Annotated in this window: 57 protein-coding genes and 1 tRNA gene (2 of these 58 cut by a window edge); 22 read left to right on the top strand and 36 right to left on the bottom strand. The window is 33.3% G+C overall.

The window, feature by feature from the left end; translation table 11 throughout:
• The coding region annotated (locus tag RT99_RS15025) for a hybrid sensor histidine kinase/response regulator (RefSeq protein ID WP_042565571.1) crosses the window boundary (this coding region is incomplete at its 5' end): on the top strand, positions 1-1,441 show 1,441 of its 2,049 nt. The annotated region extends 608 nt beyond the left edge of the window.
• Here the strand turns inward: RT99_RS15025 and RT99_RS15020 are convergent.
• From RT99_RS15020 to RT99_RS14995, 6 genes are all read right to left on the bottom strand, one after another.
• Entirely contained in the window at positions 1,438-2,787 is a 1,350-nt protein-coding gene (locus RT99_RS15020; protein WP_042565570.1) for a sigma-54 dependent transcriptional regulator, read from the bottom strand. The two genes, RT99_RS15025 and RT99_RS15020, sit on opposite strands and share 4 nt — an antisense overlap.
• Positions 2,788-2,915: 128 nt before the next feature.
• Positions 2,916-3,212, bottom strand: a complete 297-nt coding sequence (locus RT99_RS15015) for a hypothetical protein (protein ID WP_042565569.1) — start codon at positions 3,210-3,212, stop codon at positions 2,916-2,918.
• Between the two features lie 5 nt (positions 3,213-3,217).
• Positions 3,218-3,517 carry a PepSY-like domain-containing protein gene (locus RT99_RS15010; protein ID WP_042565568.1) on the bottom strand — a complete coding sequence of 100 codons (300 nt, stop codon included), beginning with the start codon at positions 3,515-3,517 and terminating at the stop codon, positions 3,218-3,220.
• A 33-nt stretch (positions 3,518-3,550) separates the two neighbouring features.
• Entirely contained in the window at positions 3,551-3,841 is a 291-nt protein-coding gene (locus RT99_RS15005; protein WP_042565567.1) for a hypothetical protein, read from the bottom strand.
• A 50-nt stretch (positions 3,842-3,891) separates the two neighbouring features.
• Entirely contained in the window at positions 3,892-4,188 is a 297-nt protein-coding gene (locus RT99_RS15000) for a hypothetical protein (RefSeq protein ID WP_042565566.1), read from the bottom strand.
• Positions 4,189-4,260: 72 nt separating this feature from the next.
• Positions 4,261-4,557 carry a hypothetical protein gene (locus RT99_RS14995; protein ID WP_042565565.1) on the bottom strand — a complete coding sequence of 99 codons (297 nt, stop codon included), beginning with the start codon at positions 4,555-4,557 and terminating at the stop codon, positions 4,261-4,263.
• 398 nt (positions 4,558-4,955) lie between these two features.
• Between RT99_RS14995 and RT99_RS14990 the strand changes: the two genes are divergently transcribed.
• Positions 4,956-5,561 (top strand): hypothetical protein, encoded by a 606-nt coding sequence (locus tag RT99_RS14990; RefSeq protein ID WP_042565564.1) that lies wholly within the window; start codon positions 4,956-4,958, stop codon positions 5,559-5,561.
• A 32-nt stretch (positions 5,562-5,593) separates the two neighbouring features.
• On the opposite strand, the gene accC is transcribed toward RT99_RS14990, so the two are convergent.
• The 6 genes from accC to pdxA form a co-directional block, all read right to left on the bottom strand.
• Positions 5,594-6,943, bottom strand: a complete 1,350-nt coding sequence (gene accC, locus RT99_RS14985; RefSeq protein ID WP_042565563.1) for an acetyl-CoA carboxylase biotin carboxylase subunit — start codon at positions 6,941-6,943, stop codon at positions 5,594-5,596.
• A 110-nt stretch (positions 6,944-7,053) separates the two neighbouring features.
• Entirely contained in the window at positions 7,054-7,539 is a 486-nt protein-coding gene (accB, locus tag RT99_RS14980) for an acetyl-CoA carboxylase biotin carboxyl carrier protein (protein ID WP_042565562.1), read from the bottom strand.
• A 23-nt stretch (positions 7,540-7,562) separates the two neighbouring features.
• Positions 7,563-8,561, bottom strand: a complete 999-nt coding sequence (locus RT99_RS14975) for a beta-ketoacyl-ACP synthase III (protein ID WP_042565561.1) — start codon at positions 8,559-8,561, stop codon at positions 7,563-7,565.
• 172 nt (positions 8,562-8,733) lie between these two features.
• Positions 8,734-8,928: a 50S ribosomal protein L32 gene (rpmF, locus tag RT99_RS14970; RefSeq protein ID WP_031455170.1), complete on the bottom strand. Its 195-nt coding sequence runs from the start codon at positions 8,926-8,928 to the stop codon at positions 8,734-8,736.
• Between the two features lie 9 nt (positions 8,929-8,937).
• The gene (locus RT99_RS14965) at positions 8,938-9,480 is read right to left on the bottom strand and encodes a DUF177 domain-containing protein (protein WP_042565560.1); all 543 of its coding nucleotides are present in this window, start codon (positions 9,478-9,480) and stop codon (positions 8,938-8,940) included.
• 104 nt (positions 9,481-9,584) lie between these two features.
• On the bottom strand, positions 9,585-10,634 hold the full coding sequence (gene pdxA, locus RT99_RS14960; protein ID WP_042565559.1) for a 4-hydroxythreonine-4-phosphate dehydrogenase PdxA: 1,050 nt from the start codon (positions 10,632-10,634) through the stop codon (positions 9,585-9,587).
• Between the two features lie 57 nt (positions 10,635-10,691).
• On the opposite strand from pdxA, the gene RT99_RS14955 reads away from it, so the two are divergent.
• On the top strand, positions 10,692-11,282 hold the full coding sequence (locus RT99_RS14955; protein WP_042565558.1) for a riboflavin synthase: 591 nt from the start codon (positions 10,692-10,694) through the stop codon (positions 11,280-11,282).
• An 8-nt stretch (positions 11,283-11,290) separates the two neighbouring features.
• Entirely contained in the window at positions 11,291-11,596 is a 306-nt protein-coding gene (locus tag RT99_RS14950; protein WP_042565557.1) for a hypothetical protein, read from the top strand.
• A gap of 460 nt (positions 11,597-12,056) precedes the next feature.
• On the opposite strand, the gene RT99_RS14945 is transcribed toward RT99_RS14950, so the two are convergent.
• The 4 genes from RT99_RS14945 to RT99_RS14930 all read right to left on the bottom strand — a co-directional run bounded on the left by RT99_RS14945 (position 12,057) and on the right by RT99_RS14930 (position 16,009).
• A tRNA-Ile gene (locus RT99_RS14945) sits at positions 12,057-12,130 on the bottom strand.
• A gap of 146 nt (positions 12,131-12,276) precedes the next feature.
• The gene (mce, locus tag RT99_RS14940; protein ID WP_042565556.1) at positions 12,277-12,681 is read right to left on the bottom strand and encodes a methylmalonyl-CoA epimerase; all 405 of its coding nucleotides are present in this window, start codon (positions 12,679-12,681) and stop codon (positions 12,277-12,279) included.
• Between the two features lie 9 nt (positions 12,682-12,690).
• The gene (locus RT99_RS14935) at positions 12,691-15,045 is read right to left on the bottom strand and encodes a hypothetical protein (RefSeq protein ID WP_042565555.1); all 2,355 of its coding nucleotides are present in this window, start codon (positions 15,043-15,045) and stop codon (positions 12,691-12,693) included.
• A complete protein-coding gene (locus RT99_RS14930; RefSeq protein ID WP_242607213.1) occupies positions 15,005-16,009 on the bottom strand; it encodes a hypothetical protein in 1,005 nt (334 codons plus the stop codon). The genes RT99_RS14935 and RT99_RS14930 overlap by 41 nt, the downstream gene beginning before the upstream one ends.
• A 169-nt stretch (positions 16,010-16,178) precedes the next feature.
• On the opposite strand from RT99_RS14930, the gene RT99_RS14925 reads away from it, so the two are divergent.
• A complete protein-coding gene (locus RT99_RS14925) occupies positions 16,179-17,867 on the top strand; it encodes an Ig-like domain-containing protein (RefSeq protein WP_042565554.1) in 1,689 nt (562 codons plus the stop codon).
• 177 nt (positions 17,868-18,044) lie between these two features.
• On the opposite strand, the gene RT99_RS14920 is transcribed toward RT99_RS14925, so the two are convergent.
• Positions 18,045-18,812, bottom strand: coding sequence for a nitrilase family protein (locus tag RT99_RS14920; protein WP_042565553.1), 768 nt, complete (start codon positions 18,810-18,812; stop codon positions 18,045-18,047).
• 235 nt (positions 18,813-19,047) lie between these two features.
• Between RT99_RS14920 and RT99_RS14915 the strand changes: the two genes are divergently transcribed.
• The 8 genes from RT99_RS14915 to RT99_RS14880 all read left to right on the top strand — a co-directional run bounded on the left by RT99_RS14915 (position 19,048) and on the right by RT99_RS14880 (position 30,298).
• Complete coding sequence (locus RT99_RS14915) at positions 19,048-22,203, top strand: SusC/RagA family TonB-linked outer membrane protein (RefSeq protein WP_042565580.1); 3,156 nt, start codon at positions 19,048-19,050, stop codon at positions 22,201-22,203.
• An 11-nt stretch (positions 22,204-22,214) separates the two neighbouring features.
• On the top strand, positions 22,215-23,744 hold the full coding sequence (locus RT99_RS14910; RefSeq protein WP_042565552.1) for a SusD/RagB family nutrient-binding outer membrane lipoprotein: 1,530 nt from the start codon (positions 22,215-22,217) through the stop codon (positions 23,742-23,744).
• A 306-nt stretch (positions 23,745-24,050) separates the two neighbouring features.
• A complete protein-coding gene (locus tag RT99_RS14905) occupies positions 24,051-25,370 on the top strand; it encodes a GntP family permease (protein ID WP_042565551.1) in 1,320 nt (439 codons plus the stop codon).
• Between the two features lie 4 nt (positions 25,371-25,374).
• A complete protein-coding gene (locus RT99_RS14900) occupies positions 25,375-25,842 on the top strand; it encodes a RidA family protein (RefSeq protein ID WP_042565550.1) in 468 nt (155 codons plus the stop codon).
• A 454-nt stretch (positions 25,843-26,296) separates the two neighbouring features.
• Positions 26,297-27,325, top strand: coding sequence for a sugar kinase (locus RT99_RS14895; protein ID WP_042565549.1), 1,029 nt, complete (start codon positions 26,297-26,299; stop codon positions 27,323-27,325).
• Between the two features lie 16 nt (positions 27,326-27,341).
• Positions 27,342-27,989 carry an aldolase gene (locus RT99_RS14890; RefSeq protein ID WP_042565579.1) on the top strand — a complete coding sequence of 216 codons (648 nt, stop codon included), beginning with the start codon at positions 27,342-27,344 and terminating at the stop codon, positions 27,987-27,989.
• A 3-nt stretch (positions 27,990-27,992) separates the two neighbouring features.
• A complete protein-coding gene (locus tag RT99_RS14885) occupies positions 27,993-29,108 on the top strand; it encodes a D-TA family PLP-dependent enzyme (RefSeq protein ID WP_052483696.1) in 1,116 nt (371 codons plus the stop codon).
• 119 nt (positions 29,109-29,227) lie between these two features.
• Positions 29,228-30,298, top strand: a complete 1,071-nt coding sequence (locus RT99_RS14880) for a dipeptidase (protein ID WP_042565547.1) — start codon at positions 29,228-29,230, stop codon at positions 30,296-30,298.
• A gap of 179 nt (positions 30,299-30,477) precedes the next feature.
• Here RT99_RS14880 and RT99_RS14875 read toward each other — a convergent pair whose 3' ends face one another.
• Positions 30,478-31,254: a DeoR/GlpR family DNA-binding transcription regulator gene (locus RT99_RS14875; protein WP_042565546.1), complete on the bottom strand. Its 777-nt coding sequence runs from the start codon at positions 31,252-31,254 to the stop codon at positions 30,478-30,480.
• A gap of 187 nt (positions 31,255-31,441) precedes the next feature.
• On the opposite strand from RT99_RS14875, the gene RT99_RS14870 reads away from it, so the two are divergent.
• On the top strand, positions 31,442-33,745 hold the full coding sequence (locus tag RT99_RS14870) for a family 20 glycosylhydrolase (RefSeq protein ID WP_042565545.1): 2,304 nt from the start codon (positions 31,442-31,444) through the stop codon (positions 33,743-33,745).
• Between the two features lie 49 nt (positions 33,746-33,794).
• Here the strand turns inward: RT99_RS14870 and RT99_RS14865 are convergent, their stop codons facing one another.
• The 4 genes from RT99_RS14865 to RT99_RS14850 form a co-directional block, all read right to left on the bottom strand.
• Positions 33,795-34,814: a hypothetical protein gene (locus RT99_RS14865; RefSeq protein WP_042565544.1), complete on the bottom strand. Its 1,020-nt coding sequence runs from the start codon at positions 34,812-34,814 to the stop codon at positions 33,795-33,797.
• 122 nt (positions 34,815-34,936) lie between these two features.
• Entirely contained in the window at positions 34,937-35,683 is a 747-nt protein-coding gene (locus RT99_RS14860) for a succinate dehydrogenase/fumarate reductase iron-sulfur subunit (protein ID WP_042565543.1), read from the bottom strand.
• 52 nt (positions 35,684-35,735) lie between these two features.
• On the bottom strand, positions 35,736-37,736 hold the full coding sequence (locus tag RT99_RS14855) for a fumarate reductase/succinate dehydrogenase flavoprotein subunit (protein WP_042565542.1): 2,001 nt from the start codon (positions 37,734-37,736) through the stop codon (positions 35,736-35,738).
• Between the two features lie 11 nt (positions 37,737-37,747).
• Entirely contained in the window at positions 37,748-38,413 is a 666-nt protein-coding gene (locus RT99_RS14850; RefSeq protein ID WP_042565541.1) for a succinate dehydrogenase cytochrome b subunit, read from the bottom strand.
• 362 nt (positions 38,414-38,775) lie between these two features.
• Between RT99_RS14850 and RT99_RS14845 the strand changes: the two genes are divergently transcribed.
• Positions 38,776-40,137, top strand: a complete 1,362-nt coding sequence (locus RT99_RS14845) for a hydroxymethylglutaryl-CoA synthase family protein (RefSeq protein ID WP_042565540.1) — start codon at positions 38,776-38,778, stop codon at positions 40,135-40,137.
• Positions 40,138-40,395: 258 nt separating this feature from the next.
• Here RT99_RS14845 and RT99_RS14840 read toward each other — a convergent pair whose 3' ends face one another.
• The 4 genes from RT99_RS14840 to RT99_RS14825 form a co-directional block, all read right to left on the bottom strand.
• Entirely contained in the window at positions 40,396-40,575 is a 180-nt protein-coding gene (locus RT99_RS14840) for a hypothetical protein (RefSeq protein ID WP_042565539.1), read from the bottom strand.
• 71 nt (positions 40,576-40,646) lie between these two features.
• Complete coding sequence (locus tag RT99_RS14835) at positions 40,647-41,018, bottom strand: hypothetical protein (RefSeq protein ID WP_131494922.1); 372 nt, start codon at positions 41,016-41,018, stop codon at positions 40,647-40,649.
• Positions 41,019-41,088: 70 nt separating this feature from the next.
• Positions 41,089-41,631 (bottom strand): hypothetical protein, encoded by a 543-nt coding sequence (locus tag RT99_RS14830; protein WP_242607212.1) that lies wholly within the window; start codon positions 41,629-41,631, stop codon positions 41,089-41,091.
• Between the two features lie 121 nt (positions 41,632-41,752).
• Positions 41,753-42,493 carry a LytTR family transcriptional regulator DNA-binding domain-containing protein gene (locus RT99_RS14825; protein WP_042565536.1) on the bottom strand — a complete coding sequence of 247 codons (741 nt, stop codon included), beginning with the start codon at positions 42,491-42,493 and terminating at the stop codon, positions 41,753-41,755.
• A 295-nt stretch (positions 42,494-42,788) separates the two neighbouring features.
• Here RT99_RS14825 and RT99_RS14820 point away from each other — a divergent pair, with 295 nt between their 5' ends.
• The gene (locus tag RT99_RS14820; RefSeq protein ID WP_042565535.1) at positions 42,789-42,989 is read left to right on the top strand and encodes a hypothetical protein; all 201 of its coding nucleotides are present in this window, start codon (positions 42,789-42,791) and stop codon (positions 42,987-42,989) included.
• A gap of 63 nt (positions 42,990-43,052) precedes the next feature.
• Positions 43,053-43,247, top strand: coding sequence for a hypothetical protein (locus RT99_RS14815; RefSeq protein WP_042565534.1), 195 nt, complete (start codon positions 43,053-43,055; stop codon positions 43,245-43,247).
• Between the two features lie 82 nt (positions 43,248-43,329).
• On the opposite strand, the gene RT99_RS14810 is transcribed toward RT99_RS14815, so the two are convergent.
• The 4 genes from RT99_RS14810 to RT99_RS14795 are packed head-to-tail and all read right to left on the bottom strand — an operon-like array spanning position 43,330 to position 46,252.
• Positions 43,330-43,767 carry a GNAT family N-acetyltransferase gene (locus RT99_RS14810; RefSeq protein WP_042565533.1) on the bottom strand — a complete coding sequence of 146 codons (438 nt, stop codon included), beginning with the start codon at positions 43,765-43,767 and terminating at the stop codon, positions 43,330-43,332.
• A gap of 44 nt (positions 43,768-43,811) precedes the next feature.
• Positions 43,812-44,423, bottom strand: coding sequence for a hypothetical protein (locus RT99_RS24755; RefSeq protein WP_052483695.1), 612 nt, complete (start codon positions 44,421-44,423; stop codon positions 43,812-43,814).
• A 16-nt stretch (positions 44,424-44,439) separates the two neighbouring features.
• The gene (locus RT99_RS14800; RefSeq protein ID WP_042565532.1) at positions 44,440-45,783 is read right to left on the bottom strand and encodes a polymer-forming cytoskeletal protein; all 1,344 of its coding nucleotides are present in this window, start codon (positions 45,781-45,783) and stop codon (positions 44,440-44,442) included.
• On the bottom strand, positions 45,776-46,252 hold the full coding sequence (locus tag RT99_RS14795) for a GNAT family N-acetyltransferase (RefSeq protein WP_042565531.1): 477 nt from the start codon (positions 46,250-46,252) through the stop codon (positions 45,776-45,778). Before RT99_RS14795 ends, RT99_RS14800 begins: the two co-directional genes overlap by 8 nt.
• 179 nt (positions 46,253-46,431) lie before the next feature.
• Here RT99_RS14795 and RT99_RS14790 point away from each other — a divergent pair, with 179 nt between their 5' ends.
• The gene (locus RT99_RS14790) at positions 46,432-46,842 is read left to right on the top strand and encodes a helix-turn-helix domain-containing protein (RefSeq protein ID WP_042565530.1); all 411 of its coding nucleotides are present in this window, start codon (positions 46,432-46,434) and stop codon (positions 46,840-46,842) included.
• Positions 46,843-46,961: 119 nt separating this feature from the next.
• Here RT99_RS14790 and RT99_RS14785 read toward each other — a convergent pair whose 3' ends face one another.
• Both RT99_RS14785 and RT99_RS14780 read right to left on the bottom strand, forming a co-directional pair.
• Positions 46,962-47,258, bottom strand: coding sequence for a hypothetical protein (locus RT99_RS14785; protein WP_042565529.1), 297 nt, complete (start codon positions 47,256-47,258; stop codon positions 46,962-46,964).
• Entirely contained in the window at positions 47,255-47,653 is a 399-nt protein-coding gene (locus RT99_RS14780) for a hypothetical protein (protein WP_042565528.1), read from the bottom strand. Before RT99_RS14780 ends, RT99_RS14785 begins: the two co-directional genes overlap by 4 nt.
• 535 nt (positions 47,654-48,188) lie before the next feature.
• On the opposite strand from RT99_RS14780, the gene RT99_RS14775 reads away from it, so the two are divergent.
• A complete protein-coding gene (locus RT99_RS14775; RefSeq protein WP_042565577.1) occupies positions 48,189-49,481 on the top strand; it encodes an aminopeptidase P family protein in 1,293 nt (430 codons plus the stop codon).
• A gap of 6 nt (positions 49,482-49,487) precedes the next feature.
• Positions 49,488-50,387 (top strand): alpha/beta fold hydrolase, encoded by a 900-nt coding sequence (locus RT99_RS14770; RefSeq protein WP_052483694.1) that lies wholly within the window; start codon positions 49,488-49,490, stop codon positions 50,385-50,387.
• Positions 50,388-50,441: 54 nt separating this feature from the next.
• Here the strand turns inward: RT99_RS14770 and RT99_RS14765 are convergent, their stop codons facing one another.
• Together RT99_RS14765 and RT99_RS14760 are read right to left on the bottom strand one after the other, a co-directional pair.
• Entirely contained in the window at positions 50,442-50,960 is a 519-nt protein-coding gene (locus RT99_RS14765; RefSeq protein WP_042565527.1) for a ferritin, read from the bottom strand.
• Between the two features lie 88 nt (positions 50,961-51,048).
• Positions 51,049-51,405: a hypothetical protein gene (locus tag RT99_RS14760; protein ID WP_042565526.1), complete on the bottom strand. Its 357-nt coding sequence runs from the start codon at positions 51,403-51,405 to the stop codon at positions 51,049-51,051.
• 178 nt (positions 51,406-51,583) lie between these two features.
• On the opposite strand from RT99_RS14760, the gene RT99_RS14755 reads away from it, so the two are divergent.
• Together RT99_RS14755 and RT99_RS14750 are read left to right on the top strand one after the other, a co-directional pair.
• Positions 51,584-52,387 (top strand): TIGR00266 family protein, encoded by an 804-nt coding sequence (locus RT99_RS14755; RefSeq protein WP_042565525.1) that lies wholly within the window; start codon positions 51,584-51,586, stop codon positions 52,385-52,387.
• Positions 52,388-52,562: 175 nt separating this feature from the next.
• Positions 52,563-53,342, top strand: coding sequence for an alpha/beta fold hydrolase (locus tag RT99_RS14750; protein WP_042565524.1), 780 nt, complete (start codon positions 52,563-52,565; stop codon positions 53,340-53,342).
• Between the two features lie 74 nt (positions 53,343-53,416).
• On the opposite strand, the gene RT99_RS14745 is transcribed toward RT99_RS14750, so the two are convergent.
• Both RT99_RS14745 and RT99_RS14740 read right to left on the bottom strand, forming a co-directional pair.
• A complete protein-coding gene (locus RT99_RS14745) occupies positions 53,417-56,182 on the bottom strand; it encodes a PD-(D/E)XK nuclease family protein (RefSeq protein WP_042565575.1) in 2,766 nt (921 codons plus the stop codon).
• A 63-nt stretch (positions 56,183-56,245) separates the two neighbouring features.
• Positions 56,246-57,671 carry the 3' portion of an OmpA family protein gene (locus tag RT99_RS14740; protein ID WP_042565523.1) on the bottom strand. It continues 50 nt past the right edge of the window, so only the last 1,426 of its 1,476 coding nucleotides appear in the window; the start codon falls outside the window, past its right edge — the gene reads right to left on this strand; its stop codon occupies positions 56,246-56,248.

Here is a 57,671-nt window from a genome sequence, read left to right as displayed (position 1 = left end):
TTTAAAAACGCCATTAAGTACAATTGTTGGCTACACGGAACTTTTAGGGAATTCTGATGTAAACTCGAAGCAATCCTATTTCGTAAAAAACATTAAAAATTCATCTGAATATATTTCGCAATTGGTTCAGGATTTATTGGATTTCTCTCAAATTGAGGCCGGAAAAATCACAATCGAAAAGGTACCGTTTTACTTGCCTGAAATTGTTGAAGATGTTGCTAAAAATATCCAGACGGTTTATAAACAAAAAGATATTGAACTGATTATTAATGTTGATGAAAAACTGAACACTAAAGTAGTTGGAGATCCTTTCCGCTTAAAACAAATTCTGACCAACATTATTGGAAATGCTTATAAATTTACTGAAGAAGGTTTTATAAAAATAAGTGCTTTTGCAGATATTGAAGATCCTTTTTTTATTATAACAATTGAAGATTCGGGAATAGGAATTGAGAAATCGAATCAGAAACTGGTTTTTGAAGAATTTGCTCAGGCGAATGAAAACATCGAAAAGAAATATGGCGGAACTGGCTTGGGTCTGGCAATTTGCCAAAAAATAATATCTATTCTAGGCGGAACTTTAAATCTTGAAAGCACTTTTGGAAAAGGAAGTACTTTTGAAATTAAACTGCCATTATTGTTTGACACCAGTCAGAATGCAATTCCTGAAATTAAAAAACCTGCTTTTATAAATAATAAAAAATTTACTTTTATTGTTATCGACGACGATATTAATTTGCTGAATTTAACGAGTGGTGTTTTAAAACAGGAAAAACATAAAGTTCTATCTTTTGACAGAGCAACAAAAGCGTTAGAAGCTGTTTCAAACACGAATTTCGATTTTATTATTACTGATATTCAAATGCCGGAAATGGATGGCTTTACGTTTATTAAAAAATTGAGAAATTATAATTTTTCAACCTATAAAAACCAGCCGATAATTGCACTTACAGGGCGAACTGATTTGGATTTATCCGTTTACACCGAAGCAGGATTTACGACAGTAATTAAAAAACCCTATTCGCCAAAAGTATTACTACAGACTATTCAACATATTTTAGAAAACAAAGATATTCTAACTACTGAAGTTAATGAAGTGGAACCAAATTCAGCTCAATTCTATTCATTAGAAACTTTAAAAGAATTTTTAGGAAATGACGATGATGCACTAAAAGATGTCATTGTATCATTTGTTGAAAGTACTGATGAAAATATGGTCTTTTTAGAAAAAGCAATAGCCCAACAAAATATAACAGAAATCAATACAATTGCTCACAGAATTGCTCCAATGTTCAGGCAAATTCAGGCAAATGAAATTGGAAATATTCTTAAAAACCTGGAAAGAAAAGATTTAGAAAGTGAAGGTTTAGAAAATATTCTCGAAAGCTTAAAAATCAAGACCGAAACTCTTTTCACATCTTTAAAACAAGAAATTGTTTAATCGATGTTGTATTGCTTCAATTTATTGTAAAGTGTTTTTCTGGTAATTTTAAGCAATTTTGCTGCTTCCGATTTGTTATTTTGCGCTTTTGATAAGGCATAGATAATGGCTTCTTTTTCATTTTCAGACAATGAAAAATTACCTGTATTTGAACTTTGTTTTTGAATTTGAAAAAACTCTGCAGGCAAAACATCGCTTTCTATAAAATCACCACGAGATAATAATGTGGCGCGTTTTACACAGTTTTGTAATTCGCGTAAATTTCCGGGCCAGCTGTATTTTTGAAAAATATCGACCACTTCCGGCGAAAATCCGATAATTTCTTTGTTCAGTTGTTGATTGGCTTTCTCCAAAAAATAATCGGCAAAAACCATTAGATCTTCTCCCCTGTCTGTTAATGATGGAGACTGAATTGAAAATTCGTTTATTCTATGGTATAAATCTTCACGGAAATCTCCGTTTTTAACGGCTTCGCGTAAATCTTCATTTGTTGCAGTAATGATTCGAATATCAACATTAATTTCTTTATTGCTACCAACAGGTTTGATTTTACGTTCCTGAAGCGCTCTTAAAAGCTGTATTTGATTTTCGTAGGACAGATTCCCTATTTCATCTAAAAAAAGAGTTCCTCCGTTAGCAGCCTCAAAATAGCCCATTTTATCGCTAATAGCTCCGGTGAAAGATCCTTTCAAATGCCCGAAGAATTCACTTGCGGCTAATTCCTTTGGAATTGCTCCACAATCGACTGCAATGAAATTATTATTTTTTCTATTGCTTTGCTGATGAATGCTTTTGGCAATGATCTCTTTCCCTGTCCCACTTTCGCCGATAATTAAAACAGACATATCCGTTGGGCTTACCAATTGAATGTGATCGAGCAATTTTTTTGAAGCAACAGAAATTCCTTTTACGAATTCATTTTCAGAAGAAGTTGTTTGTTTTCTTGGTGCTTTTTTTTCTTTTGAGGGAGTTTCTTCTGTTGTTATTTCGCTTTGCAGGGCATTTGTAATAACTAATAAAACCTCATCAGGATTAAAAGGTTTTGAGATATAATCGGCAGCACCATTTTTGATTGCTTTTACCGCTGTATTAACATCTGAATATCCGGTCATTAAAATTACAGGAATATCGGGGTAAGAATCCTTAATTTCTTTCATAAGTCCGATACCGTCAGAATCAGGCAAACGAAGATCTGTCAAAATTAAATCGAAAGATTCTTTTTTGATCGCTAATCTTGCTTCTTCTGCTGAGAATGCAATAGTTACTTCATATGCTTTTTTTAATAGAAATCGTTCTAATAATTTGCAAAATGAAATGTCATCTTCTATTAATAATATCTTTGGCATCTGTTTTTTGGGACTTTTCTGCTAAAATAATACTATTAAAGTTGTATTTTCATAAAATTTTGCAAAAAAAAAGAGATTGTTTCCCAACAATCTCTTTTTCACCAAAAACATAAATCTAATTCACCTAATTATATTTTTAACCAGTTACCATTGACATCTGAAAAAACAGTAGCCTTTTGGTCTTTTACCGATATTTCTAGTTTGTATTCTTTTTTATCGTTTACATATGCTTTTACTACTTTCGCTCCCGGGTAAGCAGTTTCCAAGGCTGTTTTAACAGCCGTAGGAACCGCATCGGCGCTGATTTCTGTATATTCGGCTTGTATAGCAACTTCACTTTTCACTATTTCAGATTGTAAAGTTGTGGTTGCGTAAATAGATAAACTTGCTAAAACGATCGCTACTGAAAGGACAATCTTTTTCATGATAATTATTTTTTAATGATGTTTCCTTCAGCATCTGCAAATACAGTATACTTTTGATCTCCTTTTGAGATTTCAAGTTTATATTCTTTCTTTTCGTTAACATATGCTTTTTCAAGTTTTGTTCCCGGAAAAGATTTTTCAACCGTAGACTTTACTGCGGCAGGCACAGCATCAGCACTAACTTCAGTAAATTCATCCTGAATAGTTACTGATTGATTCATTGAATTTGTTATTAACGGAACAGTAGCTGCATTTACAGTTAAACTTCCTAAAACGATTGCTGTGGATAATAGTAACTTTTTCATAGTGATTGTTGTTTGGGTTGATGTTAATTTATATTATTTTTTAAGGATTGTTCCTTTTTCGTCTGTATAAACAATAGACTTAACATCTCTAACGCTGATTTCGATTTTGTATTCTTTTTTTGCGTTTACATATGCTTTTTCAAGCTTTACGCCTGGATATGCATTATCTAAAGATGTTTTAACTGCTGCCGGAACAGCGTCGATTTCTTTATATTCGTCTTGAAAATTTACTGTTTTAATATTTGAATTTAAAACGACAGTATTTCCTGCTTGCATCGACAATGTTCCCAGAACAATTGCCGCTGATAATATTAACTTTTTCATAATAATAGTTTTTTAGTGTAATTTATAACCTAAGTCGTTGGTTAGTCGACTTATTTTTTAATCCAAGATCCGTCTGCATTAGCATAAAGAGAACCTACTTTGTCTCCCACAGTGACATCTAATTTATACTCAGATTTTGTGTTTTTATATGCTTTTGAAAGTACTGCATCCGGATAAGCTTTTTTCAGAGCTTCTGTTATAGGCGCCGGTACTTCTTCAAGTTTAATTTCAGTATAATCATCCTGAATTGAAATTGTTTTAACGATTGTATTTGAAATTGGAGAAGTTGAAGCAAATGATGTTAAACCTCCCAAAACGATTGCGGCTGATAAAAATAGATTTTTCATAATAGTCATATTTTAATATTTGTAATTTTATTTTAGTATTCTTAATTTGAATAAACATAAAAGTCTATTAAATTATTTTTTAATCCAGGTTCCATCTGCATTAGCATAAAGAGAACCAACTTTGTCACCTACTGTAACATCTAATTTATATTCTGATTTTGCATTTTTGTATGCTTTTGAAAGTACTGCATCCGGATAAGCTTTTTTCAAAGCATCTGTAATTGCAGCAGGAACTTCTTCTACCTTAATTTCTGTGTATTCGTCCTGAATAGAAATTGTTTTTACGATTGTATTTGAAATTGGTGAAGTTGAAGCGAATGATGTTAAACTTCCCAAAACGATTGCGGCTGATAAAAATAAATTTTTCATAATGTGTATATATTTAATAGTTAATAGTTGTTTACGCTTTAGATAATGAAATAACTATGCCGTAACAAAATGATAATCGCTTAATCTCTGTAAAAGCCTGTTTTTAAAGACATTTAGGCGCATGTGCCAAAATTCAGTAAATTAAAAAAGTGTGTAATTGATTGGTATTGTGTGTAAAAAGTATACACAAATTGTGTATATTACTGATTTGAAAAAGAAAAGGGAATTCAACTATTCAATTTAAACAAAAGAGTAAACTAATATTATTTTTGAATTTGATTAAGTGGATATTTTATTTTGTAATCTATTAATAATCAAATTAATCCTATTAAACTTGTAAGTTATTTACCAATCACTATATTTGCAAATAATATTTTTCTTACATATAATAAATAGAAATGAATAAAAACAACTTTTCAGAGATAGCTGAAATTCCTCTTTTGGAAACCCAAATTAATGTGACCAACAAAGAACAATATATTTTAATGATGGAAGCAATTGCCCTTACATCGTTTAAGAAAAGTAAATATATTTTTCCAGCAATATTCTTTGCTATATTATTCATGTTGACATGGAATTTGGCATATAATACAACTTTAGGGCAAATTGTTATGACAGTTTCAATTGCTGTGTTTGTTATAAGTACAGTAATGAGTATTAAGTTTTTATTAGAGCGCCTATCTTTTATTAAATCTATTCCTAAAAAAGCAGAAAAATTACAATATCCTACTTCATTTGTCTATCAATTTTATAAAGATGGGATATATACAAAAAATGTTGACCTGGAAAGTTTTTTTAATTATAATTCTTTTCAGTCGATTGGTGTTTACAAAGAAGGAATTCAATTTCTTTTTCGATTTAAAAACTCTAGTATTGGTTCAAAGTTATATACAACTTATAAAGTAGGCTCTTTTTGGATGCCTTTTTCAAGTTTAGGAGAAAAAGAAGTACAGGAAGTGATCGTGTTTATAAAAGAATTAAAAGAAGTTCATATCCATAATTAAAAAAGGCTGCCAAATCTGACAGCCTTTTTATATTATTCTTCTATGGGTTTCATTTTAAAAGTATCCATAAATGCAGTTGTATAATCTCCTGCAATATATCTCGGATCATCCATTAATTGTCTGTGGAAAGGTATTGTAGTTTTAACACCTTCGATAACAAACTCATCCAAAGCTCTGCGCATTTTGCTGATAGCCTCTTCACGAGATTGTGCCGTAGTAATTAATTTAGCGATCATCGAATCGTAATTTGGCGGAATAGTGTAACCAGAATACACGTGAGTATCTAAACGAACTCCGTGACCTCCCGGCATATGAAGCGTAGTAATTTTTCCTGGTGAAGGACGAAAATCATTATAAGGATCTTCAGCATTAATACGACATTCGATAGCATGTAATTCCGGTAAGTAGTTTCTACCTGAAATCGGAATTCCGGCAGCCACCATAATTTGCTCACGAATCAAATCATAATCAATAACTTGTTCTGTGATTGGGTGTTCTACCTGGATACGTGTATTCATTTCCATGAAGTAGAAGTTTCTGTGTTTATCAACCAAAAATTCTACAGTTCCTGCACCTTCGTATTTAATAAACTCAGCAGCTTTTACAGCAGCCTCACCCATTGCAGTACGCAATTCATCTGTCATGAATGGCGAAGGAGTTTCTTCAGTTAGTTTTTGGTGACGACGTTGTACCGAGCAGTCTCTTTCAGAAAGATGACATGCTTTTCCGTATGAATCTCCAACAACCTGAATTTCGATATGACGTGGTTCTTCAATAAGTTTCTCCATGTACATACCATCATTTCCAAATGCCGCAGCAGCTTCCTGACGTGCACTTTCCCAAGCTTTCAATAACTCTTCTTCTTTCCAGACAGCACGCATTCCTTTTCCACCACCACCAGCAGTTGCTTTAAGCATCACCGGGTAACCAAATTCTTTAGCTAATTTTTGTGTTTGTTCGAAAGATTCTAACAATCCTTCAGAACCTGGTACACATGGAACTCCTGCCGCTTTCATTGTTGCTTTTGCAGAAGCCTTATCTCCCATTCTGTCAATCATTTCAGGAGCGGCACCAATAAATTTGATTCCGTGTTCCTGACAAATTTTTGAGAATTTAGCATTCTCAGAAAGAAATCCATATCCTGGATGTATTGCATCTGCGTTTGTAATTTCGGCAGCGGCAATGATATTTGACATTTTCAAATACGATAAGTTACTTGGAGGAGGACCAATACAAACCGCTTCATCAGCAAACTTAACATGTAGACTTTCTGCATCGGCTGTAGAGTAAACTGCTACAGTTTTGATTCCCATTTCTTTACATGTACGAATTACACGAAGTGCAATTTCTCCTCTATTCGCAATTAATATTTTTTTAAACATCTTACTTTAATTAGATAATTAGACAATTCGATCATTAGATAATTTTAGATGATTAACAAAATTTCTATTGCGAACCAGTCTAAAATCTAAAATCTAAAATCTAAATTTATTTATGATGGATCAACTAAGAATAAAGGTTGGTCAAATTCTACAGGAGACATATCGTCTACAAGAATTTTTACAATTTTACCTGAAACTTCTGATTCGATTTCGTTGAATAATTTCATTGCTTCAATTACACAAAGAACATCACCTTTTGCAATAGTGCTTCCTACTTCAGTGAAAACTGGTTTGTCCGGAGATGGTTTTCTATAAAAAGTACCAATGATTGGTGATTTTATAGTAATATATTTCGAATCTTCAGCCGGAGCAGATACTTCGCTAGTTACATTTACAACAGCTGGAGCTTGTTGAGGAGCAACTGCTTGTGGTAATTGCGCTTGAGCAGGCAATTGTTGTACATAAGTAGTTTCAGTAACATTTCCTTCTAAAGTTGTTCTAATAGTGATTTTCACATCATCCATTTCCAACTTTACTTCTGCAACTCCCGAATTTGCTACAAATTTGATTAGGTTTTGAATTTCTTTTAAATCCATAATGATTCGTTTTTAGTTTTAATTTATTTTTTATCGTAAGCCCATTTCAAATAGATAGATCCCCAAGTGAATCCTCCACCAAAAGCGGCAAAAATAATATTATCTCCTTTTTTCAATAAGTGTTCAAAGTCGTGTAGTACTAATGGCAAAGTAGCTGAAGTTGTATTACCATATCTTTCGATATTCATTAACACTTTAGAATCATCAAGATTCATTCTTCCTGCAGTTGCATCAATAATACGTTTGTTTGCCTGATGAGGCACTAACCAATTTACATCTTCATTAGTCAAATTGTTTCTTTTTACGATCAATTCGCTTGCATCAGCCATATTGGTAACAGCAAATTTAAAAACGGTTTTCCCGTCCTGAATAATATTGTGCTGTCTGTTTTTTACGGTTTCTTCTGTAGTAGGTATTAAAGAACCACCGGCAGGGATTTTAAGATAGTCGCGTCCTTGCCCATCGCTTCGTAGGTATTCATCTTGCAAGCCTAAGCCTTCATAATTTGGTTCGAATAAAACAGCTCCTGCTCCATCTCCAAAAATAATACAAGTTGATCTGTCTGTATAATCTACAATTGATGACATTTTATCGGCACCAATTAATAGTACTTTTTTGTATCGACCTGACTGCACATATGCTGCAGCAGTTGACATTCCGTATAAGAAACTTGAGCATGCGGCTTGCAAATCATATGCAAATGCATTTGTAGCTCCAATTTGTGTAGCAACATAAACTCCTGTAGAGGCTACCGGCATATCTGCTGTAGCTGTTGCCATGATTACCATATCTATCTCTAGCGGATCGATATTAGCTTTCGCGATTAAATCTTGTGCTGCTTTTATAGCAAGAAACGATGTTCCTTTATCAGCATCTTTAAGAATTCTTCTTTCTTTAATTCCGGTACGAGTGGTAATCCATTCGTCATTGGTATCTACCATTGTTTCTAACACTTTGTTCGAAAGAACAAAGTCTGGAACATAGCCTCCAACAGCGGTAATTGCGGCTGTGATTGTATTCATTATATTCTATTATTTCCTTCCAAATATTATTATTTGAAAAATTTTTAAAAGACTTGAAAAGTACAAAAAAAAACGAAGCGAATTTGTATCTATTTTCTTAAAAACCGAAAATTATAACCAACAAAAAAAACTCTCACTATGTGAGAGTTCTAGTATAATTTACAAAAACGTATTAAGCAACCGCTTCAGATTTATCGATAACAACTTGCCCTCTGTAATACATTTTACCTTCATGCCAGTAAGCTCTGTGGTATAAATGTGCTTCTCCAGTAATAGGACATGTAGCGATTTGAGCTACAGTAGCTTTATAATGTGTTCTTCTCTTATCTCTTCTTGTTTTCGAGATTTTTCTCTTAGGATGTGCCATTTTACTATATTATTTATCCGTTAATAGTTTCTTTAGTTTGTCCCAACGCGGGTCAATATCTTCTTCTTGTTTACTCTCTTCTTTTTGTTCTTTTACTTTTAATTCATTCAGTTTGGTTAAAGCTTCACTTTGTAAAGTTCCGTCTTTAACTCCCGGATGAACTCGTTTTAGCGGTACCGAAAGCGCAATCATTTCATAAATGTATTGTTCAACATCTATTTCATGCTCACCATGCGGCAGAATTAAAAGCTCTTCGTTATCATTATTGAATTCATCTCCAAAGCGAACAATCAATTTCATTTTCCCTTTTATAGGAAGATCAAAATCTTCGCCTGTTAGATCACAAGGTACATTTACAGTTCCTTTGTGTTTGAATTCCAACTCTAACATGTTGCTTTTCTTATCTAAAACTAAACTCACTTTGATATCCGAACTTTGAAATTCGTCGTAATCAAAGTTCTCAAAGAACGCATTACTTATTTGATACTCAAAATGGTGTTTTCCCAGCTTTAATCCAATAAATGGAATTAAAAATTCTTTTGTTTTGCTCATTTCAACATCAATTTGTCCTCTTCATATCTAAACTAGATATCCGAATTGGGGTGCAAAGATATAAAATTATTGTAAAACTAATAATCTTATTCACCTTTTTTTGTTTATAACTGTTTTTCTTTTATTTTAAGAGGTTTTTCGCTAATCTCCTCATACTGATTACGCGAGCGAAAAATATCAATCGCGAGATAAACTGCTTCCTTAAACGAATTGTAATCTGCCATATCTTTTCCTGCAATATCATAGGCTGTGCCATGATCTGGCGAGGTTCTTACTTTATTTAATCCCGCAGTATAATTAACTCCTTTTCCAAATGACAATGTCTTAAAAGGGATCAATCCCTGATCGTGATATGTTGCCACAATAGCATCATATTTCTCATATTGACCGCTTCCAAAAAAACCATCTGCAGGAAAAGGACCAAAAACCATTGTTCCCGAATCAAATATTTTCTTTAAGGTAGGCTTTAAAACCAAATCATCTTCTTTCCCAATCACTCCGCCATCACCTGCATGTGGATTTAATCCTAAAACAGCAATCTTTGGCTTTACAATACTAAAATCCTGAATTAACGATTTTCTTACTGTTTCGATTTTTCTTGTAATTAATTCTTCTGTTAAATGAGAAGAAACCTCACTTAAAGGAACATGATCTGTCAACAACCCTACTCTAAGATTATCCTGAACCATCATCATCAGGGCATTTCCTTCTAATTCCTGACCTAAATAATCTGTATGTCCCGGAAATTTAAATTCTTCGGACTGAATATTGTATTTGTTGATGGGAGCTGTAACTAAAACATCAATTAAATCTTCTTTTAACGCTTTTGTAGCTGCAACAAATGACTTTATGGCATAGGTTCCTATTTTCTCATCATTTGCCCCTAAATTAATATCAACTCCTTCTTTCCATAAATTATACACATTTACTTTTCCCGGTAAGACCTGATCTAATTTATCTACACCGTGAAATTGAACCGTTGAAGTAAAATTTTTTTTAACGAAAGAAAGAATTTTGGCATTTGCAAAAATAACCGGCGTACACAGTTCTAACATACGAGAATCTTCGAATGTTTTTAATATAACTTCGCTTCCAATACCGTTTAAATCTCCTATTGAAATTCCAACAATTATATTTTCTGCTTTTTTATTCATGAGCTCAGATTATTTATTACTAATTTTGATGTGCAAATTTAGTAAAATAAAACAACAATGTTTACAGGAATTATAGAAACCCTAGGAAGGATTCACGAAATACAAAAAGACCAAAACAATCTTCACATAACAGTCGACTCTTCAATTACACATGAATTGAAAATTGACCAAAGCGTTTCGCACAACGGAATTTGTCTGACGGTCGTTGCCATAAAAGACTCTTTTTATACTGTAACCGCTATAGATGAAACGATTTTAAAAACAAATATTGGAGAATGGCAGGTAAACGATATTGTAAATCTTGAAAGAGGCATGAAACTCGGCGATCGCCTTGACGGACATATTGTTCAGGGCCACGTCGACCAAACAGGAACATGCGTTAAAATTGAAGAAGCAAACGGAAGTTGGAATTATACTTTTGAATACGATAAAAACCTCAACAACATTACGATCGAAAAAGGCTCGATCACTGTAAACGGAGTTAGTTTAACAGTTGTAAATTCTAAAACCAACGAATTTAGTGTTTCGATCATACCTTATACTTTTGAAAATACAAATTTCAAAAACTTTAAGGTTGGGACAAAAATAAATCTGGAATTCGACGTCGTAGGAAAATATATTTCAAGGCTTTACGCTATAAACAAATAAAATTTCAAATGTGTCATAAAAATAAAAAAGCTTCAATTTATATTGAAGCTTTTTTATTTAAATTATATCTGTATATCGTATGTATTCCAAAAGACAAACCACATATTAACAAAACTATTAAATATTCATTAATAGGCCCATCGACGGGTGGTGGTGGAATTGCCGAGGTTCTATTAGTACTAGTTGGCGCAGGCGGAGTTCCATCTGCCAGAACACTTGATACATTTATCAAGGTTATTAAAAATGCTAATAAAATAGTCTTTGTTATTTTCATAAATCTTAACGTATTGAAAAACAATAGTATATATTATTAAATTCAACTTTATTTATTATAATTCGCACAAAAACAATCTTTTACGCTTTATTACAGCGGCAAATGTAGAAGATTTTGTCTTAAATCCAAGGTTTTTAAGCAAAAAAACTTTGTGATTTTTTGTGTTCTTTTTCCAAATGTCAACAAATCATGCATTACAACATACCCTATTGCTATTTTTTACATTTACGAATATTTTTTACTCTTGGTTTTGCAATAATCTATTTATAAATATAATAAGACAATAATTTATTCGTTCAGGTTTTAAAATTCATAAATACTATTTATTCCATAAAATAAATTTCAAATTTCATTGACAGCTCTTTTCAAAGATCCAATTCAGAGTTACGAGTTTTTTAAACGCATTTGCATAATAATTCTCTAAATTTTTGATCAGACTAGCTTGAACTTATTTCACAAAAAAAGCCTCTACATTTCTGTAAAGGCTTATTCTAAAACTGTGGTCCCACCTGGGCTCGAACCAGGGACCACCTGATTATGAGTCAGGTGCTCTAACCAGCTGAGCTATAGGACCGGTTTGAGGATGCAATATTACTACTATTTTTCGTTCACTCCAAATATTTTAAGGCTTGATTTGCATTTAATTTAAAATCATATCCGCTCATGTTAAAAACACAATTGATTTTCAATATCTTATTTAAAAACCAAAACCAAGTTTTTTTATTTAATTTCCTGACAAAGCTCTACCAAAACGCCATTTGTATTCTTCGGATGCAAAAAAACAACCAATTTATTATCGGCACCTTTTTTAGGAACTTCATTAATCAGCACAAATCCTTCACTTTTTAACCGTTCTATTTCTGCAGCAATATCATCAACATCAAAAGCAATATGATGAATTCCTTCTCCTTTTTTTTCTAAAAACTTTGCAATTGGACTTTCTGGATTTGTCGCCATCAAAAGCTCAATTTTATTGGTTCCCGTTTGAAAAAATGAAGTTAAAACACCTTCACTTTGTACTTCTTCTGATTTATAAGAAGAAACCCCTAATAATTTTTCGAACAAGATATTTGATTCCTCAATATTTTTTACTGCAATTCCTATATGTTCAATCTTATTTACCATTTGCTTTTATTATTGATTAATATAAGTATTAAAATAACCACATTCTGCAATTACATCCTGATAATATTTAGTGTCAGAATAATCCTTTTTCAAGGTTTTAAATCCATTCCAGGCGATAAAATTAACTTTGTCATCCTGAATTTCCCACCAGCTGTTTACGCTATTGTATTTAGTGTTGTAATATTCGTTGCGCTCGCATTTTGCCAGCATGTAAATACATTTTGCTTTTTGTTCTTTTGTCGTTGCCGCTTCTAATGCTTTTTGATAATACATTTTCGGCACATCACAATTTGTAATCATTTTTTTCATCGAATCTCTAAATGAATAGGGACTTGAACCGTATCCTACAATGCTTATTTCATAGAAAGTTCTTCCATTTCCAAAATGTGTGATATTATAAAAAGCATTTCCTAACAATAAACTATTTGTATAAACATCTTCTTTTTGAGCCAGTTTATCCTGCATTTCTTTTATTGTAGTTAGAAAATCCAATTGAGAATATTTCTTTTTTTGATAAGCAGAATGATCACAATCGTGACAATCTTTTATATTTCCGTTAAACGGATTTCCTAAAAATTGATAATACTGAACAGAATCCGTTTGTTGAATAAAACCAATTGCTTCCGGAATTTTATTTTTAAAAGTTGCCTGAACCGCCTGAAAATTGCTAATATCTTTTACTTTCAAGCTATAAATTCCTGCTGCTATTTTTTCGATTTTTGTTTTATCTGTTTTAACTAAAAACGCTTTCATATCCAGTAAATTCTTTTCATTGTCGTAAAAAGAATTTCCGCGGCCCCAATAATTATCGGGAGTATCACCAAATAATTCTGCCATAACCGGATTTGATTTTGCTCTGTAAAGCGATGCTAAATAATTTTTACTCCATTGCGCCGCATTTTGATAACGAAACTCCTGCCCTTTATATGTTTTTGGAAGTTCCTGATAGAGCCAGTTCAAATCTACAAGGATTGTTTTTTCATTTTTATCTGTAAGCTTGTCAATCTTGCTCATATTGTTTACAAAACGAAGCAATCTTAATTGAAGTTTTGCCAACTCTGTTTTAGGCATTGTTTTTTCGGCTTTGTCAAAGTTACTTTCAGCCGTTGCATAATCGCCTTTTAGCGTTTGTAAATATCCTAATGAAATATCCCATAAATAAGGTTTATTGGTATTTCCTGCCAGAGCAATTTTAGACACTAAATCAAATGCAGCCTTATCGATTTTACTTTTATTCAGCTCTTTATTTTCAGCAACGGTTTGTTTTTTTGCCGGAAGATTATCTTTGACACTTTCTTCAAACGAATTATTTATGCTTTGCTCCTGCTCGTTTACCAATCGGGTTAATAAATAATTCAAATGTTCACTTTTGGGATCAAGTTCATAAATTTTAGCGATCGCTTTCTTTTCGTCTTTATAAAATCCATGAATTGCCCAAAGCGCTGCTCTTTCACTATTATTTTTAGCCAAAAACAATGATTTATTCCAATCGGCATCATTTTGTGGGTGAAAACTGTAAGCCGTAACAATTCTCAATTCCGGACATTTATCAAACACTTGTGCATATAAACAATTAGATTCTGAATATTTTTTCTGTTTATGTTTTATTCCCGCAACGTATGAAAGCCCACGATAATACAATACATTTTTAGGAACTGATTTTTCTGTTTTATTAAAAAAATCAATCGCTTTTTGTTTGTTGCTGCTATAGAAATAGGCTTTCATGGTAAGAAACCAATATCTGTTTTGCAAAAACATATCTTTACTCGTATTGTAAACATTTTCAATAGACTGAATCATTTTAAAATCATTGAAAGTTTTAGCCACAACCGGATCATAACTCCAATAATCTTCTCCTATAGAAACGGTTTCTATTTTTTGTGCCAAATACAAAAATTCGATAAAGCTCTTCACTTTATCATCTTTCAAATTGATTTTCTTTCCCCATTTTAAAGAAGTCGGATTGTCTTTTTTGGTTTTCAAAAAAACATGAAGCTGCGTGATATCGGTTTTATTCTGAGGCGTTTTTTTCTCAGATGAATACATTGGCGTTTCTTCACCAATCAAAAAATAGCTTACCGTTGAAGCATCTGCTTTTCCCTTTAAATAATTTTCCCAGTCTGATTTTATATCTTCATTAAATCTCGAATTATGCTGTGTATCAAAACCAATTCCGTAAAAAATATCTCCCGATAAAAAAAGCGGCGTATATGATTTATCCGTAAAAGTTTCGGGCGTAAAATTGGAATTGTAACTAAAAAAATCCCAGTCGTCTCCACCAGCGCAGGCATAAATTATTCCGTAAACAAAAAGGAAAGAAGCACTAGAAATAAGAAACAACTTGTTTAAAAATATTCTTTTCATAGGTATTTATATTGAATTCATCTAAATCGTAAAAAATAATTTCGTTTGGTGTCTGAGCTAAATTTTCATCCAACTCTTGTGCCATTTCTTTTAAATCTTCTGCAGAAATGGCTTCTATTTTGAGTTTATCGTTTTCTTCATAAAAAACTCCATTTTTATAATTGGATTTTTTCACTTTAAAGAATATCGCATCAATCTGCTCGAAGTTTTTATCTTTTTTAAGTTCGCTCACATTTAATTTGGAACGCAAACCTATCACTTTTCCATCTCGAATATGAACTCCCCAAGAATATATTGGTAAAGCAAAATCAAGATGCAACGGATATTTTTTTAAACTTTTAAGATACCTTTCGGCAATTTTAGAACTGTAAATAGAATTTTCCGCATCGGGCGCAATTGAACCCATATTATAGTACATTAAAACTCCGGAATCTACATTTGGAATTTTGGTTTTTTTGAAATATTTAACCTGATGCAATCGTATTGTTGCGGAAAGTTTTTTATGCGAAAGTTTCTTAAACCGTTCTATAAACTTCAAATAATTGCCTTTACTTTCAAGCGTCCAGTCGCAATCAATTTGAATTTCCTGAGATACAATTTTGTTTTTTGCATTTATTTCTTCAACCAAACTAAAAGTCTTTTGAGCTAAATCTTCAATATCAAGATTAGTTTGCAGCATAACTTTGTTTTTGATAAAAACAACCGGAACAACTTTAAAACCATTCATGCTTTCCTGAAAATGTATCGGACTTATCGGAATTGGTTCTTTAGATTCGGGATGTAAACCAATATCAAAATAGCGAATATAAAGCTTCGTAACGTTATTTTCTCTTAAAACCTCTTTCTCGGTTTCAGACAATTTGAAGATAGTTTTCCAATAATAAAAAGATACAATTGGCTCTTTTGTTTTGCTACAGGAAACAAGCAGTAAAAACACAAAACCAATTAAAATATTATTTTTCAAACCAATTAAATTAAATGCAGATTCAAAAGTAAGAAATTATAATCCGGTTTCTGAATCGAACTTCAAAAAAACAAGAAAAACTGAAAGGTGGAATTCCTAATAAATAGATAAAAAATTTCGATTAAAGCAAATATAATCGTTATTTTGTGCAATCAAATTTAAAACAGTTATGTTGAAAAACAACTTCAAATATATTTTATTTCTATTAGTATTGTTAATGATGAGCTGTGCCAAAAGAGGCAGCATTACCGGCGGATTAAAAGACACTTTGGCGCCTGTGTTAAGCTCAAGTTCGCCTAAAAACTTCAATACTAATTTTAAAGGAGATCAAATCGTCTTAAATTTTGATGAATATGTTAAGCTTAAAAACCTTAACAAACAGCTTGTTATTTCGCCACCAATGAAACACGAGCCTCTTATTACGCCAACAAATGTCAGCAAAGTTTTAACGATAAAAATCAAAGACACTTTAGAACCTAATACAACATACAGTTTTAATTTCGGGCAAAGTATTACAGACAATAATGAAGGTAATGCGATGAACCAATTTAAATACATTTTTTCGACCGGCCCTTATATCGATTCGCTTTCTATTGGCGGTATTGTTAAAGATGCTTACGAAAAAAATGTCGATAATTTTGTTTCGGTAATGCTGTATGAAGTAAATGACAAATACAAAGATTCTGTAGTTTATAAAGATCTTCCCAGATATATTACGAATACTTTAGACAGTTTGCGAACCTTTAAACTTGAAAATTTAAAAGCAGGAAAATATCTTTTGGTAGCCATGAAAGATAAAGGCAGCAACAATAAATTTAATCCTAAAGATGATAAAATTGGGTTTATAAAACATTTTATTACCGTACCAAATGACACGCTGTTTGAATTAGAATTATTTAAAGAAACACTACCTCTAAAAACTTTAAAACCAATACAAGCTTCTGGAAACAGGTTGTTTTTACCGTATGAAGGAAAACAGAATTTCAAACTTTCCCAACCAAAAATTGTTCTTAAAAACAATGATGAAATACTGGAAACTATTGTAACACAATTTCCTAAAAAAGATTCTTTGCAGGTTTGGTATAAACCTTTAAAAGCAGATTCGTTACAGCTGGAAGTAACAAAAGAGAATTATAATAAAAAATTTACTTTTAAAATTAAGGATCAAAAGAAAGACACTTTAAATATAACAGCAGTACAAAACGGGGTTATTAATTTTAGAGACAGGTTTACTTTAGAAACTGCAACGCCATTAGTAAAATTTGATAAGTCGAAAATTAAATTAATCAATAAAGATTCGCTTGATGTAGATTTTACAACAGAATACAATGAACTGGAACAAAAATTATATGTTGATTTTAAGAAAGAACCATTAGAAAAATACAAGTTTACTTTTCTACCGGGTGCTCTGACTGATTTTTACGATAACGTAAACGACACTTTATCGTATAAATTAACAACAAAGGAATATGCTGACTATGGAAATTTGGTTTTGAATTTGAAAAACGTAAAAAGGTTTCCAATCATTGTTGAAATAACCAATAAAAAAGGAGATGTTGTATTGGCCAGCGACTATTCTGAAGGAAACACAAAACTTCAGTTTGATTTGTTGCAGCCGGAATCATTTACGCTGCGAATAACGTATGATGATAATAAAAACAAAATATATGATTCAGGTAATTTCTTAAATAAAACCTACGCTGAGGAAGTATTTTATTATCAAAAAGAAATCGATGTTCGAACCAATTGGGATGTCGATGAAACTATCGATTTAAGTATTCCGTATAATCCTGAAGTCGAGAAAAAAGAAACCGACAAGAAGAAAAAAGAAGAACAGAAAAAGAAAAAAGCGTTCTAAATTAAACTATTCAGTCTAGCAGAAATTTGACACGGATTTCACGAATTAGCACAAATTACAAAATAAATTGATTCTAATTTCACCAAAAACATTCACAATGTAATTTGTGCAAATTTGTGTAATTCGTGTTATTTTTATTTAAATCCTGTATTAATTTACTTAAGCTAAAATAGTTAGCTAAATTTTAATTTCGAAAGTATCTTTATCACTTAGAAAATCTAGTTTTTTTCTAGTTTCAACCATAACATTTTTATCCAATTCGACCACAAAAACATTTTCAGTTTCTTGTGGTTCGAGGATATAATTTCCTAAAAAATCAACGGCTTGCGAATGCCCAATATGTTCATAATTATTGGCATCCAAACCTATTCTGTTTACGCCAACAACATAACTCAGGTTTTCTACAGCGCGCGCTTTAAGCAAAATATCCCAGGCATTTGTGCGCACTTTTGGCCAGTTGGCCACATATATAAGTAAATCGTAGTTTTCTACATTTCGGGCAAAAACCGGAAATCTTAAATCGTAACAAACCTGCAGGCAAATTTTCCAGCCCAAATAATCAACAATCACTTTTTCGGTTCCGGCAGTATAGGTTTTATCTTCGCCGGCGAGCGTAAACAAATGTCTTTTATTGTAATATTGAATTTCTCCGGAAGGAAAAACAAAGAACATTCTGTTATAAAACTGTTCATTTTCGGTGATTACCAAACTTCCCGTGATTGCACAATTTTTCTGTTTTGCTATTGCCTGCATCCACAAAACAGTTTCGCCCTGCATGGTTTCGGCTACAGCCAAAGCATTCATGGTGAATCCGGTAGAAAACATTTCGGGCAAAACGATCAAATTAACTTCTGAATCAATTTGATTTATTTTCGATTCGAAAGCATTTCTATTTTTAGAAACATCTTCCCAATAAAGATCTGATTGTATAAGTGCAATTTTCATAATTCAAAAATACGAATTTTAATATGAAAATTATTTTTTGCAGAAAAAGCATATTCTGCAAAATTTTCTCAAAACGCCTCTAAAAATCACACTTCTTTTCGAAATTAAAAATAGTCCGGTAAAAAATATTGCAAAAAAAATGCATTTTATGCAAAAAAAATGCAGGTGTGAAAAATATTTATATATATTTGAACATCAATGCAAAACCAAAAAAACAACTAACCAAAAAAAAATTATGAAAACAAGGCTAATTTCATTAGTGTTTATCGGAGGAATCATCTTCTCCGCAAACGCCAAAGAGATTGCAATAAAAAAGCATCTTTTTGAACAACAAAGCAATCAGGTTGAAATCTCGGGTCAGATTTTAGGCCAGGATGACGGAATGCCAATTGCCGGAGCTACTATTTATGCAGAAAGCAATAATAAAATCGCAACAATATCAGACGAAAACGGAAAATTTAAATTAACTGTTCCGGAAAACGAAGCCCATATTATTGTAACGTACATGGGTTATGAAACTTTATCATTTGCTTTAATTAAAACTACAAGTTTAGTAATCAGACTAAAACCTGCAGAAAATGTTCTGGAACAAGTTTTGGTAACCGCACTTGGAGTTAAAAAAAGCAGCAAATCTGTCGCATATGCTGTAACAGAACTTAAAGGAACTGAGTTTACAAAAGCAAAAGAAACTAATATAGCCAACGCATTAGTTGGAAAAATTGCCGGTGTAAACGTAAGCAGCACTGCAACGGGACCAAACGGATCGAGCAGAGTTGTGATTCGTGGAAACGGATCTTTAAACGGAAATAACCAACCGATGTATGTGGTAAATGATTTGCCGATTGATAATACACAATTGAATTTACCGGGAATTGGAAACGGTGCCGGATCAACAAGAATAAATGTGGACCGAGGCGACGGAACTTCGGTTATAAACCCGGATGATATTAAAACTATTACGGTTCTTAAAGGTGGAACGGCTGCGGCTCTTTATGGCGCAAATGCTGCTAATGGTGTCATTTTGATTCAGACAAAAAGAGGTGCTGCACAACAAGGAATTGGCGTTGAGTACAATAGTTCTTTTACTTTTGAAACTCCATCTATTACTCCGGATTGGCAATATGAATATGGTTCCGGAGCAAATGGTCTAAAGCCAACAACTCAAGCCGAAGCCATTGCTGCCGGACGCTGGTCATGGGGCGCAAAAATGGACGGAAGCAATGTTATTCAATTTGATGGTGTTGCGAGACCTTATGTAGCGCAAAAAGATAATATTAAAAATTTCTATAAAACAGGAACAACTTTTATCAATTCGATTGCTTTATCTGGTGGAAATGAAAAAGCTACAGGACGTCTTTCGTTTTCGAATATGGACAATGAAAGTGTTTTGCCAAATTCAGGTTTTAACCGCAAAACGCTGAACATTGCCGGGAATGTTAACTTAACAGACTGGTTAAAGTTTGATGTTGTAACACAATATAATTTAGAAAAATCAGAAAACAGACCTACCGTTTCTGATGCTGAAGCAAATGCCAACTGGGGAACTTACATGATTGCAAACACTGTCGACATTAGAAATCTTGCCCCGGGCTATGATGCAAATGGTGTTGAAGAAGCATGGAACCCGGTTGCCGTTGCTACAAACCCTTATTTTGTGGTAAATAAAATTAAAAACCATGATACTAAAAACCGTTTCATCGGAATGGTAAACGTAAAATTAAATTTTACCCGTGATTTATTCCTTCAAGGGCGAATTGGTCAGGATTATACCGATTATGATTTCTTCGGATACATCCCAAAAACAACTTTAAACAATCCGGTTGGATATGCGCAGGGTTCAAGAATGAAATTATCCAACTTAAACTCAGAAGCAATTCTTAATTATACCAAGAAAAACATTTATAAAGAATTCTCTTTAAATGCATTAGTTGGGGTTAACTCAAGAACAACGCTTAGAGACGAAACTAAAGTAGAAGGATCAAATTTTGTACTGGATGATTTTTATGCTTTGAGCAATTTATCGACTTTGGCTTATAGTTATCCTTATGGAAAAACAAAAACTAACTCTGTTTATGGCGCTGTCGATTTAGATTATAAAAACATCGTTTTCTTAAACTTTACAGGTCGTCAGGATTGGTTTTCGACTTTATCTGCAGAAAACAATACAGTGTTTTATCCGTCTGTAGGAACAAGTATCATTGTTTCGGATATTATTACAATGCCTGAATTTGTTTCATTTGCAAAACTTAGAACTTCCTGGGCCGAGGTTGGTGGCGCAACTCCTGATCCGTACGCATTGAATCAATCCTACTCAATGATTCAAGGAGGACACAACGGTCAGCAATTGCAAGGTCCGACAAGTTCAAGAGTTCCAAATTCGACTTTAAGCCCGTTGACTTCTACAACATTTGAGATTGGAACTGATTTAGGTTTTTTTAATAATCGCTTAAATATAGATTTTGCATGGTACAATCGTGCCACTACAAATGATATTGTCGAAACTACAATTTCTACAGCTTCAGGAGCAAACACAGCTTTATTGAACCTTGGAAAAATGAGAAATAAAGGTGTTGAACTTTTGCTTACCGGAAAAATCATCAACAATAAAAACTTTTCGTGGGATGCTACTTTCAACGGATCATACAATAAAAATACTGTTGAAGCACTTACAGATCAGCTAAACTCGATCACAATGGCAACTTCTGTAAACGGTTACGTAACAATTGCAAGTGATGTTGGTCGTCCATACAGTATCATAAAAGGATACAAACCTCGTGTTGATGCAGATGGAAATACAGTTTATAACGTAAGTGGCGGTTCTGCAACTATAGCACAAGGTCCGCTTGAAGAATTAGGTCAGGGAGTTCATCCTTGGGGAGCGGGAATTAGCAATGAATTCAAATACAAAAATATCTCATTCAGCTTTTTAATTGATGGGAAATTCGGCGGAAGCTTATACTCCGGAACTGATTTGTACGGAACTCGTATGGGTTTAACCAAATTAACACTTGAAGGTCGTGAATCAGGTTTGCCAATTTCCGGAGTTGACACAAACGGAAACCCGGTAAATATGGTTATTGCTCCTGAAAATTTGAGAACCTATTATGACGGTTTAAGAAACATCTCGTCCACTTTTGTTTACGATGCAAGTTTCATCAAACTGAGACAAATTATTTTGGGTTATTCGTTGCCAATTGAAAAAATAAAAGGTTTGTCTAAACTTCAGGGCGCTTCTCTTTCATTCGTAGCAAGAAACTTATTCATTCTTTACAAGAAAACACCAAACGTAGATCCCGAATCTGTATTTAGTGCAGGAAATGCACAAGGTGTTGAACAATTTGGAGTGCCAAAAACAAGAAGTTTCGGTTTAAGTTTAAACGTTAAATTCTAAAATTAAAAGACATGAAAAAGATAACCATTTTATATATCACAGGCGTACTTTTAGCAAGTATGACAAGCTGTACCAAAGATTTTGAAGAAATAAATACGAACCCGAATGTTGTTGAAAAACCAAACCCGAATTTCATTTTCAGCAAATCTATTTTAGACGGTTTAAACAATAATTATTTTGCTACGAATATTTTGGAGTGCGGCGGAATGTTACAGCATTATGCCACTTATAAAGAAGCATCCGGAGTTGGAGATAAATATTTGAGCAATGAAGTTTATTTTTCGGCTTATTTCAATCAGGTTTATCCAACGGCCTTAAATGAAACCGAAATTGTAATTGATGCCGTAAAAGGCAATGAAAACGACAGCAATAAACTGAATGTTGCCAGAATCTGGAAAGCATATTTATATCACAGAATTACAGATTTATACGGAGATATTCCGTATACAGAAGCTGCAAAAGCAAACAGCACGCAAATATTTCTGCCAAAATACGATACGCAGGAATTTATCTATAAAGATTTACTAAAGGAATTAGACGAAGCTGCTTTGGCATTAGATCCTGCAAAACCAACTTTTGGCAATGCCGATTTTATCTACAACGGCGATGTCGCAAAATGGAAAAAATTCTCGTATTCGTTAATGCTTCGTTTGGCTATGCGATTAACAAAAGTTGATCCGGCATTGGCACAAACCTGGTCAAATAAAGCAATTGCAGGCGGTGTAATTTTGAATACTGCCGACAATGCCATTATGAAATATACAGACGGACCGAATGATATCAACAGAAATCCGGTTGGTTTTGATTCCAGAAAACAAGATTTTACTGCAGGTTCTTATGGACAGAGAAATGTAGAAGGCGGAAAATTAGCCAAAACATTTATTGATTTACTTCAGGCTACTGCCGATCCTAGAATTAGTGTTTATGCAGGAGTTTGGGAAGGAACGGTTCAAAACACAAGTCTTGCGGTACAAAAAGGTTTTCCGAACGGAACAAAAATAGCACCAACGCCTATAGAACAAGCCACTTATTCTGAACCAAATCAAAGTACTGTTTTTAGATATGATGCACCAATTATGGTTTTAAGCAATGCCGAAACTAATTTCCTTTTAGCCGAAGCTGCTGCAAGAGGCTGGTACACCGGAGAAACCGATCAGGCTTTATATGAAAAAGGTGTAAAAGCTTCATTTTTAAACATGGGAATTTACGGAACAGCGTACACAATTGCAGATGCAACGCCTTATTTAATCGCAAATCCATTCAACACCGCCGGGTCTTTTGAAGATAAAATGAACCAAATTCATACTCAAATATGGATCGCCCTTTTTGTAGACGAGCAGGAAGTTTATGCCAATTGGAGAAGAACAGGATATCCGGTTTTAGTTCCGGTAAACTTTCCCGGAAATGTCACAAACGGCACAATTCCAAGACGTTTCAAATACCCAACCAGCGAATATTCAGTCAATTCAGCTAACTTAGCAGAAGCGGTTAAACGTCAGGGTGAAGATAATTTCACGACAAGAATTTGGTGGGATAAATAATAGTAAATGTTTTTTTTGCAAATAATTTAAGTTGCTAGTTTAACAATTCAACAAATAAGTTGGCTGCTAAAAAAGTATAATCCCTACGGAATATTTCCAGGGTGGGCCTTTCGTTATTCTACCAATATTTAACTCCTAACGGAGTAATAAAAAATATCTCGGAGAGATTACATATTGGTAGAAATTAATTTTTTTGTGCCATTTTTTTGTCCCGTAGGGACTACAAACTTGAATTAATTTAAAGACATAAAACATAGTTTCAAAGATTTTTAATTTTTAATTCTCAATTTTTAATTAAAAGAATAAATGAGCATATTAATTCTTACGGCATGCATTGCATTTTTGATCCTTCAAATTGCCTGGTTTAAAATCAATCCGTTTATTGCCTTTATCATAACAGCTTTACTGGCAGGTCTTTTTTTAGGTCTGCCAATAAACGCCTTATCGCAAACGGTACAAAAAGGTTTGGGCGAAATGTTGGGTTCGATTACGCTGATTATCGTTTTCGGAACCTGCATTGGTAAACTTACCGTTTCATCGGGCGCAGCCAATGTTATTGCAAAAACAGTTATGGGATGGACAGGCGAAAAATATGTCCGCTTAGGCTTAATGATTACCGGATTTATTGTTGGGATACCACTGTTTTATAGTGTTGGATTTGTTTTGTTAGTACCTTTAATCTTTTCAGTAGCCCACCAATTTAAACTATCAAAAGTATATCTGGGAATCCCTATGCTTGCGTCGCTTTCAGTTGCGCACGGTTTTTTGCCTCCACATCCGTCTCCAATGGCATTAAGTAGTATTTTAAATGCTGATATCGGTCTTGTTTTAGTTTACGGAATCATCATTGCGGTTCCAACAATATTTATTGCGGGATTATTGTTTTCGAATTTATTAAAAAACATCAGAACAGAATCAGATCATGAAATTTTAAATGTCGAAGAAGTAGTCAACGAAGGTAAATTGCCGAGTTTTTTCACTAGTTTATTTTCTGCCTTATTTCCCGTTTTCGGATTAACGCTTACTTCAATATTACCATTACTTTCTGATAATGAAACTTTGGTTAACATTTGCAAAACTGTTGGCGAACCCAGTATCATTATGCTAATTTCATTGCTTATTTGTACTTACACTTTAGGAATCAGAATGAACCGAAGTCTAACTTCTGTAATGGATGATTATGCCATTGCCATAAAAGATGTAGCCCTGATTGTTTTAATTGTTGGCGGCGCCGGAAGTCTGAAAGAAGTAATGATCGTAAGCGGTGTCAACGAAACGATCGTGGCAACCTTAACCCAAATCAACATTCATCCCTATTTACTTGCCTGGATTATGGCGGCAATTATCAGGGTTTGTGTAGGTTCAGCAACCGCAGCGGGATTAATGACTGCGAGCGTTTTATTGCCTTTATTACAAACTAATAATCTCGACCCCAACTTATTAGTTTTATCTGTTGGAGCTGGAAGTTTGATGTGCTCGCATGTAAACGATCCGGGTTTCTGGATGTTCAAAGAATATTTTAATATCAGCCTGAAAGATACTTTTAAATCATGGACCGTAATGGAATCCTTGGTATCTGTTTTGGGAATTGTTTTCGTTTTTATTTTAAACTCTATAATACATTAATATCATGAATTTATTGCCTCAGGAAAAATTTGAAACCCTTGGCTTATCATTACCGCCAGCGCCTCAACCTCTTGGTATATATAAACCTTATTTAGTCGACGGAAAGTATTTGTATCTTTCTGGTCACGGTCCGGTTCGCGACGACAAATCTTTAATTATCGGGAGAATTGGCGACGATATGGATATTGAAGAAGGAAAACTGGCCGCAAGACAAGTTGGCTTAACCATGCTTTCGACCATTGTAACCAATTTTGGAAGCCTGAACAAAGTAAAAAGAGTTATAAAAGTATTGGGAATGGTGAATTGCAACGGCGATTTCCTTAGACATCCCTACGTAATAAACGGCTGCAGCGAATTGTTCGCTGAAGTTTGGGGACAAGAAAACGGAATCGGCGTAAGAAGCGCCGTAGGAATGGGGTCTTTACCAGATAATATTCCCGTAGAAGTTGAAGCTGTTTTCGAATTATATTAGATTTAAAGAATTTAGCCCACAGATTTTACGGATTAAACAGATTCGCACAGATTATTTAATTGAACCATTAAGATATTAAGTTTATTAAGAAGCTAAGCTTAATTTTTCTTAACCTTTTTAAGTTTCATTAAATCAAGCTTAATTTTCTTAATATCTTAATGGTAAAAAACATTGAATGTTTAATTCAGTTAAACCATAACACATTAAGCTTTATTAAGAAGCCAAGCTTAATTTTTCTTAACCTTTTTTAAGTTTCATTAAATCAAGCTTAATTTTCTTAATCTCTTAATGGTAAAAAACATTGAATGTTTAATTCAGTTAAACCATAACACATTAAGCTTTATTAAGAAGCCAAGCTTAATTTTTCTTAACCTGATAAGTTTTATTAAGCCAAGCTTAATTTTCTTAATCTCTTAATGGTAAAATATTTAATCTGTGGCAAAAAACAAAAAATATGAATACAACACCACAAACAAGAATTGCAACTTTCGGAGAATTATTACTTCGGATGAATGTTGCAGATGGAAATCGTTTTACGCAGGCCAGTGATATTAAAGTTCATGTTGGCGGAGCCGAAGCTAATGTTTGTGTATTACTTTCTCAACTCGGCATTCAAACCGATTATATTACGAGATTACCGGAGAATGATTTGGCGCAATTGGCCTTAAACGAATTGCAGAAATACAAAGTAAACACTTCAAAATGTGTTTATGGCGGAGAACGTTTGGGATTGTATTTTGTCGAAGCCGGAAACCAAATCAGACAGTCGCAGGTTATTTACGACCGAAGCAATTCGTCTTTTGCAACCATTCAGAAAGATCAGATTAACTGGGATTTGGCTTTCGCCGATGTAACTCATTTTCACTGGTCTGGAATAAGTCCGGGCGTTTCAAACGAAGCTGGTTTGGTTTGTAAAGAAGCCATTCTTTCGGCACATAAAAAAGGATTGCCGATTTCTTCCGATTTTAATTACCGATCCAAATTATGGCAATACGGAAAACATCCGTCTGAAATTATGCCCGATTTGCTTCAATACAGCACCATAACCGTTGCAGATTTAGACGCAATTGAAATTTACTTCGGAATAAAAACCGATAAAAATGAATCGGATGCCGATCGTTTTCAGAAAACATTTGAGTTATTAAAAGAAAAAATGCCTTATCTGAAAACCCTTGCCATGAGTTTTAGAAAATCAGACGGACTGGCGCATTTATACAAAGGAATGTTGTTTCACGAAGACAAATTTTACGAAACAAAAGAATACAAAATACATTTGGTAACCGATCAAATTGGTTCCGGAGATGCCTTCAACGCAGGATTATTATACGGATTATCCAATAAATTATCGGCACAGGAATGTATCGACTGGGCAACAGCCTGCGGCGTAATCAAACAAAGTATACACGGAGATTTTGCCATGAGCAATCCAACAGAAATAAGTCATTTTATTGCAAATGGCGCGAGTAACAGAATCAATAGATAAAATTATAATTAAGCATATGTACAGCATTTTAAAAGCACAAGGCGTACTTCCGTTAGTAACACAAATCAATATCGAGACAGCCAAAATTGTGCTGCAGTCCGCCGCAGATGCCGGTATAAAAATTATCGAATTTGCTGCTCGTGCAGATAATGCTAAAGAAGTTTTCACTCAAATGGTTGCCTTTAAAAAAGCAAATAATTTAGATGTAAAAATTGCCGTTGGTTCTATTTTAAGCGTTGACGATGCCGAAACATTTCATCAATTGGGCGCAGATTGTATCGTTTGTCCGCATACCGATCCTGAAATTGGTAATTATTGTTTCAAAAATAATATTTACTGGATTCCGGGCGCAGCAACTTTAAACGAAATATTGCACGCCAATAAATTAGGCGCCGATGTTGTCAAACTTTTTCCTGCCGATAAAATTGGCGGACCAGGTTATGTAAAAGCGATTCGAGCGCCGTTTCCGAATTTAAGAATAATGCCAACCGGAGGCGTAACTTTAGAAGAAAGTAATCTGAAATCATGGTTCAAATCCGGCGTTGTTTGTGTTGGAATTGGTTCTAATTTATTTTCGAAAGAAATGCTTTTGAATTTAACTTATGAAGAATCACTTCAGGCTTTTCAAAATTTAATTGAAGTGGTAGAAAAAACAAGAAACTAGATTATGCAAAAAAATTGGTGGAAAATTAATTCCGAAACTCGTCCCGACACTCCATTTTTGGCCGTTTACGAAGATCGTATCCGGTTTAATCTCGAACGCCTTATTGGTGCAGTAAACGGCGACACTCAAAAATTAAGGCCTCACATCAAAACACATAAAATAGGCGAAATTCTGGAGTTGTTTAAAATTTACAACATCAAAAAAGTAAAATGCGCCACGATTGCCGAAGCCGAACTTGCGGCGATTCATGAAATTCCGGACGTGATTCTCGCCTATCAGCCTGTTGGTGCAAAAAAAGAAAGATGGATTTCGTTGCTTCAAAAATATCCAAATATTCAATTTTCGACTATTGTCGACAATTTAGATTCGGCTAAAGCCTTAAATCAAATTGCTGAAAAAAATAACCTGATTCTAAATATTTTTCTCGATCTAAATACAGGAATGAACAGAACGGGAATTTCAATTTCTGATAAATGGATTGATTTAGCTTCTGAAATTATTGCATTAAAAAACATTCATTTTGAAGGCTTTCATATTTACGACGGTCACATAAAAGGAACTGTTGAAGAACGAAATATTCAAGCTTCAAACTCCTTTTCAATTATTAAAAAAGAGATTGAAATACTTCAGCAAAAAACAGATTACGAATTAAAAATCGTTGCCGGGGGATCAAATACTTTTCCGTTTTATGCGACTCAGGAAAATGTAGAATCCAGTCCGGGAACTTTTGTTTTTTGGGATTCTAATTATCAGATTAATTTACCAGAACAGGAGTTTAAACCTGCTTTGGTTATTGTAGGAACTGTAATTTCAAAACCAACAAATACAACGTTTTGTGTTGATATCGGATACAAAGCCGTTTCATCAGAAAATCTGATTGATAAAAGATTGGTGATTTTAAATGATGAAAATTTAATTCCGATTTCGCATTCAGAAGAACATTTGATTGTAGAAAATCGGGGGAAAAATCAATATAAAATTGGCGATACCGTTTATGCCCAGCCGTATCATGTTTGCCCAACCTGTGCACTTTACGATTCTGTTCAGGTCATCAACAAAGAACATCAAATTTGCGATCAATGGCTGGTTGTCGCGCGAAGCAGAAAAATTAATATCTAGCAGCAGAAAAAGGAGAATAAAGATAAAAAGAATAGAAAATAGAGCAAAGAAGAAAGAGAATAGACCTCATAATAACACTTGTAGAGAACCTCTGAGCCTTTGTGCCTTAAAAAAATACTATGTTTATAATAGACGCCCATTTAGACCTGAGCATGAATGCGATGGAATGGAATCGAGATTTAAGAAATGACGTTCCCACTTTGCGCCATCTCGAAAAAGGAATGACTGATAAACCGGATCGCGAACGCGCCACGGTTTCTTTCCCAGATTTACGACGCGGGAATATTGGAATTGTAGTCGCTACTCAAATTGCAAGGTTTGTAAAACCCGACAGTATTATTCCAGGTTGGAATTCTCCCGAACAAGCCTGGGCGCAAACGCAAGGCCAACTTTCGTGGTATAAAGCAATGGAAGAAGCCGGAGAAATTACAGCGATTACAGATAAAAAATCACTTCAAAAACAAATTGATTTATGGAATGACGGAACGCCAAACGATAAAAAACCAATTGGTTACATTTTAAGTTTAGAAGGTGCCGATTCTATTATTGATATTTCGTATTTAGAAAAAGCATACAATTACGGATTACGCGCGATTGGTCCGGCACATTACGGCCCGGGACGCTACGCAAATGGAACAGATGCAACGGGAAAAATGAATCAAAACGGTCTTGATTTATTGAAAGAAATGGAACGTTTGAATATTATTCTGGATGCAACACATTTATGCGACGATGCTTTCTGGCAGGCTCTCGATCATTATAACGGACCCGTTTGGGCGAGTCATAACAATTGCAGAAGTCTGGTGGATCACAATCGTCAATATAGTGATGAAATGATAAAAGCTTTGATTTCGAGAGGGGCTGTTATTGGCGGAGCTTTAGATGCGTGGATGCTGGTTCCGAATTGGGAAAGAGGCGTTTCTACACCTTTGGGAATGAAGTGCAATCTTGAAACAGTTTTCAAACATATGGATCACATTTGTCAATTGGCCGGAAATGCTAATCATATTGGCGTAGGTTCAGATTTGGATGGCGCTTTTGGTACAGAACAATCTCCGTATGATTTAAACACGATTGCCGATTTGCAAAAATTGGTTTTAATTTTTAAAGACAACGGATATTCTGATGAAGATTTAAATAAAATCTTTCACCAGAACTGGATTAATTTTTTAATGAAGAATTGGGATTAGATAATATTCGGCAAGGAATATGAAAATTGTTTTTTTGCCACGAATTTCTCTAATTTTCTCTAATTTTTTATTTTGAAATTGCTTAGGAATTAGCCACAGATTTACACAGATTTTTTAATCTGTACAATCAAAATAATTCGTGGTAATTAGAGAAATTCGTGGCAAACTTTTTTATATTATTAGATAAAAACTAAACTTGGAACTGCCTTTTTATACGACTGTAATTTTGCGTCATTAGGATCAACTTCCGTGACAACGTAATCAACCTCAGATAAATTGGCAATTTTCATTTTTAGAACGGTATCCAATTTTTCAGAAATAGTTAGAATCGCTGTTTTTTGAGAAGCCTGAATCATTGCTTTTTTTACCTGAACGGTTTCCCAGTCAGAATCTGAGAATCCGCCTTCGATATCCAAAGCATTGGTTCCTAAGATTAATAAATCGACTTTAATATTTGCCAATTGATTATAAACATCGCCACTCACACACATTTGACTGTAAGATGAAATGCTGCCGCCAATCATGATGATTTTCACATTGGGTTTGTCCAGAAGTTCAACCGCAGATAAAACAGTAACAGTAAAAATAGTAAGATTTAAATCATTAGGAATTAAGCGAATGAATTCACGAATTGTAGTTCCGCCGCCAATTAATAAAACCATGCCGTCATGAAGTAAACCTAGCGTTTTTTGTGCAATAATTTGTTTTGATTCGCCTGCATACGTTTGATTGGATGAAGAATGATGGTACGCTTTTGTCATCGCACCGCCTTTTACCTTAATCAATAAAGATTCTGATTCAAGTTCATTAATATCACGTCTGACAGTATCTTCTGAAACAAATAATTTAGCCGAAAGTGTTTCAAAACTTACGCGGGTATGCAAGTTAATCTCTTTTAAAATAAGATTTTTACGTTCTTCCTTGCTATAATTTATCACTTCATTATCGTTGTTCATGCGAATTCTTTTTTTTGAACAAATGTAAACAATAAATGCAATATTCTTGCGAATCAAATTATAACACAACGTAATAAAAAAGTTAACACACCTAATTTAAAGACTTTTATAACAAATTAAGTATTGCAAAAAAAATGCAACTTTATGTAACAAACCTTAAATTTGTTTAACCACCAAAAAAGTAACCATGCAAAAAAGTATATTTCTCTTTTTGATATTCTGTTATTCGTTCGGAAATGCTCAAATTGCTTCTAATAACAATTCGATAATTCCTGCTCCAAATTTCTATAAAGCAACCGGCGATAGTATTTTTTTTAATGGACAAATAAAAGTAGTTTTTGAAAAGAATAAGTTTAGTGCAAAAGAATTAAAAACGGCACAGATTTTTGAATCGGCCATCAACAAAAATGTGCCTTCGAAAAAGAGCAATATTGACGTTTTGTTTATTGCTCAAAATCCTTCCACTTCATTAAAAAAAGAAGCGTATAAAATCAATATTACGGCAAAAAAAATTACCGTTACCGGAAGTGAAGAAGGATTATTTTATGCTGTTCAGAGTTTATTACAGCTTTTTCCAAACCAACTCAAAAATCAGGGAATAAAATTGCCTTGCGTAACCATCCAAGACGAGTCCAGATACGACTACCGCGGGCTTCACCTTGATGTGTGTCGTCATTTTTTCTCGGTTGATGTTATAAAGGATTTTATAGCACAAATGTCCCGTTATAAGATAAATAACTTTCATTGGCATTTAACTGACGATCAGGGCTGGAGAATTGAGATAAAAAAGTATCCAAAATTAACCGAAGTCGGATCTAAAAGAGCACAGACTTTAGTTGGAAATAAATTTGAAAGATCACCCTATTTTTTTGACGGAAATCCGTACGGAGGATTTTATACTCAGGAAGAAATTAAGGGCGTTGTAAAGTTTGCCGAAGAACATTATGTAAACATTATTCCCGAAATCGAAATGCCCGGTCATGCAACTGCCGCTGTAACTGCTTATCCAAATTTATCGTGTTTTCCAGACCGAAATTATAAAGTGGTTGAATATTGGGGTGTTTTTGAAGATATTTTCTGCGCGGGAAAAGAGGAAACTTTTGTTTTTCTGGAAGATGTTTTGACAGAAGTTATGGCTTTGTTTCCGAGTAAATACATCCATATTGGTGGAGATGAATGTCCAAAAACAAGATGGAAAGAATGCCCAAATTGCCAAAAACGAATCAAAGATTTAGGTTTGAAAAATGAACATGAATTACAAAGTTATTTAACCACAAGAATAGAAAAATTCCTAAACGCAAACAGAAGACAAATTCTCGGCTGGGATGAAATGCTCGAAGGCGGACTTGCACCAAACGCAGCCGTAATGTCCTGGCGAGGAGAAGCGGGTGGAATTAGCGCCGCAAGACAAAAACACAACGTAATTATGAATCCGGAACAGGTTTTATATCTGGATTATAATCAGGGATATTCACCAAATGAACCTTTAACGATTGGAAGATTAACAACAGTTGAGAAAATTTATAATTACAATCCAACTCCGGTGGATAGTTTAACGGTTGAAGAACAAAAATATATTATGGGAGTTCAGTCTAATCTTTGGTCGGAATATTTAACAAGTCCGGCTAAATTAAATTATATGCTTTATCCGAGAATGTTTGCTTTGGCAGAAATTGCCTGGACAGAACCACGAAACAAAAACTATAATAATTTTGTTTTAGATAGAATTCCGCATCATTTGGAAAAACTGGAATTACAAAAAAGATTGTATAAAGTTCCATCGCCTTTCGGCTCGACCGAAACCGCTTTAATCGCATCAAAATATGTTCTGGATTTAAAACCAACTATCAAAAACGGGCAAATTTTTTATACGATTGATGGTTATAATCCAGATGAAACCGCAGAACTTTATACAAAACCCGTAACGATAAATATTCCGAAAGGAGAATATCGCATTATAAAAATTGTTCAGATTAATTCGGGTGGACGAAGAAGTTCTATCAATAAAATAGTAGTTCGAAATCCGGATCTGAAATCGGCTTTAAACATAAAACCAACCAAGAAAGGTTTAAAATATCATTATTTCACGGGAACTTTATTTCAGCAGGTTCAGGATTTAGAATTAATAAAACCTGTTAATTCAGGCATTTTTGAAGGTTCAATTAGCAGCGAAAAATGGAAGTCAAAAACAGAGCGCTATATTGGCTTAAAATTCGACGGATATATTTATATTCCGGAAACGGCAAATTATACGATTTCGACGCTTTCAGATGACGGATCGAAGCTTTTTATCGATAATGAATTAGTTGTGAATAATGACGGTATTCATTGGCTAAATGAAGCGTATGGCGCTGTAAAACTCGAAAAGGGTTTTCATAAGATAAACATTAGCTATTTTGATCAAATTGGCGGAACAACTTTAAGCTGTTTTATGCAGCAGGAAGGAAAAGAGAAAGAGGAAATTAGTACTTCACAATTGTATTATGAATAAAAACAAAAGACGCATTTGCTGTAGCTAATGCGTCTTTTGTTATGGAAATCTATTTAGATATTGCTTTACTAATATTTTTAAAATCGTCATCTTTTAAATTATACGCAAAACCTGCACCATAAAAATAATAAACCGGATTCCCTGTTTTAGCGCTAACAACATCTAAAAATTTGTTACCGTTCATACTTACGTATCGTAAATAGAGTATATCTTCATTATTCATAATCTTCTTTTCCAGATCTTCATCTCTAATAAACTGATATTTGTATTTGTAATCTTCTACCAGTTTTTTAAGATCCTTTTCATCTCTAAGTTTTTCAGTTCCTTTCCATGGATTATACTCCATCATATAAGCTTCCGGAATATAAAGTGTATTTTCTTTTAGATTCTTAACTTCAGGAGTTACAAAATCATCATAAAGTCCGGTATGTTCACCTTTGCTGATAATTTGGTTTATCTGCTGAAAATAGTTTTTCAACATTCCCAAATTAGTATTTGTAAAACTTTGATCTGTATACATTCTATCATAAAGGCTGCCAATTTTTTCATCTGATCCGGCTCCTGCCATCGCGTCTACTAAAAATTTATTATTAACGCTAAGCGGGAATCTTGCTATATAAGTTAGATTTTCTCTGAAAAGTTCACTCAATTTTCTATTATATTTTTTGTCATCTACTTTTAGTTTGGCAAATCCTTTATCGAATTTTTCTTTATCCAAAATTCGTATTGCAAAATTGGTATGAATATAAACGGTGCCTTTTCCGCTTGTAGTAATATCTCCAATGAATTTTGCAATTGAATATTTACCATCGGCATAATCTGTCATTTTAAAATCTTTAAAATCAACAACCTTATAAGGAGTAACTGTCCAAACTTCTTTCAAAATTTTTTCGTAATCTTCTTTCTTGTTTAATTGTGGTAAAACAAAAATCGTAGTTGTAGCTTTAAATTTTTCAAGTTCCCCTTTTTCAAATGGTTCATTTGCTCCTCTGTAGGAAGCCGTTATCGCAACTTGTGAGTAATTTTTAATGCCCAGAATAAGCATCAGAATAAGTAAAATTCTTTTCATGTATTTTGTTTTTGGTATGATTTCGGGACTAAAGATAATATTATTAACATTAAAATACGGACATAAAAAAACGCATTCAAATTAATGAATGCGTTTTTTCTATTTAAAACTATTTCTTAAAATTATCCTTTTAAGCTTGCAGATAAATATTCACGGTTCATACGTGCGATATTTTCAAGAGAAATTCCTTTCGGACATTCTACTTCGCAAGCCCCAGTGTTGGTACAGTTACCAAAACCTTCGTGATCCATTTGGTGTACCATGTTTAATACACGATCAACAGCTTCAATTTTACCTTGTGGCAATAAAGCATATTGAGATACTTTTGCAGCAACGAACAACATTGCCGATGAGTTTTTACAAGTCGCAACACAAGCTCCACAACCAATACAAGCAGCAGCATCAAATGATTTATCTGCATCGTGTTTGTTAATCGGAATTGTATTTGCATCGATTGTATTTCCTGAAGTATTTACCGAAATAAATCCACCAGCATGTTGAATTCTGTCAAAAGAACTTCTGTCAACAACTAAATCTTTAATTACCGGGAAAGCTTTTGCTCTAAATGGCTCGATAAAAATCGTGTCGCCATCTTTAAACATACGCATGTGCAATTGACAAGTTGTAACTCCTCTGTCTGGTCCGTGTGCTTCTCCGTTGATAAATAAAGAACACATTCCGCAAATTCCTTCACGACAATCGTGGTCAAATGCTACTGGCTCTTCTCCTTTGTTGATTAATTGTTCGTTAAGAACGTCAAGCATTTCAAGGAAAGACATATCTGGTTCGATTCCGTCGATTGGATATTCAACGATTCCCCCTTTATCCTGGGCGTTTTTCTGACGCCATATTTTTAATGTAAGTTTCATTTTCTATAAGTTTTAAGTATTAAGAAATAAGTATTTAGACTTTTTCAGAATACTATTTATAACTACGCTGTACTAATTTAATGTTTTCGTAAACCAGAGGTTCTTTGTGTAATACGGCATCGCTTGGTTTTCCTTTGTATTCCCAGGCTGCTACATATGCAAAGTTTTCGTCATCACGAAGTGCTTCTCCTTCTTCTGTTTGGTATTCTTCACGGAAGTGACCTCCACAAGATTCATTACGGTGCAATGCATCTTTTGCGAACAATTCTCCTAACTCTAAGAAATCGGCAACACGTGTTGCTTTCTCTAATTCCTGATTAAATTCGTTAGCGCTTCCAGGAACTTTTACATCTTTATAAAACTCTTCACGTAAAGCGGCAATTTCTTCGATAGCTTCGGCTAAACCTTTAGCATTACGAGCCATACCTACTTTATCCCACATGATTTTTCCTAATTTCTTGTGGAAATAATCTACAGAATGAGTTCCTTTATTATTGATAAATCTATCGATTTGATCTTTTACTTCTTTTTCTGCTGCTACGAATTCTGGTAAATCTGTAGAAATTTCTCCCATTTTAATATCCGGAGCTAAATAATCTCCAATAGTATAAGGTAATACGAAATATCCATCAGCTAAACCTTGCATCAAAGCAGAAGCTCCAAGTCTGTTTGCTCCGTGATCAGAGAAGTTAGATTCTCCAATTGAGAAACATCCCGGAATTGTAGTCATTAAGTTATAATCAACCCAAGTTCCACCCATTGTATAGTGAACCGCTGGGTAAATCATCATTGGTGTTGTATAAGGATCTTCGTCAACGATTTTGTAATACATCTGGAATAAGTTTCCGTATTTACTTTTCACGATTTCAGCTCCTAATTTTGTTACCAAAGCAGCATCATTAGCATCTAAACCTTTTACGAAAGCTTCTTCAGTTCCGTAACGTTTGATAGCCGCAGCGAAATCCAAATAAACCGCTTCTCCAGTTTTGTTAACTCCAAAACCGGCATCACATCTTTCTTTTGCAGCACGAGATGCCACATCACGAGGCACTAAGTTTCCAAAAGCTGGATATCTTCTTTCTAAGAAATAATCTCTTTCAGCTTCAGATAAATCAGTTGCTTTTTTCTTTCCTTCACGGATAGCTTTAGCATCTTCTAGTTTTGCAGGAACCCAAATACGACCATCATTACGTAATGATTCAGACATCAAAGTCAATTTTGACTGGTGATCTCCAGAAACCGGAATACATGTTGGGTGAATTTGTGTGTAACAAGGATTTGCGAAAAACGCTCCTTTTTTATGAATTTTCCAAGCTGCTGTTGCGTTACTTCCCATAGCATTTGTTGACAAGAAAAATACGTTTCCGTATCCTCCAGAACCAACTACTACTGCGTGAGCAGAATGTCTTTCTATTTCTCCTGTAATTAAGTTACGAGCGATAATACCTCTCGCTTTTCCGTTCACGATAACAATGTCAAGCATTTCGTGACGGTTGTACATTTTTATTTTTCCACGACCAATCTGACGGTTCATTGCAGAATAAGCTCCTAACAATAATTGTTGTCCGGTTTGTCCTTGTGCATAAAAAGTACGAGAAACTAAAGTTCCTCCAAAAGAACGGTTATCTAAAAGTCCGCCATATTCACGAGCCAATGGAACTCCTTGAGCCACACACTGGTCAATAATATTTGCCGAAACTTCAGCCAAACGGTGAACGTTTGCTTCACGTGCACGGTAGTCACCCCCTTTTACAGTATCGTAGAACAATCTGTAAACAGAGTCACCATCACCTTTATAATTTTTTGCTGCATTGATTCCCCCTTGTGCTGCAATAGAGTGCGCACGACGAGGTGAATCCTGAAAGCAGAAAGCTTTTACGTTATATCCCTGCTCAGCCAAAGTAGCCGCAGCCGAACCTCCAGCCAAACCTGTACCAACAATGATAATATCTAAATTACGTTTGTTAGCAGGATTTACTAAATTAATATGATCTTTATAATCTGTCCATTTGTCCGATATTGGGCCGTGTGGAATTTTTGAATCTAATGCCATTATAATTTATATTAATTATTGAAATGATGAAATAATGCGATAATCACGAAAGCAGCCGGTACTACAACAGCGAACCAGTAACCTACTTTTGCTAAAAATCTTGAGTATTTGTTGTGCATTCCCACTGATTGAAGAGAAGATGCGAATCCATGCCAAAGGTGAAATCCTAAAAGAATAAAAGACACACAGTACAATCCTGTTCTAACCGGACTATGAAATTTATGAACTAACTCTCCATAATATCTTGTAGCATCAGGTGCCGTTCCGTTTACATATTTATAAGCAACTTCAGGAAACCAAAAATCATAAAAGTGCAATCCTAAGAAAGCTAAAATAACCAATCCGGAAATAATCATATTTCTAGAACTCCATGAAGCATTTGCAGCTCCGTTGTAATTTGCATAAGCAATTGGTCTAGCAGCTCTATTTTGAGCAGTAAGTACAAATCCCATAACAAAATGGAAAATTACTCCGAATGCCAAAACAGGTTGCATTACATATTGAATTAGCGGATTGTAACCCATAAAGTGAGAAGCTTCGTTAAAAACATCTTCACTAAGAATAGAAATGAAATTTAAGGTAACATGCAGCGCTAAAAACGTGATTAAGAATATTCCCGAAAGAGCCATAGCCACTTTCTTTAAGATGGAAGCATTCAATAGTGCAGATTGTGCCATAAGTGTTTAAGTAGTTTGTTTTAAAAAATTAGACAAAAATAAGTCAATTAACAAAGAACTACAACCATTTCGTTGTTATTTATAATGATTTTAAAATAGACTACGTAATACGTATTTTTACGTATAAAAAATACTTAATATCAAATAATTTTATTATAAAAATCTAAAAACGCACGCTTTACAGAAATTATTTAACAGTAATAGCCGTTACCTGACTCTCATAAAACTTTATGAAATTACTATTTTAATCAAACATTTAATTTATTTTCTTCAAAAGTGTTCCATCATCGTAATTTTGTAGCCGAAAAAAATGGTCATTCCATTGCATAATTTTACCTTTATCAGCTTCAAAAAAAATCAGAATGAAAACAGGAATAGACGCTATATCATTTGATGTAGCCAACATACATTTACCTATAAAAACTTTGGCTGTTGCCAGAAATATTGAACCGGAAAAACTAGAAAAAGGTCTTGGATTAATTAAAATGACTTTACCGGACGTCCATCAGGATGCGGTTGTTTTTGGAGCAAATGCTTTAACTAAACTTATTCTTGACCACAAAATAAACCTTAAAGAGATTAGCCGGATTTATGTTGGTACCGAAAGCGCCATCGATAGTTCAAAACCTATCAGTTCTTATTTAATTAATTTAATGGAACAAAAATTTGGCGAAGATTCTCTTGCCGAATGCGATGTTGTCGATTTTACTTTTGCCTGTATTGGCGGTGTTGACGCTTTGCAAAATTGCATTGACTTTGTAAAACTGAATCCGACAAAAAAGGCAATTGTAGTTACGACAGATTTTGCAAAATACGATTTAAATTCAACCGGAGAATATACACAAGGCGCCGGAGCATTGGCAATGTTAGTAACTTCGAACCCAAGAATTATTGCTTTTGATGAAAATTGGGCAACAAGTACAAAAGGAGTTTTTGACTTTTTCAAACCTTACAGAACTATATCAAAAGAAACGATTACAAAAAACGGAAACAACGATCCGTGGTTTGATAATTTAGAAGCTGAAATTGAAGTTCATAAAGACCAGCCTGTTTTTGACGGTCAATATTCGAATCAATGTTATATGGACCGTACGCGAAATGCTTACTTTTCATTTAAGAAATTAAAAAATACAACAGAAACTTTATACAATACCTGGAATAGTATTATCATGCACTTGCCATATTCTTTTCAGGGACGCAGAATGTTGTCTGAAATTTATGCTTTAGATCATGCTGACAAAATCATTGCAGAAAATATTGATCCTGCAGATTATCAGAATAAAATTAAAGAAGTGGGAAAATCGGATGAGTACAAAAAATTTGTAACAGAGAAACTACAGCCTGCAGAATTGGCTTCATCGCTAATTGGCAATCTTTATACTGGTTCCATTTTCATGGGATTATTATCGACTCTGGCACATTATTATGACACTAAAAAAGAAGTTACCGGAACAAAATTCGGATTTCTGGCTTATGGAAGCGGATCTAAATCAAAGGTTTTTGAAGGAACAATTCAACCAAATTGGCAATCGGCTTTAGCAAAAACCAAACTTTTTGAAAATCTTGAAGAAAGCATCGAAATCGGTTTTGAAACTTATGAAAGCCTTCATAAAAAAGAGCAAAAACAAAGTATCAGAACTCCTAAAAACGAATGGGTTTTGGATCGAATCGAAAAAGAAATTCCTAATTTGATTGGGGCGAGGTATTATAAATGGGTTGATTAAGAAATTTCAATTTTTTAATCCCGATAGCTATCGGGACCAAATTCCAATTTAATAAATGCGTAGAACCTTTGTCAAAGTTTAAAACTTTGACAAAGGTTTTTTATGCGCAATATAATTACGCACAAGCTTGTCATTTCGACCGAAGGGAGAAATCACACAAGTAATTCCGCAAACAAAGTCGCCAATCTTTATCGAGTTTCTAGTGCGATTTCTCCCTTCGGTCGAAATGACAAAAATGCGTTAGAACCTCAAAGAAGACTAATCCTTCTTATGCTGTTCCGTATAATTTTGATTTCCTTTCAGAACTTCGTCATGCACATTCATTCCGTTTGACATTCCGAGCATAAAAGCGGTTATTATAACAATAAATTTTCTTTTTATCCAATGAAGCGGTCGCTTAGATTGTTCTAAACGTGTTTTATTTTTGTGTTTATACATTTTGAAAATGATAAATGATTAGACATTATTTTATCATCACATGCGTTGAAGCGCATGAATACTTAGAAAAACTAAGCGCTGTATAAACTTTTATATAAATTATTGCAAGTAATAAGTTCGTTTACAAAAACGGATTGTCTTATAAATGAACTTATATTTTGATGAAGAAGATTTTGAGTTTTTTGGATAATCCCAACTTGAAAACTACTAAGTTGTTTGAATTCCAGATACGTTACAGGAATCGAAAACGCAATTTTTATTCCGGAAACAAATTTATTGAATACGTATAAACGAGAATTTCTACCCTCTAATTCTCTTCTTAAAATCACAAAAGAAGATTGATAATAATCTGCTGATTTTGATTGAGAACCTAAAGTACAATCGCTCGCAATCATAGCAAAAGCCAGAAAGATTGAGATTAGGTATTTTAGAGTTTTATTCAATTTATTTAAATTCAGTTATTCCCTTCAAACAAAAATACAAATTAAAAATAGAGATTCTGTTTTGAGTTTATTATTTATCAAATTGTTCGTTTTGGCTTTCTTTTCTATTAAGTAAAAAAACCAATCCTAAAACAAAAACCACACAACCCGACAACATATAAACTCCATTTTTTAATATAAAAAAAGAGAAACCTATTGCTAACGAAGAAAGAAAAACCATTAAAAAACTTATTACATTAGTTATTATAAAATTCAAAGCATGAAGAGATAGACCAATAAAAAGCAAAGACGGACCAACAATTACAAAAGGGTACAAAATTGATGGTACATTACTAATATGCCGGCTTAATTCTTCTCGCGCAAGATCATTTGTTCCGTAACTCGACATTATGAAATCGATTGTACAAAGTCCGATATGCGCAACAACCCCTAAAGCCGTGACAAACGAAGCTATAGAATTTAATCTGTTTTTAGGAAATACATCATTAAAGGAGAACAAAAAACAGGCCCCAATTAAATTGAACCAATGCGCAAAATCAATTGGACTTTGAAAATCAGGTAAAACTTTAGAAAATAGCAAATAACTTATTACAAAAAATAGTAATCCTAGCATACAAAAGTGTTTTGTTTTCATAATTTATTTTAAAATTGATGAAACAAAACTAGAATGAAAAACTTCTGCAAATGCCAATATTATTGACTTTGGTACGAAACGTATTGTTTTAGGTACGAAATTACAAAGTCAACAAACTTTCTTTATAATTTTTAGAAACCGGAAGTTCCATTTGAGTCAGAATAACAGTATTTGAATTTCTCCAGGACTTAAAATGAATCGGATTTATTAAATGAGAACGATGGATTTGGATTAAAAAAGTAAAATCTTCGAGAATTTTTTTGAGTGAAGAACGAATTAGTTTTGAATGCAATTTTTCGTTTTCGATATAAAAAATCTCCACATAATTTTGAGCATTTGAAATGCAAACTAAATCAGCTTTTTGGACTTTTAAAATGTCTAATTTGTTTTCTCCAATAAAAGTGAGTATGTCATCTTTTACAGGAATGAGTTTGATTAAATATCTTCTTGCCAGAATAACTACGGGAGTTAAAATCAAAGCAACTTTAATAAAAATGATAGAGAAAAACTCATAAAAACTATAACCTCCTTTTAAAATCGGGCTTTTATAAAAGGCATAGATTCCAAAGAGATAAATAAGAAAAAACAAAACAATACTTCCAATTTCTAAACTAAGATTCCATTTTGAGATTTTCTTGTAAATCCTATTTTGAAGAACAGCAAGAATACCATAACATAAAAACGCCATTATACTAAAACCAAAACTTATTAGAAACCAAGCTCTTAGATTTATAGTTCCATCGTCAAAAGGTTTTATGATGAAAGCAAAAACAAATAACCAGAGACCAATTAGCGAACCAACTATTAAATGATGTTTTATTTTCGGATTTAATTCTTTCATCTTTTCCTGAAGCAATTATTAGTTTACAATATTAAACTTTAATCCAATTTGCTTCAAGTAAGATTCACAAGTTTTTTTACTTATTTTCAAAATCAACAATTGCATTAAAAACACAAAAAAGAAAGAATTTACTGTTATTTTAAGTTAAAAAAAGAAAAATATTAAAGATTTTTGAAAAATCAATCAGAATCTAAATGTTTCTTTTTGTAAGTATTTATTTAGAAAAAATAATTAGTATTTTTATCAAGTAGTATCCAAAAACTTACAGAACAGAAAAATCCAAAAAACATTATTTATGAAAAACTTACAAAAATTGTCAACACAAAAATTATCAAAAGAAGAATTGAAATCAATTAACGCCGGTAATAATGCACCCTGTATACCATGGCCATTATGTAACGGTCAGGAAGCCACTTTTTATGTAATAAATTCATGTGGCTGGTATTTATACAAAACACCAACAGGTAGTACTTGTATGGAATATGGAGCAGTATAACAACATAATTATCCATTTTTATTCAAATAATATCTAGAACAGAAAAATCCAAAAACCTTATTTATGAAAAACTTACAAAAATTGTCGACACAAAAATTATCAAAAGAAGAACTGAAATCAATTAATGGCGGAGTTGTAAACTGCGTGCCATATCCGTTATGCAACGGTGACGAAGTTTCTTATTATGGAAGAAACATATGTGGCTGGTATTTGTACAGAACAGCAACAAATAGTATCTGTATGGAATACCTACCATGATAACAACATAATTATCTATTTATTAAAACTGCTACCAACAAAATAGCAGTTTTTTTATGTTCAAACTTTCATAGCTGGAAAGCTATTTATAAATCGTAAACTTATTATGTGATAAAGTAAAACCAAGATTTTCATAAATCAACACGTTCTCAACTCTTCGGCGATTTGTGGTAACTTCGATACTTTTCAGGTTATTTTGATTTGCATATTGCATGATCTTCTCTATCAATTGTCTTCCAATTCCTTTTCCACGATGGCTTTTATGAATAAAAAATTCCTGAATTTCTCCAACCCGACCACAGTGATGTAATAGATTTTGTGTGTGAAAACTAATAAAACCCAAACCTTCATTCTCATTTTCTGCTATCAAATAGAGATTTTTTGAATTTGAAATATTTTCATTAAATATTTCTTTGAAGACTTTGAAATCTAATTCTTCATTTTCAAGTTCGCAAATTGATTTGTAAACAAAATCTAAGTCTTGTTTTTCGACTTTTCTGATTTCAACTTTTTGTTTCATAATTTAGTATTGGACAATTAATTGCAAATCTTGCGTGTCATTTTCTACAAGTTACCGTAAACAACTATATAATCAGCATACGTTAATTTGTCGTCTAGCCAGTTTGTTACTTCTTTCAAGAAAAACTGAACTTTTTCATCATCGTTTTTTATATGAGATATCTTTTCTACGATAATTCTACAGGTTTTATTATCGAAAAAATTATTACCAACAGGATCAAATTTATCCTCAATATCATTATTCCAAGGATTTTTTAATGGAAAAACAGATTGAAACTCTTTTAGGATAATATCAAAATCCTCTGTATGAATAAAGACATCATTTCTTTTGGTTGTTTTATAGAATTCTCCTGCAGCGTTTTCGGGCCATAAAACAAACCCAATTTTAGAATCTGTTGTATTTCCGGTTGTAATTATTACTTGTTTTTGATTAATCCTTTCAATCGCTTTTACTATATCGTAATTGCACAACGCATAACTTTCGTTCGCCGTTTTGTAATCACATTCTGCTTTTTGAGAAATTGTTTGGATATTAATACCATGAAATTCCTGCTCACATAATAAAACATCATTATTATTCTTTTTAAGAAGCTCAACAGCGACATTTAAAGAAACTGCAATTTTACTTCTTAGTATTTTAATCTTTTCGTTATCCATTTTTCAAATACTATGATTACAAACCAATACGTTCAAGCTTCTGTTTGTACTTTTCAACATATTTATTCCACTCTGCTTCGTTTTGAACATTATCATAAACAGACGCCGCGTATTCGAAAACTTCTTTGCTAAAATGATTTCCAAAAACCGCGTCAAGATTTATTATTCCAGAGTCAATAACACGTTTTAAAATCGATATTTTATCTTTTCCATTTTCTTTACAAGCTTTATCGAGCCATAATCCTTTGCCAATTTTCACATATTCTTCTAATAAACTTTCAGTAATAAATTCAGAAGGAACATAGTTAATATCAGGTTGGTGTTTACCATTTTTGAAAGTCGTCAGAATCAGTTCTTCCGAATAAAAATCATGCGGAATCAACGAAATCAATGTTCCGCTTTCTGCAGCTTTCAAACAAAGTTCCTGGGTTATAAACTGACTTGGTATTTTCTGAATTGCAAAACCATCTTTCTCTACTAATTTTTCACAGAGTTCAGCCGTAATAAATTCCTCATTTACAAATGATAAAGCATGAAATGTATTATTCAAAGCCAACTCACATAATTCTTTAGTTTTAAATTGAGGTGGAACCACTTTTAAATCTCTGTAATTCGACGTTACTCTATTTTGCCAATATTCATATGTTTTCGGCTGCGGATTACTTTGCTTTAAAACCAATTCACCTCTTTCTAATTCACGCTTTAATTCTTCAAAAGTTGCGATAAAAGGATTTTCAAGATGTTTGCGTAATTCAATTGAGATACTATCTTCATCAAATTCTTCGTCGTATTCACAATCGTTTTTAGAATCATAATCGTTTTCTTTGTCATTGTAATAAAACAAATCATTTTTTCGCCCTCCGAAAGTTGTATAATGATCTTCGACTATAAAAACCGGAGCTTCAATAGTACCCAAACATTTAAAATTACCATGATTATACGAAGTCATTACCATTTCTTTGGCTTTTACATCGCCCATTATTTCGACATACGAACCTCCTAACAGCAAACTTTGACAAGTAACATTTCCGTTAATAAAAACATACGGGCCATAATCGCCTTCAGCATTTATGATTGTTCCGTTTGTTGAGAAATTTCCGTTTATTAAAATGCCTTCAATTCTTGTTTTTTCAATTTCTTTTAATGGAAGATTTAATAGATCCGAAAGCCATTTTTTCTCTTTGTCTTCATAAAGATCTAAATAGAAATCACCTTCATAATTTATATCTTGATTTGAAACTAAAAAGAAATCCTGATCTTCCCATTCATCAAAATAATCAAAACCTTCATGATCCAATAAAAATGGATATTGCGATTTGACTTCTTTGATTGTTATTAATTTAAAAGCTGAATTATGCATTTTCTATTTCTCCAATTCTATTAATTTTTAACTCCATTATCGGCAAATATCGATCTTTAATGGAAGTTTCCATTTCCCCTACTTTTACAAATCCGAATTTAATATAAAAATCCTCAGCGTTTGGTTCTGAGTTTAAAATTACTTTCTGAGCATCGCTGTTTTTCATTCGATCAAGAAAATCATTCAGTAACATTTTCCCGAATCCTTTACCAATAAAATCAGGCAAAACAAATAAATTATCCAGTTTTATAGTGTTTTCACTTTCGTGGAAGAATGAATAATAGCCCACAATTTTATCATCAACAATTAAATTGTACACCCATTTAGTTTCGACATATTCTTTTGAAACCGTTAAAAATTCAGACCAGATTTTGATTTGCTCATCAGAATATCCCCAATATGCTTTTGATTTTTTGGTTATTTCTGTGAGGATTTTGTGATCGTTGGGGATTGCTTTTTTTATAGTCATTTTTTTGTGCAATAATTTACTAAACCAGACAGATTTTAAAAACCTGTCTGGTTTACAGAATAGTCAGAAAAGTTGTATTTTTGCAATTCGCGAAACAATTTACAAAATGTATCCCACAAAGCGAGACTTGTTTTCTACAGAAACCGAAAATGTAAAAGAATTTTAAATATCTTTGAACTATGAGCACAGCACCAAAACCTAGACACATCGGGCGAAACATAAGCCGAATCAGAGAGCTTAGAGATATGAAACAAGAAGCACTTGCGATTGCAATTGGCACTACACAACAATCTATCTCTATCATTGAAGGAAGTGAAAGCGTCGATGACGAAAAACTTAAAGCAATTGCCGAAGCTTTGGGAGTTCCTGCCGATGTTATAAAGAATTTTTCTGAAGAAGCTGTTTTTAATATTATTGGGAATACTTATCATAATGATTCTTCTTCTATAAAAAATAATAATTGCACATTTAATCCTTTAGATAAACTTCTTGAAGCATTTGATAAGAATGAAAAGCTTTATGAAAGATTGGTTGAAGCTGAAAGAGAAAAAGTTGCTTTATTAGAGAAGTTATTGAGTGAGAAAAAGTAATTTTTTGCGAAAGATATATTTATAGAAAAGCCGAAGTTTTGAGAACTTCGGCTTTTTTATTTTTTAATGATTTTTGGATTAGTGTATTAGTATAGACAAAGATTAAAAACATAAAGTAATTACTCTATTAAATCCATATGAGAAAAATGCACTTTAAACCACTCGACAAATTCTTTGTCAGAAAAATTACCATAAAAATTTTCCATTCTACAAATTAGCAAACTTGGTCTAAAAGAACATTTTGACAATATAAATTCATGAATTTCTTTAGATTTTACATTTTCATCAACTGACAAAATAAAAACAAAATCCTTTGCCCTTTTGGAAATATAATTGCTTCTAATTAACTCTTCAAATTCAGAAAAATTTTTCTCATCCACTATTGGGTCAAATATTAGTGCTACAGCTTTTTTCATGAGTTTTCTAAATGATTTGTAATTTTAACATCTAATCTTTCGAGACTTGATTTGGATTTCTTCTTACTACATAATGAAACAATTAAACAAACCAAACTAGCAAGTGTAATAGCACTATATACAATAATAACTATTAAATTTCCCATATCAATTTTTTGCATTGACACTCCTTTTTCTTTAACATTTATATAAAAATTGACAGTACTACAAATAACAATAAGGGATATAACTGTAGTTATTAAAGTACTTAATAAAAAGGCCTCCCAATTATTAAATTTAGAAAACTCCAAATTATCACGTAATGTAAGATATTCATCATGAGTTAATGGATATGACATTTCATTGGCAAGCGGGTTACTGTGCCTTGTTCCTCCTAAAGTTTGGTTTCCTTCCATTCAATTTTGTATCAATTTAACAATTGTACCACAATCTCATTTTATATATAATTTGCAGTAATAAAATCCTTTTAAAAATAGCTAAAGTAAAATATTTTATTAATAAATCTATTAATTACCGTTCAAAAATAATTCAATAAAACCAAGTTCGCGTGAGGGATTGAGGCGGTATCCTTTTATGAAGTGGAACGGAGTAAAAGATATAGCCGAAAGCCCGACCCGGAGGGGCACGCCATTATTAAGATTCTGAGACTCTGAGATTCTAAGTTGCTGAGATTTTTCAATGTTGTTGAAATGACAAACTTTGCGTTTATCAATCTTTGTCGAGTTACTTACGGAGATTCTTCGTTCCTCAGAATGACAAGATTGTGAAAACAAAAGATTACATTAATAAAAATCTACGGAAATCTGTTTCAATTCGCATAAATCTGCGTGCAAAAACCAAAAACAAATAAGAAAACTTTAATAATTCAATTTTGCGATACATCTTCAAAAATCACTAATTTTGAAAATCGAAGTTCAAAAATCAATTTTTATGAAATATCATCAAATAAACAGCGCTCTTTTTGTAAAAAATCGCAGAAAATTCACGGCAGAAATGAAACCTAACAGTGTTGCCGTTTTCAACTCAAATGACATTTATCCAATTAGTGCAGATAGTACTTTGCCTTTTGCTCAACACAGAGATATTTTTTATCTGAGCGGTGTAGATCAGGAAGAAAGTATTTTGCTTTTGTTTCCGGATGCGCCTTATGAAAATCAAAAAGAGATTCTTTTCCTGAAAGAAACCAGCGAACATATCGCAATTTGGGAAGGTGAAAAACTGACTAAAGAACGCGCTTTTCAGGTTTCGGGAATCAGAACTGTTTATTGGTTACAGGATTTTCATAAAATTTTGAACGAAATGATGACGTATGCCGACACTATGTACATCAATACAAACGAACATTACCGCGCAACTGTTGAAACAGAAACCCGCGAAGCTCGTTTTGTAAAATGGTGGAAAGAACGTTATCCTGCACACAATGTGGCAAAAAGCAACCCGATTTTGCAACGTATTCGTTCTGTAAAAGAAAGTGAAGAAATCGATTTGATTCAGCAAGCTTGTGATATTACCGAGAAAGGTTTCCGCAGATTGCTTTCGTTTGTAAAACCAAATGTTACGGAATATGAAATTGAAGCTGAATTGGCTCACGAATTCATCCGCAATCGTTCTAAAGGTTTTGCTTATACGCCAATTATTGCTTCGGGAAACAATGCGAATGTTTTGCATTACATCGAAAACAATCAGCAATGTAAAGCCGGAGATTTAATTTTATTAGATGTTGCTGCAGAATATGCAAATTATTCTAGCGACATGACGAGAACGATTCCGGTTTCGGGAAGATTTTCTGATCGTCAAAAAGCGGTTTACAATGCGGTTTTGAGAGTTAAAAATGAAGCTACAAAAATGTTGGCTCCAGGAACGCTTTGGAAACAATATCATATTGAAGTAGGTAAAATCATGACTTCAGAATTACTTGGTTTGGGTTTAATTGACAAAGCCGATGTTCAGAACGAAAACCCTGATTGGCCAGCTTACAAAAAATATTTCATGCACGGAACTTCTCACCACATGGGACTTGACACGCACGATTATGGATTACTTCATGAACCAATGAAAGCTAATATGGTTTTTACGGTTGAACCGGGAATTTATATTCCGGCTGAAGGTTTCGGAATTCGTTTAGAAGATAATCTTGTGGTTCAGGAAAAAGGAGAGCCTTTTAATCTTATGCGCAATATTCCGGTTGAAGTGGATGAAATCGAGAGTTTGATGAATTCTTAATTCACAATGAAAAATATTTTTTTACTTGGTTTTTTATTCTTTTTGGGAAACATTTTTTCTCAAACAGAAGGCTATGCAGTTAACGCTGATGGAACCAAAACCTTTTACAAAACTTTCGGGAAAGGCAAACCGCTTTTAATTATAAACGGCGGTCCGGGAATGAACAGCAATGGTTTTGAAGATATGGCGAAAACTTTGGGCGAAAATCAGCAAACAATTATTTACGATCAAAGGGGTACCGGAAAATCGAAACTTTCAAAATTAGATTCTAAAAGTATTTCGATGAAAATAATGGCTGATGATGTTGAGTCGTTAAGAAAGCATCTTAAAATTAAAAAATGGAATATTCTGGGGCATTCTTTCGGCGGAATGTTAGGTTCTTATTATGCTACTGTTTACCCAAATAGTATCGATAAATTGATTTTATCATCATCTGGCGGCGTAGATTTGACTTTATTAAAAAGTCCGAATTTAATTGAAGCCGGTTTAAGTAAAGCTGAAAAGGATTCTCTGGATTACTGGAATGATAAAATCGAAAAAGGCGACACATCTTACAAAGCAAGACTGGGCCGCGGAAAAGCGATGGCTCCGGCTTATGTTTACGATCGGAAATTTGTTTCCATAATTGCCGAAAGGTTAACACAAGGAAATTCTACAATAAATGGCTTGTTATGGTCTGATATGCAGAAAATGAATTTTGACTGCAAAGACAAGCTAAAAAGCTTCAAAAATCCGGTTTTAATTATTCAGGGAAAAGAAGATATCATTAGCAATGAAATTGGAGAAATTGGTCATAAAGTGTATCCAAATTCGAAACTTATTTTATTGGAGCATTCTAAACATTACGGATGGCTCGATGCAAGAGATAAATATTTCTCGGATATTAATTCATTTTTAAAATCATAAAAATCAAAAAGCCCTTAATAAATATTAAGGGCTTTTAATTTTATAAATCTTTATTTATCCGATTTTTGAAATTTGAAGATCCAATTGAAATTTGCCGTCAGCTTCGTTTCCGTTGATCAATTCAAAAAGCTCTAAAGCTCTTCTTGCGTTCTTCTCTTCTTCTCTTTGCTCAGCTACATACCACATCATAAAATCTTCTGTAGCATAATCATTCTCAGCTCTACATTTTGCAATTACTTTATTGATTGCCTGAGTAACTGCAATTTCGTTTTGCAAAGCAATTTCAAATACTTCCCTAAAAGAAGCAAATTCTTGCTGTACTTCTGGAACAGATGGTGTAATTGCAATCCCTCCCATATCTGTAATGAATTTAAAAATTTTCAGAAAATGTTCTCTCTCTTCTTCAGCCTGCTTATACAAGTACGATGCTGTATTGGCATAACCATTTCTATCCAGCCATGCAGCCATAGCTAAATATTTATTAGAAGCGTCACTTTCTATTTTTGCTTGTAAATTCAATATATTTTCTATTCCTTCAACTAATGAAGTACTTGTTCTTAGTAAATCTTTCATAATCTTCAATTTTTATACATGTAAAATTACAAAATTAAAGACGATAACTGTAAATACCTGAAAATTTGGATTTAATCTAAGTAAGAATCTAAATAAGCTCGACGTTGACAGTATTACAAAGCAACGAATGTAAAGTAAGGGTAAATTTAGTTCCGTTTAATAAATCTCTCAACTGCACTATTTCGCAGATCGTAAGATTTCTGGAAAAATTTCTTTTGGTAGTTTCAATCAATTGTGCATCTGACTGATCAGACAAGTCATAAAGCATATTGAGAATGTCAACGCTATTAACCTTTCTTTGAAAAATCAAAAAATCATGAATTTTATAGCTTGACACTGTATCAACAAAATTGATAATTATACTATTAGTCAAATCACATTGATAACTGTATCCTTTTTCGGTTTCAAATAATACTTTGGTGGTCAAATCACTAACTAATGCCATTCTGATAAAATATAATAATGGTGCAAAAATATAGAATTTAAAGCAATAAAAAATATAATTAAGACTAATTTAAAATAACAAAATCATTTAATGTACTTAAAAACAGCTGAAGTCTCTCAAATATTGTAACATTCTACAGTATTATTAGTCTAATTTTAAAAACAAAAAATTAGAAATTATGCAAGCGCACGAAATAGATTATCAGATTTTTGGAGAAGAAATGCAGTACGTTGAAATTGAACTAGACCCGCAGGAAATTGTAATTGCCGAGGCTGGGAGCTTTATGATGATGGAAAACAACATCCAGATGGAAACTATATTTGGAGACGGTTCTCAACAACAAAGTTCAGGTTTGTTTGGCAAACTTTTAAACGCAGGTAAAAGAGTTCTTACTGGTGAAAGTTTGTTTATGACGGCTTTTTTAAATCAAGGAAACAGCAAAAGTAAAGTTTCGTTTGCATCCCCATATCCCGGAAAAATCCTTCCGATTGATTTAACTCAATTTCAAGGTAAATTTATCTGTCAAAAAAGTTCCTTTTTATGTGCTGCCAAAGGCGTTTCTGTCGGAATAGAATTCTCTCAGAAATTAGGACGCGGATTATTTGGTGGAGAAGGTTTCATTATGCAAAAAATAGAAGGAGACGGAATGGCTTTTGTTCATTCTGGCGGAACAATGGCAAAAAAAGAACTAGCGGCAGGTGAAGTCTTAAAAGTAGATACGGGTTGTATTATTGGTTTTACCAAAGATGTCGATTATGACATTGAATTTATAGGTGGAATCAAAAACTCTATCTTTGGAGGAGAAGGTTTGTTTTATGCAACCTTAAAAGGTCCTGGCACTGTTTACATCCAATCTTTACCATTTAGCAGATTAGCAGACAGAATCATTGCATCGGCTCCAAGATCAGGTGGAAATGGCCGTGACGAAGGAAGCTTGCTAGGCGGAATCGGAAATCTTTTGGATGGCGATAATCGCTTTTAAATTAATCTTATTTACAAACGGCTTTCATTTCTGAAAGCCGTTTTTTTATTTCAAAACAATTTCTACTATAATAAAAATGATATCACTATCGAATAAATATTAACTCAAAAGCACATATGTTTCTTATACAGCCTGTGCTTTCTTATATTTGTACTTTAAAATTTAAATTATCATTTTGAAAAATATCCTATATAAAAACACCAAAATTTCCTTTACTGATTCTGGCGAAGGAACAGCAATTATATTTCTTCACGGCTTTTTGGAAAACAAAAAAATGTGGCAGGATTATGTTGCTCTTTTCTCAAAAAAACATCGTGTAATTACTATCGATTTATTAGGCCATGGCGAAACAGAATGTCTTGGTTATGTACATGAAATGGAAGAAAATGCAAATGCTGTTAACCTGGTTTTTGAACATTTAAGTATTGAAAAAGCTATTATTGTTGGTCATTCTATGGGAGGTTATGTTGGTTTGGCTTTCGCCGAATTATACCCGGATAAGATTCAGAAATTGGTTTTATTGAATTCTACTTCGAAAGAAGACAGCACCGAGAAAAAATTAAACAGAACACGGGCCATTAAAGCGGTAAAACAGAATTATGTAAATTTTGTTAGCCTTGCAATTGCAAATTTATTCAGTGAAAACAACAGAACGCGTTTTGCTTCTGAAATTGAAAAAGCAAAAGTACAAGCTTTAAAAACGCCTTTGCAAGGAATTGTAGCTTCGCTTGAAGGAATGAAAATAAGAAAAGACAGAGAGACTCTTTTACAAAAAAATCTTTTTCCGGTTTTACTCGTTTTAGGCAAGAAAGATCCCGTTCTAAATTATGAGGAAAGCCTTGCCCAAATCGAAGATACAACCGTAGAACTTGTTTCTTTTGAAGACGGGCACATGAGTCATATCGAAAATAAGGAAGAGTTAGAAATTGTACTGTCTGATTTTTTCAATAAATAAAATCAAAAAAGGCTGTTCAAATGCTATTGAAACAGCCTTTTGTTATTAATACAGTCAATAATTTCATAAACTGTTTAAAGGATTTTTTCTTCGAAAGGAATGTCAATATCAAAAATCTCGTTTAAAAGCAAAGCTATTTGTTCTAAATAATTATTGAGAATTTCCGGAGTTATTGTAATAATAAGTTCTTTATCTTCCTTAAAACCAAAAGGAAGAAATCCGGATTTTAGATTTTTAAACGAAATAATTCCAACTTCAATCGGAATATCTTTCATTTCATTTTCAAACATAAACGCATAAGCCAAAACCTGGATAATTTTGTCGTTTTTAAGCTCTTCTGTCAATCCATTCCACGATTTCAGTATAACGCTTGTTTTTTCTACTTTTCCGGTCTTATAATCAATAATTCGTATTTTTCCGTTACGCAATTCAATTCTATCGACATTTCCTTTAATTAAAACCGGGAAAGGCAAACTCGGATGATTGAATTCACGACCAAAAGTTTGTTCTAAAGCAATAATCTGAACGGCATCTCCATTTTGAATTGATTCTAATTCCATTTTCAGAAAATTAGAAACATTTCGTTTTGCAACTTCAAAAGCCAGAAGATTACGGCCTTTTTTAATTTCACCTTCTTTATAAACTAATTTGAACTGCTTTAAAACTTCATTATCCAATAATTTAAAGCAATTTGAAATATCGCTCTCTGAAATAAATTTACCAATAAATGGCTCATACAATGTTTTTAAAGTCTCGTGAATTATAGTTCCAAGGGTATTTAGCGCAATATTTTCTTCAACTTCTTCGACTTCCCGAATCCGCAGAATTTTTTGAAAATAGAAATCAATCGGATTTCGAATATAACTTGTTAAAGCCGAAGGAGAAAAACCCGTCAATGCAATTTCTTTTAAACGCTCCATCACTGCCTCCGACTTCGGAACCACCATCAGTTGATATGCCGTTGTAGGCAAAGCCGGATTATAAATATCAAAAGTCAGTTGGTGCTTCGATTGTTTTTCAACCTCTAATTGCGTGATAAAACGACTGCGCTCACCGGCATCCAAACCATCATTTTCGGTATTATATATCAAATAAATATTTTTGGCTCTTTGCAATAAATGGTAAAAATGATAAGTATAAATAGCGTCTTTTTCTTTAAATGTTGGCAAACCTAACTCTTTCTTGACATCATATGGAATAAATGAATTTTGGGATTTCCCGGCAGGAAATTTCCCTTCGTTCATAGAAGTTACGATAACTGTATCGAAATCTAAAACACGACTTTCCAGAACCCCCATAATCTGCAGTCCCCGAAGAGGTTCTCCTTCAAAAGAAACCTCTGCAACGTCTATAACTTGTTTGTAAATGGCATACAAAGTATCAATATTATCAATATGGTGATGTTTAGAATAATAATTAATCAATTTGTTGATTACCTTAAAGATTGCATAAACAAAAGCTTTAGCAATTTTCTCTTCTTCATTATCGTTGCTAAAATTTTCTTTTATCAAAAGCAAAAGTGCCGAAATATTCTCCAAAACAGCAACTGCACCACTTTCCCATTTTTGAAACAATAGCTGAAATAAAGCCGTAGAGTTAGATCCAAGTTCAATAAGTCTGCTATGGGTTATAAAAGTGTAATTATTCTCTTTAATAATCTTTACTAAATTGTTTGCATTTGCATAAGGCTCAACCAATGGATGTGTTAAAACATCAAGTACATCTTTATAATAAAACACATAGCTCTCCCCTTTTCTGGAAAGCGCATTAGTATGCATCTTAAACAATTTTGCAATTAATATTTGCGATGGATTATTTTTACCCGAATAACCCATTGTTATATTTAATGCTCCAACCGAAGATGGCAAAGCATACAAAACCGGCATTAATAAATTTTCTTCACCTAAAACAATTGCAACTTTATCAAGAGATGTTTCTGGCATTTTCTTTATTATGCTATCTATAATATTACCAGCCAATTTAGCCTGCCCAATAGTCTTGGGAGTTCCAATTACCTGAATGTTTTTAGATTGAGAAAAATCATCTACAATCCACTCAAAAGGATTTGATTTATAATATTTCCAGTTCTCTTTAAAACGTCTTACAAATAAACCAGCATCATGATATGGATCATTTAAAAAAGTTTGATCAGCATCCCAATAAATTTTAGCCTGATCAAGAGCCAAAAGATGCTGTACAATTTTTTCTTCAGCTGCATTCAAAGCATTAAAACCCGCAAATACAAAAACACGATTTGAAATAGTATTCGAAAAATGATTTAGATTATTAACTGCTTCGCGATAAATTAAACCTTGATAACCAATTGCTTTATTTAATAAATGATCATACAATGAATTGTAATAAAGCGGAAGAAGTTTCCAGAAATCAATGTAATTTTCTAAAAGCTTAGTTTTATTTTCAACTTCGATTCCCCATTTTTTAATGTCTTCAATATCTTTCAGGTAAGATAAAACATGAGATGGCTCTAATAAATAACGATCGATTTCATTAAAATCCTGTAAAAGAGTTTTGGCCCAATTAGCAAACAATTCAAACGACTGTTGATTTTGTTTTTCTGTTACAGAAAGATAAACTTCATAAAACTCAAACAAAAGCTCAATAGAGTCAACAGATCTGATTGATGCCACATCCTGAACAAATTCTTCAATACTAATAATTTCAGGAGAAAGAATGGTGTGCTTAGTTTCTTTTTTGAGAGCTTCTATTAAAAAAACTTTTGCTCTTTTATTTGGGAGAATAATAGTAGTTTCCGCCAATTTAGCCGAATAGTTCTGAATTATAACATTAGCTATTTTTTCGAGAAAAGAAGAATTTATCATTTGATAAAAATAAAAAAAGCCATTCAATTAAGAATGGCTTTTCTACATTATTTACAAAGTAAATTATAGTTTACCTTGGTATTTAGAACCAATGTGTCTAATTTCAGTTCTTCTGTTTTGTGCTTTACCTGCAGCAGTTTTGTTACTTGCAACTGGTTGAGACTCACCGAAACCTTTAGATACTAAGTTATCAACATTTACTCCTCTTTCGATCAAAGCGTTCATAACAGCAGCAGCTCTCTCTTCAGAAAGTTTTTGGTTCAATTTATCAGAACCATCGCTATCTGTGTGACCTTCAATAGAGAATTTCGCGTTTGGATAGTTTTTAAGAATTTCTTTGATAGCATCTAATCTAGCTGGAGTTTCTTTGTCTCCTGTTTTGAAAGTAGCTTTACCTGAGTTGAAGTAGATTGCTCTAGCTTGAACTTTAAGATCTTCTAAAGCTTCAGAAGTAACTTCTGGACAACCTCTGTTAGAAGCAGGACCGTAAACTGTAGGACAATCATCATCTTTGTCTAAAACACCATCTTTATCAGCGTCTAAGAAAGGACAACCACCATTTTCTTTAGGACCAGCAACAGTAGGACATTTGTCATCTTTGTCAGCGATACCATCACCGTCAGCATCTGGACAACCTTTTAAAGCAGCTAAACCAGCAACATCTGGACAAGCATCATCTTTATCAGCAATTCCGTCTCCGTCAGTATCAGGACATCCGTTTAATGCAGCTAAACCAAATACATCTGGACAAGCATCACTAGCGTCAACGATTCCGTCTCCGTCAGTATCAGGACATCCGTTGAATTGTTTTAAACCTGCAACATCTGGACAAGCATCATCTTTGTCGTAGATTCCGTCTCCGTCAGTATCTTTACCTCCGAATTTGAAGATAAGACCTGCAGTGTGTTGGAAATGAGATGGAGTGTCAATTTCTCCATTATAGTCATTTCTTCCTGGAGGATCACTTGGAGAAACTGCCCATTTATATTTAGTAGCAAGCTCTAAACCAATAGCGTCAGTAAACCAAAAAGTAATTCCAGCACCTGGATTTACAGTTCCAAAACTATCATCTCCTAAGAAAGTATAACCTCCACCAATAGATAACGAAGGATCGATTACTTTAGATTTGATTAATTCCTGGAAGCTATATTTGATAGTAGCATCAATTCCATAATACATTAAATCACCAGGATTAGTAACAACATTACCTCTTCCATCATGCCCAGGAGCAGTTGGTCTAAAGTAAACTGCTTTATCAATTTTGTTTACTGACCCTTGTAAACCTACAGAGAAACCACTTCCTACGTATCTAGACACACCAATGTAAGATAAAGAAGGAAGGATATTCCAGTTGTCTTTTACAGCAAATGGCTGCGAAAAATGTTGATCAAAGAATCCACTTCCACCACCAGCACTGGTTCTAGTGTCTACGGCATTAACTCCAAAAGAGATAGCCCATGGATTGTTACTGTCTTGCGCGTGAGAAGTT

The sequence above is a fragment of the Flavobacterium sp. MEB061 genome, from assembly GCF_000834715.1.
Lineage (GTDB): Bacteria > Bacteroidota > Bacteroidia > Flavobacteriales > Flavobacteriaceae > Flavobacterium > Flavobacterium pectinovorum.
This window is presented reverse-complemented; position numbering and strand designations above follow the sequence as displayed.

Bases quoted from the DNA above. Each gene is read 5' to 3' on its own strand.
- RT99_RS14765 (WP_042565527.1), bottom strand. From the start codon at position 50,960: ATGAAAGATTTACTAAGAACAAGTACTTCATTAGTTGAAGGAATAGAA.
- RT99_RS14795 (WP_042565531.1), bottom strand. From the start codon at position 46,252: ATGACTATAAAAAAAGCAATCCCCAACGATCACAAAATCCTCACAGAA.
- RT99_RS14775 (WP_042565577.1), top strand. From the start codon at position 48,189: ATGAAATATCATCAAATAAACAGCGCTCTTTTTGTAAAAAATCGCAGA.
- RT99_RS14745 (WP_042565575.1), bottom strand. From the start codon at position 56,182: ATGATAAATTCTTCTTTTCTCGAAAAAATAGCTAATGTTATAATTCAG.
- RT99_RS14885 (WP_052483696.1), top strand. From the start codon at position 27,993: ATGCAAAAAAATTGGTGGAAAATTAATTCCGAAACTCGTCCCGACACT.
- RT99_RS14875 (WP_042565546.1), bottom strand. From the start codon at position 31,254: ATGAACAACGATAATGAAGTGATAAATTATAGCAAGGAAGAACGTAAA.
- RT99_RS14920 (WP_042565553.1), bottom strand. From the start codon at position 18,812: ATGAAAATTGCACTTATACAATCAGATCTTTATTGGGAAGATGTTTCT.
- RT99_RS14900 (WP_042565550.1), top strand. From the start codon at position 25,375: ATGAATTTATTGCCTCAGGAAAAATTTGAAACCCTTGGCTTATCATTA.
- RT99_RS14955 (WP_042565558.1), top strand. From the start codon at position 10,692: ATGTTTACAGGAATTATAGAAACCCTAGGAAGGATTCACGAAATACAA.
- RT99_RS14905 (WP_042565551.1), top strand. From the start codon at position 24,051: ATGAGCATATTAATTCTTACGGCATGCATTGCATTTTTGATCCTTCAA.
- RT99_RS15010 (WP_042565568.1), bottom strand. From the start codon at position 3,517: ATGAAAAAGTTACTATTATCCACAGCAATCGTTTTAGGAAGTTTAACT.
- accC (WP_042565563.1), bottom strand. From the start codon at position 6,943: ATGTTTAAAAAAATATTAATTGCGAATAGAGGAGAAATTGCACTTCGT.
- RT99_RS14915 (WP_042565580.1), top strand. From the start codon at position 19,048: ATGAAAACAAGGCTAATTTCATTAGTGTTTATCGGAGGAATCATCTTC.
- mce (WP_042565556.1), bottom strand. From the start codon at position 12,681: ATGGTAAATAAGATTGAACATATAGGAATTGCAGTAAAAAATATTGAG.
- RT99_RS14755 (WP_042565525.1), top strand. From the start codon at position 51,584: ATGCAAGCGCACGAAATAGATTATCAGATTTTTGGAGAAGAAATGCAG.
- RT99_RS14770 (WP_052483694.1), top strand. From the start codon at position 49,488: ATGAAAAATATTTTTTTACTTGGTTTTTTATTCTTTTTGGGAAACATT.
- RT99_RS14845 (WP_042565540.1), top strand. From the start codon at position 38,776: ATGAAAACAGGAATAGACGCTATATCATTTGATGTAGCCAACATACAT.
- RT99_RS14800 (WP_042565532.1), bottom strand. From the start codon at position 45,783: ATGCATAATTCAGCTTTTAAATTAATAACAATCAAAGAAGTCAAATCG.
- rpmF (WP_031455170.1), bottom strand. From the start codon at position 8,928: ATGGCACATCCTAAGAGAAAAATCTCGAAAACAAGAAGAGATAAGAGA.
- pdxA (WP_042565559.1), bottom strand. From the start codon at position 10,634: ATGAATAAAAAAGCAGAAAATATAATTGTTGGAATTTCAATAGGAGAT.
- RT99_RS15005 (WP_042565567.1), bottom strand. From the start codon at position 3,841: ATGAAAAAGTTAATATTATCAGCGGCAATTGTTCTGGGAACATTGTCG.
- RT99_RS14890 (WP_042565579.1), top strand. From the start codon at position 27,342: ATGTACAGCATTTTAAAAGCACAAGGCGTACTTCCGTTAGTAACACAA.
- RT99_RS14880 (WP_042565547.1), top strand. From the start codon at position 29,228: ATGTTTATAATAGACGCCCATTTAGACCTGAGCATGAATGCGATGGAA.
- RT99_RS14785 (WP_042565529.1), bottom strand. From the start codon at position 47,258: ATGAAAAAAGCTGTAGCACTAATATTTGACCCAATAGTGGATGAGAAA.
- RT99_RS14850 (WP_042565541.1), bottom strand. From the start codon at position 38,413: ATGGCACAATCTGCACTATTGAATGCTTCCATCTTAAAGAAAGTGGCT.
- RT99_RS14895 (WP_042565549.1), top strand. From the start codon at position 26,297: ATGAATACAACACCACAAACAAGAATTGCAACTTTCGGAGAATTATTA.
- RT99_RS14990 (WP_042565564.1), top strand. From the start codon at position 4,956: ATGAATAAAAACAACTTTTCAGAGATAGCTGAAATTCCTCTTTTGGAA.
- RT99_RS15000 (WP_042565566.1), bottom strand. From the start codon at position 4,188: ATGAAAAATCTATTTTTATCAGCCGCAATCGTTTTGGGAGGTTTAACA.
- RT99_RS14950 (WP_042565557.1), top strand. From the start codon at position 11,291: ATGTGTCATAAAAATAAAAAAGCTTCAATTTATATTGAAGCTTTTTTA.
- RT99_RS14860 (WP_042565543.1), bottom strand. From the start codon at position 35,683: ATGAAACTTACATTAAAAATATGGCGTCAGAAAAACGCCCAGGATAAA.
- RT99_RS24755 (WP_052483695.1), bottom strand. From the start codon at position 44,423: ATGGATAACGAAAAGATTAAAATACTAAGAAGTAAAATTGCAGTTTCT.
- RT99_RS14810 (WP_042565533.1), bottom strand. From the start codon at position 43,767: ATGAAACAAAAAGTTGAAATCAGAAAAGTCGAAAAACAAGACTTAGAT.
- RT99_RS14830 (WP_242607212.1), bottom strand. From the start codon at position 41,631: ATGCTAGGATTACTATTTTTTGTAATAAGTTATTTGCTATTTTCTAAA.
- RT99_RS14790 (WP_042565530.1), top strand. From the start codon at position 46,432: ATGAGCACAGCACCAAAACCTAGACACATCGGGCGAAACATAAGCCGA.
- RT99_RS14995 (WP_042565565.1), bottom strand. From the start codon at position 4,557: ATGAAAAATTTATTTTTATCAGCCGCAATCGTTTTGGGAAGTTTAACA.
- RT99_RS14760 (WP_042565526.1), bottom strand. From the start codon at position 51,405: ATGGCATTAGTTAGTGATTTGACCACCAAAGTATTATTTGAAACCGAA.
- RT99_RS14935 (WP_042565555.1), bottom strand. From the start codon at position 15,045: ATGAAAAGAATATTTTTAAACAAGTTGTTTCTTATTTCTAGTGCTTCT.
- RT99_RS14865 (WP_042565544.1), bottom strand. From the start codon at position 34,814: ATGAAAAGAATTTTACTTATTCTGATGCTTATTCTGGGCATTAAAAAT.
- RT99_RS14820 (WP_042565535.1), top strand. From the start codon at position 42,789: ATGAAAAACTTACAAAAATTGTCAACACAAAAATTATCAAAAGAAGAA.
- RT99_RS15015 (WP_042565569.1), bottom strand. From the start codon at position 3,212: ATGAAAAAGATTGTCCTTTCAGTAGCGATCGTTTTAGCAAGTTTATCT.
- RT99_RS14815 (WP_042565534.1), top strand. From the start codon at position 43,053: ATGAAAAACTTACAAAAATTGTCGACACAAAAATTATCAAAAGAAGAA.
- RT99_RS14855 (WP_042565542.1), bottom strand. From the start codon at position 37,736: ATGGCATTAGATTCAAAAATTCCACACGGCCCAATATCGGACAAATGG.
- RT99_RS14910 (WP_042565552.1), top strand. From the start codon at position 22,215: ATGAAAAAGATAACCATTTTATATATCACAGGCGTACTTTTAGCAAGT.
- RT99_RS14825 (WP_042565536.1), bottom strand. From the start codon at position 42,493: ATGAAAGAATTAAATCCGAAAATAAAACATCATTTAATAGTTGGTTCG.
- RT99_RS15020 (WP_042565570.1), bottom strand. From the start codon at position 2,787: ATGCCAAAGATATTATTAATAGAAGATGACATTTCATTTTGCAAATTA.
- accB (WP_042565562.1), bottom strand. From the start codon at position 7,539: ATGGATTTAAAAGAAATTCAAAACCTAATCAAATTTGTAGCAAATTCG.
- RT99_RS14870 (WP_042565545.1), top strand. From the start codon at position 31,442: ATGCAAAAAAGTATATTTCTCTTTTTGATATTCTGTTATTCGTTCGGA.
- RT99_RS14975 (WP_042565561.1), bottom strand. From the start codon at position 8,561: ATGAATACAATCACAGCCGCAATTACCGCTGTTGGAGGCTATGTTCCA.
- RT99_RS14840 (WP_042565539.1), bottom strand. From the start codon at position 40,575: ATGTATAAACACAAAAATAAAACACGTTTAGAACAATCTAAGCGACCG.
- RT99_RS14925 (WP_042565554.1), top strand. From the start codon at position 16,179: ATGTTGAAAAACAACTTCAAATATATTTTATTTCTATTAGTATTGTTA.
- RT99_RS14965 (WP_042565560.1), bottom strand. From the start codon at position 9,480: ATGAGCAAAACAAAAGAATTTTTAATTCCATTTATTGGATTAAAGCTG.
- RT99_RS14780 (WP_042565528.1), bottom strand. From the start codon at position 47,653: ATGGAAGGAAACCAAACTTTAGGAGGAACAAGGCACAGTAACCCGCTT.